Annotated in this window: 43 protein-coding genes and 1 pseudogene; 14 read left to right on the top strand and 30 right to left on the bottom strand. The window is 67.7% G+C overall.

Translation table 11 applies throughout. The annotated features are described in order from the left end of the window. Positions 1-292 (bottom strand): annotated as a pseudogene (locus IQ458_RS16500) (DUF2339 domain-containing protein); the annotation flags it as partial. A 223-nt stretch (positions 293-515) separates the two neighbouring features. Next, on the bottom strand, positions 516-1520 hold the full coding sequence (gap, locus tag IQ458_RS16495) for a type I glyceraldehyde-3-phosphate dehydrogenase (protein WP_183644277.1): 1005 nt from the start codon (positions 1518-1520) through the stop codon (positions 516-518). Positions 1521-1763: 243 nt separating this feature from the next. Between gap and IQ458_RS16490 the strand changes: the two genes are divergently transcribed. From IQ458_RS16490 to IQ458_RS16470, 5 genes are all read left to right on the top strand, one after another. After that, positions 1764-2387 (top strand): OmpW/AlkL family protein, encoded by a 624-nt coding sequence (locus IQ458_RS16490; RefSeq protein ID WP_192197290.1) that lies wholly within the window; start codon positions 1764-1766, stop codon positions 2385-2387. A gap of 44 nt (positions 2388-2431) precedes the next feature. Continuing rightward, on the top strand, positions 2432-3244 hold the full coding sequence (locus tag IQ458_RS16485) for a S1/P1 nuclease (protein ID WP_203323503.1): 813 nt from the start codon (positions 2432-2434) through the stop codon (positions 3242-3244). A gap of 163 nt (positions 3245-3407) precedes the next feature. Next, positions 3408-4190, top strand: coding sequence for a molybdate ABC transporter substrate-binding protein (modA, locus tag IQ458_RS16480; protein ID WP_203323500.1), 783 nt, complete (start codon positions 3408-3410; stop codon positions 4188-4190). A gap of 10 nt (positions 4191-4200) precedes the next feature. Beyond that, complete coding sequence (modB, locus tag IQ458_RS16475) at positions 4201-4893, top strand: molybdate ABC transporter permease subunit (protein ID WP_183644286.1); 693 nt, start codon at positions 4201-4203, stop codon at positions 4891-4893. Then, positions 4893-5522, top strand: a complete 630-nt coding sequence (locus IQ458_RS16470; protein ID WP_183644289.1) for a molybdenum ABC transporter ATP-binding protein — start codon at positions 4893-4895, stop codon at positions 5520-5522. Before modB ends, IQ458_RS16470 begins: the two co-directional genes overlap by 1 nt. Here IQ458_RS16470 and IQ458_RS16465 read toward each other — a convergent pair. From IQ458_RS16465 to IQ458_RS16455, 3 genes are read right to left on the bottom strand one after another with little or no spacing between them, the layout of a single operon-like run. Further along, a complete protein-coding gene (locus IQ458_RS16465; protein WP_203323499.1) occupies positions 5519-6076 on the bottom strand; it encodes an energy transducer TonB in 558 nt (185 codons plus the stop codon). The two genes, IQ458_RS16470 and IQ458_RS16465, sit on opposite strands and share 4 nt — an antisense overlap. Further along, positions 6073-7677, bottom strand: coding sequence for a TonB family protein (locus IQ458_RS19685; RefSeq protein WP_235996914.1), 1605 nt, complete (start codon positions 7675-7677; stop codon positions 6073-6075). Before IQ458_RS19685 ends, IQ458_RS16465 begins: the two co-directional genes overlap by 4 nt. Next, positions 7667-8035, bottom strand: a complete 369-nt coding sequence (locus IQ458_RS16455) for a BlaI/MecI/CopY family transcriptional regulator (protein WP_183644295.1) — start codon at positions 8033-8035, stop codon at positions 7667-7669. Before IQ458_RS16455 ends, IQ458_RS19685 begins: the two co-directional genes overlap by 11 nt. 116 nt (positions 8036-8151) lie before the next feature. Between IQ458_RS16455 and IQ458_RS16450 the strand changes: the two genes are divergently transcribed. Then, complete coding sequence (locus IQ458_RS16450; protein ID WP_203323498.1) at positions 8152-10095, top strand: acetyl-CoA hydrolase/transferase C-terminal domain-containing protein; 1944 nt, start codon at positions 8152-8154, stop codon at positions 10093-10095. Between the two features lie 287 nt (positions 10096-10382). Here IQ458_RS16450 and tkt read toward each other — a convergent pair whose 3' ends face one another. The 13 genes from tkt to IQ458_RS16390 all read right to left on the bottom strand — a co-directional run bounded on the left by tkt (position 10383) and on the right by IQ458_RS16390 (position 26031). Beyond that, positions 10383-12383, bottom strand: coding sequence for a transketolase (gene tkt / locus IQ458_RS16445; protein WP_203323497.1), 2001 nt, complete (start codon positions 12381-12383; stop codon positions 10383-10385). A gap of 226 nt (positions 12384-12609) precedes the next feature. After that, complete coding sequence (locus tag IQ458_RS16440) at positions 12610-13974, bottom strand: dicarboxylate/amino acid:cation symporter (protein WP_203323496.1); 1365 nt, start codon at positions 13972-13974, stop codon at positions 12610-12612. Between the two features lie 77 nt (positions 13975-14051). After that, a complete protein-coding gene (locus IQ458_RS16435) occupies positions 14052-15674 on the bottom strand; it encodes a BatD family protein (protein WP_235996917.1) in 1623 nt (540 codons plus the stop codon). Between the two features lie 32 nt (positions 15675-15706). After that, the gene (locus tag IQ458_RS16430; RefSeq protein WP_425504711.1) at positions 15707-17476 is read right to left on the bottom strand and encodes a vWA domain-containing protein; all 1770 of its coding nucleotides are present in this window, start codon (positions 17474-17476) and stop codon (positions 15707-15709) included. Further along, the gene (locus IQ458_RS16425) at positions 17455-18477 is read right to left on the bottom strand and encodes a vWA domain-containing protein (protein ID WP_235996912.1); all 1023 of its coding nucleotides are present in this window, start codon (positions 18475-18477) and stop codon (positions 17455-17457) included. The genes IQ458_RS16430 and IQ458_RS16425 overlap by 22 nt, the downstream gene beginning before the upstream one ends. Continuing rightward, complete coding sequence (locus IQ458_RS19680) at positions 18474-18926, bottom strand: DUF4381 domain-containing protein (RefSeq protein WP_235996910.1); 453 nt, start codon at positions 18924-18926, stop codon at positions 18474-18476. Before IQ458_RS19680 ends, IQ458_RS16425 begins: the two co-directional genes overlap by 4 nt. Then, positions 18926-19828, bottom strand: coding sequence for a DUF58 domain-containing protein (locus IQ458_RS16420; protein ID WP_203323492.1), 903 nt, complete (start codon positions 19826-19828; stop codon positions 18926-18928). Before IQ458_RS16420 ends, IQ458_RS19680 begins: the two co-directional genes overlap by 1 nt. 10 nt (positions 19829-19838) lie before the next feature. Next, a complete protein-coding gene (locus IQ458_RS16415) occupies positions 19839-20849 on the bottom strand; it encodes an AAA family ATPase (RefSeq protein WP_183644319.1) in 1011 nt (336 codons plus the stop codon). A 170-nt stretch (positions 20850-21019) separates the two neighbouring features. Beyond that, entirely contained in the window at positions 21020-22960 is a 1941-nt protein-coding gene (locus IQ458_RS16410; protein WP_183644322.1) for a type IV pilus secretin PilQ, read from the bottom strand. Positions 22961-22974: 14 nt separating this feature from the next. Continuing rightward, on the bottom strand, positions 22975-23502 hold the full coding sequence (locus tag IQ458_RS16405; RefSeq protein WP_203323491.1) for a pilus assembly protein PilP: 528 nt from the start codon (positions 23500-23502) through the stop codon (positions 22975-22977). A gap of 5 nt (positions 23503-23507) precedes the next feature. Next, positions 23508-24173: a type IV pilus inner membrane component PilO gene (locus tag IQ458_RS16400; RefSeq protein ID WP_141453983.1), complete on the bottom strand. Its 666-nt coding sequence runs from the start codon at positions 24171-24173 to the stop codon at positions 23508-23510. Continuing rightward, positions 24170-24973 carry a PilN domain-containing protein gene (locus IQ458_RS16395; protein WP_183644328.1) on the bottom strand — a complete coding sequence of 268 codons (804 nt, stop codon included), beginning with the start codon at positions 24971-24973 and terminating at the stop codon, positions 24170-24172. Before IQ458_RS16395 ends, IQ458_RS16400 begins: the two co-directional genes overlap by 4 nt. Then, positions 24973-26031: a pilus assembly protein PilM gene (locus tag IQ458_RS16390; protein WP_343205581.1), complete on the bottom strand. Its 1059-nt coding sequence runs from the start codon at positions 26029-26031 to the stop codon at positions 24973-24975. The genes IQ458_RS16395 and IQ458_RS16390 overlap by 1 nt, the downstream gene beginning before the upstream one ends. Positions 26032-26248: 217 nt before the next feature. Between IQ458_RS16390 and IQ458_RS16385 the strand changes: the two genes are divergently transcribed. Both IQ458_RS16385 and IQ458_RS16380 read left to right on the top strand, forming a co-directional pair. Then, positions 26249-28690 carry a penicillin-binding protein 1A gene (locus tag IQ458_RS16385; RefSeq protein ID WP_203323490.1) on the top strand — a complete coding sequence of 814 codons (2442 nt, stop codon included), beginning with the start codon at positions 26249-26251 and terminating at the stop codon, positions 28688-28690. A gap of 101 nt (positions 28691-28791) precedes the next feature. Further along, positions 28792-29445 (top strand): hypothetical protein, encoded by a 654-nt coding sequence (locus IQ458_RS16380; protein WP_203323489.1) that lies wholly within the window; start codon positions 28792-28794, stop codon positions 29443-29445. Between the two features lie 159 nt (positions 29446-29604). Here the strand turns inward: IQ458_RS16380 and IQ458_RS16375 are convergent, their stop codons facing one another. The 7 genes from IQ458_RS16375 to IQ458_RS16345 all read right to left on the bottom strand — a co-directional run bounded on the left by IQ458_RS16375 (position 29605) and on the right by IQ458_RS16345 (position 39550). Next, the gene (locus tag IQ458_RS16375) at positions 29605-30894 is read right to left on the bottom strand and encodes a citrate synthase (RefSeq protein ID WP_141453990.1); all 1290 of its coding nucleotides are present in this window, start codon (positions 30892-30894) and stop codon (positions 29605-29607) included. A gap of 239 nt (positions 30895-31133) precedes the next feature. Next, complete coding sequence (locus IQ458_RS16370) at positions 31134-31376, bottom strand: type B 50S ribosomal protein L31 (RefSeq protein WP_141453991.1); 243 nt, start codon at positions 31374-31376, stop codon at positions 31134-31136. A gap of 86 nt (positions 31377-31462) precedes the next feature. Further along, positions 31463-32401, bottom strand: coding sequence for a nucleoside hydrolase (locus tag IQ458_RS16365; protein ID WP_203323488.1), 939 nt, complete (start codon positions 32399-32401; stop codon positions 31463-31465). Between the two features lie 67 nt (positions 32402-32468). Continuing rightward, positions 32469-34571, bottom strand: coding sequence for an ATP-dependent DNA helicase RecG (gene recG, locus IQ458_RS16360; protein ID WP_203323487.1), 2103 nt, complete (start codon positions 34569-34571; stop codon positions 32469-32471). Between the two features lie 79 nt (positions 34572-34650). Further along, positions 34651-37086, bottom strand: a complete 2436-nt coding sequence (locus tag IQ458_RS16355) for a TonB-dependent receptor (RefSeq protein WP_203323486.1) — start codon at positions 37084-37086, stop codon at positions 34651-34653. A gap of 41 nt (positions 37087-37127) precedes the next feature. Then, positions 37128-38315: an SO2930 family diheme c-type cytochrome gene (locus tag IQ458_RS16350; protein ID WP_235996908.1), complete on the bottom strand. Its 1188-nt coding sequence runs from the start codon at positions 38313-38315 to the stop codon at positions 37128-37130. A 5-nt stretch (positions 38316-38320) separates the two neighbouring features. After that, the gene (locus IQ458_RS16345; RefSeq protein ID WP_183644348.1) at positions 38321-39550 is read right to left on the bottom strand and encodes a parallel beta-helix domain-containing protein; all 1230 of its coding nucleotides are present in this window, start codon (positions 39548-39550) and stop codon (positions 38321-38323) included. A gap of 150 nt (positions 39551-39700) precedes the next feature. Between IQ458_RS16345 and IQ458_RS16340 the strand changes: the two genes are divergently transcribed. Continuing rightward, complete coding sequence (locus tag IQ458_RS16340; RefSeq protein WP_183644351.1) at positions 39701-40744, top strand: AraC family transcriptional regulator; 1044 nt, start codon at positions 39701-39703, stop codon at positions 40742-40744. 27 nt (positions 40745-40771) lie between these two features. Here the strand turns inward: IQ458_RS16340 and IQ458_RS16335 are convergent, their stop codons facing one another. From IQ458_RS16335 to IQ458_RS16315, 5 genes are all read right to left on the bottom strand, one after another. Further along, entirely contained in the window at positions 40772-41155 is a 384-nt protein-coding gene (locus tag IQ458_RS16335; protein ID WP_183644354.1) for a RidA family protein, read from the bottom strand. 184 nt (positions 41156-41339) lie between these two features. Continuing rightward, on the bottom strand, positions 41340-43511 hold the full coding sequence (locus IQ458_RS16330; RefSeq protein WP_183644357.1) for a RelA/SpoT family protein: 2172 nt from the start codon (positions 43509-43511) through the stop codon (positions 41340-41342). A 127-nt stretch (positions 43512-43638) separates the two neighbouring features. Next, complete coding sequence (gene rpoZ / locus IQ458_RS16325; RefSeq protein ID WP_183644360.1) at positions 43639-43938, bottom strand: DNA-directed RNA polymerase subunit omega; 300 nt, start codon at positions 43936-43938, stop codon at positions 43639-43641. A gap of 123 nt (positions 43939-44061) precedes the next feature. Further along, a complete protein-coding gene (gene gmk, locus IQ458_RS16320) occupies positions 44062-44682 on the bottom strand; it encodes a guanylate kinase (RefSeq protein WP_183644363.1) in 621 nt (206 codons plus the stop codon). Further along, positions 44679-45539, bottom strand: coding sequence for a YicC/YloC family endoribonuclease (locus IQ458_RS16315; RefSeq protein ID WP_203323485.1), 861 nt, complete (start codon positions 45537-45539; stop codon positions 44679-44681). Before IQ458_RS16315 ends, gmk begins: the two co-directional genes overlap by 4 nt. Positions 45540-45656: 117 nt before the next feature. Here IQ458_RS16315 and rph point away from each other — a divergent pair, with 117 nt between their 5' ends. The 5 genes from rph to IQ458_RS16290 all read left to right on the top strand — a co-directional run. Further along, positions 45657-46382 (top strand): ribonuclease PH, encoded by a 726-nt coding sequence (gene rph, locus IQ458_RS16310; protein ID WP_183644369.1) that lies wholly within the window; start codon positions 45657-45659, stop codon positions 46380-46382. A 41-nt stretch (positions 46383-46423) separates the two neighbouring features. Further along, the gene (locus tag IQ458_RS16305) at positions 46424-46816 is read left to right on the top strand and encodes a VOC family protein (RefSeq protein WP_203323484.1); all 393 of its coding nucleotides are present in this window, start codon (positions 46424-46426) and stop codon (positions 46814-46816) included. Positions 46817-46850: 34 nt separating this feature from the next. Then, positions 46851-47441 carry an RdgB/HAM1 family non-canonical purine NTP pyrophosphatase gene (gene rdgB / locus IQ458_RS16300; protein ID WP_183644376.1) on the top strand — a complete coding sequence of 197 codons (591 nt, stop codon included), beginning with the start codon at positions 46851-46853 and terminating at the stop codon, positions 47439-47441. 49 nt (positions 47442-47490) lie between these two features. Next, positions 47491-48645, top strand: a complete 1155-nt coding sequence (hemW, locus tag IQ458_RS16295; RefSeq protein ID WP_203323482.1) for a radical SAM family heme chaperone HemW — start codon at positions 47491-47493, stop codon at positions 48643-48645. An 89-nt stretch (positions 48646-48734) separates the two neighbouring features. Continuing rightward, a partial coding sequence (locus tag IQ458_RS16290; protein WP_203323481.1) for a DUF1631 family protein occupies positions 48735-49535 on the top strand: 801 nt, incomplete at its 3' end.

Raw genomic sequence — 49535 nt, 5'->3', positions numbered from 1 at the left:
CCTGTTCGGGCGCGGACGAGCGCATCAGCTCGGCGAGCGTGGGCGTGGGCGTGGACACATCGTCGCTTTGCGGCTCCGGCGGGACCCGCTCGCGGACCGGTGCGGTCGCGCGCCGCGCCTGTTCCGTCGCGGGCGCGCCCGTGGCGGCCGCGGCGTTTCTCCGTAGCGCATCCAGTTGCTGTTCCAGCGCGGCGACCCGCCGTTTCAATCCGGCGACCGACACCAGCGCCAGGATCAGCAGTACCGGCACCGCCAGCACGGCCAGGCCGATCAGGACCAACACTCCCGCCAAGTCATCCATTTCCCGTCCTCGTCATGGATCCGGCGCGCGCCGCAAGTCGGGTCCGCGTCCGGATTCGCGTCCGCAGCCTCCGGCAAAGCCCGGGGCATTGCAAGAAGCTGCCCCCGGGTCGCCTCCCGCTGGCCAACCGGTATATCACGGCGATACCCGTAAACGCGGAAGGCGCCCGCAGGCGCCTTCGCGTATTGCTTCCGGAAAGTCCCGGTTGGCTTGGTTACTTGCCGGCGACCACGCGGACCATTTCCAGGCACTTGTTGGAATAGCCCCACTCGTTGTCGTACCAGCTCACCAGCTTGACGAAGGTGCCGTCCAGGGCGATGCCGGCGTCGGCGTCGAAGATCGAGGTGCGGGTGTCGCCGCGGAAATCGGTGGCGACCACCTTGTCCTCGGTATAGCCCAGGATGCCCTTCAGCGCGCCTTCGCTCTGCGACTTCATCTCGGCGCAGATCTCGGCGTAGGTGGCCGGCTTCTCGAGTTCGCAGGTCAGGTCCACCACCGAAACGTCGCTGGTCGGCACGCGGAAGCTCATGCCGGTCAGTTTCTTGTTGAGTTCCGGAATCACCACGCCGACCGCCTTGGCCGCGCCGGTGCTGGAGGGAATGATGTTTTCCAGGATGCCGCGGCCACCGCGCCAGTCCTTGTTGGACGGACCGTCGACGGTCTTCTGGGTGGCGGTGGCGGCATGCACGGTGGTCATCAGGCCACGCTTGATGCCCCACTTGTCGTGCAGCACCTTGGCCAGCGGCGCCAGGCAGTTGGTGGTGCACGAAGCGTTGGAAATGATCGCCTCGCCCTTGTAGGTCTTGTCGTTCACGCCGTATACGAACATCGGGGTGTCGTCCTTCGAAGGCGCCGACAGGATCACCTTCTTCGCGCCGGCATCCAGGTGCTTCTGCGCGGTGGTCTTGTCGAGGAACAGGCCGGTGGATTCGATCACCACTTCGGCGCCGACTTCGTCCCACTTGAGGTTGGCCGGATCGCGTTCCTGGGTCAGGCGGATCTTCCTGCCGTTGACGATCAGGGTGTTGCCTTCGACCTTCACCTCGCCCTTGAAGCGGCCGTGCACGGAGTCGTACTGCAGCATGTACGCCAGGTAGTCCGGTTCCAGCAGATCGTTGATGGCGACGATTTCGATGTCGTCGGCGAAATTCTGCACGGCGGAACGCAACACGTTGCGACCGATACGGCCGAAGCCGTTGATACCAACCTTGATCGACATTGCTCGGGACTCCTGCGGCCGCGCCCGGCGCGGCGGGGTTGACGGGATGACCATTCTATCAGGGCCGGCGCGGCCGGCCATGCGGGACGGAGGGGCGGGCGCGGATGCCGGGTCCATGCCCGCTCCGCATGCATTTCCGGCCTCTTCACGCCCCATTGATCCGGATCAAGGCGACGCGCCGCGCCGGCGCGGACACTGCGCACATCGATTCACCCACACGTCCCATCGAGAAGAAGAAGCCCCATGAACAAGCCCCTCGTATCCGCCGTTCTCGCCGTTGCCCTCGCCGGCGCCGCGCTGCCCGCCTTCGCGCAATCCAAGGGCGACTGGACGCTCGGTTTCGGCGTCCATCAGGTCAACCCGAAATCCGACAACGGCAAGCTGGCCAATGGCGCGCTGGCGCTGGACATCGACAGCGACGTCAAGCCGACCGTGACCTTCGAATATTTCCTGCGCGACAACCTGGGCCTGGAAGTGCTGGCCGCGCTGCCGTTCAAGCACGACATCGAGATCAAGGGCCTGGGCCGGGTCGGCAGCACCAAGCACCTGCCGCCGACCTTCACCCTGCAGTACCACTTCAACGGCCAGGGCAAGGTGTCGCCGTTCCTGGGCGCGGGCGTCAACTACACCACGTTCTTCAGCGAAGACACCCGCGGCGCGCTCGCCGGCAGCAAGCTGAAGCTGAAGGACTCCTGGGGCCTGGCCGCGCATGCCGGTCTGGATTTCAAGGTCAGCGAACGCGGCGCCGTGCGCGTGGACGTGCGCTGGATGGACATCGACAGCGACGTCAAGCTCGACGGCGTGAAGCTCGGCCAGGCCAAGATCGATCCGCTCGTCTACGGCGCGGCATATGTGCTGAAGTTCTAAGCCTGTAACCACCGGAGCGGGTCATGTCGGTTAAAGTGGCCGGCATGACCCGCACCGTTTTTTCCGCATTCCTTTCCTTCTGCCTGCTCCTGCCGCTCGCGCCCCGCGCAGGCGCGTGGGGTCCGCTGGGACACCGGCTGGTGGCACGCCTGGCGGAAGCCGATCTGGATCCGCGGGCGCGCGCGGAAATCCAGCGCCTGCTGCGCGGCGAAGCCGAGCCCACGCTCGCCGGCATCGCCAACTGGGCCGATGACCTGCGCGAGAACGATCCCGACCTCGGCAAGGCCACCGCACGCTGGCACTACGTCAACATCGGCGAACACGATTGCAGTTACCAGCCCGCGCGTGATTGCCCCGACGGCAAATGCGTGGTCGAGGCGATCCGCGCGCAGAGCGCCATTCTCGCCGACCCCAGGCGCCCGGACGCCGAACGCCTGCAGGCACTGAAGTTCGTCGTCCATTTCGTCGGCGATGCCCACCAGCCGCTGCATGCCGGCTATGCGCGCGACAAGGGCGGCAACGATTTCCAGACCAGCTACCAGGGCAAGGGCGGCAACCTGCACCGGGTCTGGGACAGTGGCCTGCTCAACAGCCGCGGACTGAATGAAGACGGTTACCTGCGGGTATTGCGCGCGCTGCCTCTTCCCCCGCCTGATCGGGCCGCCGCGCTGCCTCCCGCCTCGGCGGACTGGGCGCGCCAATCCTGCGCGATTGTCGTCGCGCCGGGCTTCTATCCCGCCCGAGCCAAACTGGAAACCGCGTACTACGAACAGCAGCGGCCGATCGCCGAGCGCCAGCTGAGGCTGGGCGGCGCGCGCCTGGCATCGCTGTTGAACGCGGCGCTTGCCCCGCACTGAATCCCCCGGCCCAGGACGCATCCCGATGAATGTCCGACGCTTGTTTTCGTTGTTCGCATTCGCTCCGCCGGCGCTCGCGGCGTGCGCGCCCCGCGCCATCGCGCGCGTTTCGCACGCGGCGCGCGCCACGGCATTCCCTGGCGCACCCGAGCAGAGTCCCGCCATGATCCACCCCTTCCCGCTTCGTCGTTGGGCAAGCCTGCTGGTCCTGGGACTTGCCTTCACCACGACTGCACCGGCGCAGGAACCCGCGTCGCTGACGGTGTTCGCCGCCGCCAGCCTCAAGGAGTCGATGGACGAGGCCGCCGCCGCCTACCAGCGCGCCACCGGCACGCCGGTCCGGGTGTCCTACGCCGCCAGTTCCGCGCTGGCGCGGCAGATCGAGCAGGCCGCGCCCGCCGACGTGTTCTTCTCCGCCGATCTCGAATGGATGGACTACCTGCAGCAGCGCGGCAAACTCGATCCGGCGCAGCGGCGCAACCTGCTCGGCAACCGGCTGGTGCTGATTGCTCCCAAGGCGAGCACGCGCCAGGTGAACCTGGCCACGCCCGGATCGCTGGCGACCGCACTGGGCCAGGGCCGGCTGGCGGTCGGGCAGACCCGCACCGTTCCGGCCGGCAAGTACGCGCGCGCGGCGCTGCAGAAACTGGGCCAGTGGCCGGGCGTGGAGACGCGCCTGGCCGAATCCGAAAGCGTGCGCGCGGCGCTGATGCTGGTCGCCCGCGGCGAGGCCCCGCTGGGCATCGTCTACCTGTCCGATGCGCGCGCCGAACCCGCGGTGCGGGTGGTGGCGACTTTTCCCGCCGACAGCCATCCGCCCATCGTCTATCCGGTCGCCGCGCTGCGCGGCGAGCGCAACGCGCAGGCGAATGCCCTGGTGAAGTGGCTCGCTTCGCCGGAAGCCGGCGCGATCTTTCGCCGGCACGGCTTCGTCCTGCTGAAGTAGGCCGCGCCGCTTGGACTGGTTCACACCCGAGGAAATCACCGCCATCCGCCTGAGCCTGAAGGTGGCGGTGACCGCGGCGATCGCCAGCCTGCCGTTCGGCGTGCTGGTGGGCTGGCTGCTGGCACGGCGCCGTTTTCCCGGCAAGGCGCTGCTCGACGCGGTGGTGCACCTGCCGCTGGTGCTGCCGCCGGTGGTGATGGGCTACGCCCTGCTGATGACACTGGGAACGCAGGGTACGGTTGGCGCCTTCCTGCAACAGCACTTCGGTATCGTGTTCGCGTTCCGCTGGACCGGCGCGGCGCTGGCCTGCGCGGTGATGGGATTTCCGCTGATGGTGCGCGCCATCCGGCTCTCGCTGGAGAACACCGACCGCAGGCTGGAGCAGGCCGCGGCCACGCTAGGCGCCGGTCCCTGGCGGGTGTTCTTCACCGTCACCCTGCCGCTGGCCTGGCCCGGCCTGGTCGCCGGTACCGTGCTGGCGTTCGCCAAGGCACTGGGCGAATTCGGCGCCACCATCACCTTCGTGTCCAACATTCCGGGCGAGACCCAGACATTGTCGTCGGCGATCTATGGGCTGATGCAGGTCCCCGGCGGCGAAGCCGGCATCTGGCGGTTGGCGGCGGTCGCGGTCGCGATCTCGCTGATCGCGCTGCTGTTGTCGGAATGGCTCACGCGGCGCCACGTTGGCCGGGAGGAAATCTGATGCTGCGGCTGGACGTGGAACTCAGGCGCGGTACGTTCCATCGGCGCGTGCGCATCCAATCGGACGCGCGCGTGCTCGCGCTTTCCGGTCCGTCCGGCGTGGGCAAGACCACCGTGCTCAACGCCATCGCCGGGCTGGTATCGCCGGTGGCCGGGCATATCGAAGTCGATGGCCGGGTGCTGTTCGACAGCGCGAACCGCATCGATATCGCCACCCATCGACGCCGCATCGGCTACGTGTTCCAGGATGCGCGCCTGTTTCCGCACCTCGACGTGCGCGGCAACCTGCGCTACGGGCGCCATGGCCGAAACACGCCGGTACGCTTCGGTTTCGACGCGGTGGTCGAACTGCTGGGCATCGGTGCGCTGCTGGGACGGCGCACGCGCAACCTTTCCGGCGGCGAAGCCCAACGGGTGGCGATCGGGCGTGCGCTGCTCTCGCAACCGGCGATCCTGCTGTTCGACGAGCCCCTGTCCGCACTGGACCAGGCACGCCGTGAAGAGTTGATTCCCTACCTGCAGCGGGTCCGCGATGAAATCCGCCTGCCGATCGTCTACGTCAGCCACCACGCCGAGGAAGTGCGCCGCCTGGCCGACGCCGTGCATGCGATGGCGCCGGGCAGCGACTAGCGCTTGGCCGACGCCACCTCGCCCTTGCCGTTGCGGAGACTGAAGGTGAAGGCATAGGCCAGCGATACCGGCACGATCCGCTTCTGCACGGTCGCACCCGCGCAACCGACGCCATTCCAGTCGCGATCGCGGGTGGCGGCATCGGGATAGTCGCAGAACATCGCCGGTTCGAACCGCCATTGGCTCACCGCGGCCAGCATCGCGTCGCGCAGCGGGACGAACTGCTCCGCCGGCGCGCAGCCTTCCTGGGCCAGTGCGTTGACCTGTGCAGGATTGCCCGCTGCATCGACGACGAACGACACGCACAGCGTGGTGGGCGCCAGTTCGCTCGCGGGATAGTCGGCGGGAAACACCGGCGAGACGTTGTCCTGCGGAACCGGATAGGCGAACGCCTGATGCGCCGCCATTGGATAGCGCGCGCTGCCTTCCGGCATGATCAGGCGGCGCTCGACGCTGTCGATGCGGGTGGCGGGAGGACTGGCACAAGCGGTCAGGCCGGCGATCGTCACCGCCAGCATCCAGCGTGGCGCGCTCGCATGCGCGGTGCGCCTCATCGCCGCGCACTCCGCTGTCCATTCCACGCCGGTTCGGTCAGATCGCGTGCGGCCTGTTGCGCCAGGTCATCCGGTTCATCCAGCGAAAACTCCACCGGCACCCGCACCATCGACACCACGGCACGGCCCGCTTCGATGGCCGGCTCGAAACGCCATCCGCGCGCGGCGGTCATCGCGGCCTGGTCCAGATCGTCGAAGCCGGAACTGCGCTCTAGGCCGACCTGGCTCACCCCTCCCTCCGTCCCGATGACCAGCCTCATCACCACCGTCCCCTCATGCCGGCTGGCGGGATATCGCGGCGGTGCGAGCGTGGAATGATCGACGGCGCGCTTCATCCGGCTGATTGGACGGCTGCCGGTGCTCAGCGGCGAGGTGGTTCCCGGTTCGAGGGTGACCATCAGTTCGATGGAGAGGGAAGGCTTCCCGTTTTCACCGTCGATGCGAAGGCTCGCCGACTTGCCGAGCTCGATCAGCAACTCGGGGCTTCCCGCCGGCTTGCCGGCGACGTCGATATCGGCAAGCACGCGGGCACGCCCGGCCGTCATCGCTTCGACCCGGAACGTGCCCTTCCACGTCTCGCCGGCCTCCGTCTGGCCCGACACCGCGAATGCCTTTCCGGGCTTCTCGCGGATCTCGAACGCGCGGGTCGCACCGCCCAGGCTCACCTGCATGGCGATGTGGTACAGGCCCTCCTGCGCGACCGCGGGCGGCGGCGCCGGTTGCGCGGCCCAGGCGCCGTAGCCGGCCGCGACGACCATCGCGGCCACCAGCACCGTAGCCAGAGCACGGCGGCGCCGAGAGGGAAGCTGCTTTCCGAGTTGGGCGATCCTCTCCCTGAGCGGATGCGGCGCGGGCCAATGGCAGGCGAGCGGCACCGGACCGACATCCAGTTGCCCCTTCAGCATGGCCTCGCCGTAACTGCGCCGGGCACCGGGATGCCGGCGGATGACGTCCTCGTCGCAGGCCAGTTCCTGATCGATGCGCAAGCGGCGCGCGGCCAGATGGATCAGCGGGTTGAACCAGTAGACGCACCGCAGCGCCGACATGAACGCATTGGCCACCAGATCGCCGCGGTTGATGTGGAGGCGCTCATGGCAGGCGATGAGAACCCGTTCCCGTTCCAGGTAGCGGGACTCGAAATCGGCCGGCACCACGATGCGGGGACGGAACAGTCCGATGGCCGCCGGCAGTCCGCGCGTACTCGTCGCGCTCCACAGCCCATCCCCGCACCGGCGCAGCTCGCCCAGGCCGCGCACGAAGCGGTGCTGTCGCATCCACAGCCAGCCCGCCATCGCGACGACGCCACCCAGCCAGGCGACCAGCAGGCATGTTTCCCACATCGAGAACAGGGACGGCGCCACCGCCGCGGTGGCCGCCCGCATCGGCATCAGCACTGTGCCCACCGCGTCCCATTCCACCGCTACCTCGCGCGCGGGCAGCAGCACCGCGAGCGCGGCGACCGGTACGCACAGCCAGGACGCGTAGGCGGCACCCGCTCCCAGCCAGCGCCGGAGTGGCGCACGCAGCAGATACAGGATCAGGATGACCAGGGACGTGGCGAGCGTGGTCGCCAACAGCAGGCGCAGCAGATCACTGCTCATCGTCGAGCTCCGCGATCAGTTTCTTCAGTTCGGCAATGTCCGCCGGCGACAACCGACCCTGTTCGCTGAAATGCGCCACCAGTGGCGCCACCCGCCCGCCGAACAGGCGTTCGAGCATTCCCGCGCTCTGCTGCCGTACCCAGTCCTCGCGGGGCAGCACGGGCGTGTAGAGGTAACGGCGGCCTTCCTTCCGGGCTTGGATGGCGCCCTTGTTGAGCAGCCGGTTGAGCAGGGTCTTCACCGTCGGCTCGGCCCAGCCGGTCTGCGCGGACAGGGTCGCCAGCACCTCGTCGGCGCCGAGCGGGTGTTCCCGCCAGAGCACCTCCATCACCAGGGCTTCGGCATCGCTGATCGGCATGGCGTTTACACCTGTAAATTTTTATCGATTACGCGCGTAAACAGTTCGCCTGTCAAGCCCCCCGGCAGACGCCCCGTTCCTGCCTCCCTCACCGGCTTTCGCCTAAGCTTGCGCGCATGACCGTTCACCTGGACTCCCTCGACGGCGCCGTCGAATTCATCCTCCAGCACACCCCGCAGACCCTGCGCATGGGCGCGCCGCTGGGCATCGGCAAACCGCATCGCCTGCTCAACGCGTTGTACGCGCGGCTGCGGCAGGACGCCTCCCGCCCATGGTTCCTCTACACCGCGCTGTCGCTGGATCCACCGCAGGCGCACGCGGGCCTGGAAGCGCGCTTCCTCGCCCCCTTCGCCTCGCGCCACTTCGGCGACGACTTCCCGCGCCTGGATTACGTGCAGGCGATGAAGCGCGACGCATTGCCCGCGCACATCGAAATCGAGGAGTTCTACATGCAGTCCGGCGCGCTGCTGTCCTCCTCGCAGGCGCAGCGGCGCTACGCGAGCCTCAACTACACCCACGTGGCGCGGGCGCTGGGCGATCGCGCGCTCAACGTGATCGTGCAGAAGGTGGCGCGCGAGCCCGGCGGAAGCCGGCTGTCGCTCTCCTGCAACAACGACCTCACCCAGGATGCGGTGGAGGCGGTGCTGGCACGCGGCCTGCCCCGTCCGTTGCTGGTGGCGGAAGTGGATCCGCAATTGCCCTGGCTGGGCGGTACCGCGGCGGTGGACGAGGACTACTTCGACGCGGTGGTGACCCCGCCCGGCCCCTATCCGATGCTGTTCGGACTGCCGCGCCAGCCTGTTTCCGATGCGGAATACGCAATCGGCCTGTACGCCAGTGCGCTGGTGCGCGACGGCGGTACCCTGCAGATCGGCATCGGCGCGCTGGCCGACGCGCTCTGTCACGCGCTGGTGCTGCGCCATACCGACAACGCCGCCTATCGCGCGGTGCTGGCGGCACTGGATCCCCGGATCGAACAGCATCCCGCCGTGATCGAGAGTGGTGGCCTGGATCCTTTCGAAGCGGGCCTGTACGGCTGCAGCGAAATGATCAACGAGGGATTCAAGCGACTGGTGGAAACCGGCGTCATCCGCCGCAAGGTGGTCGACGACGAACTGCTGATGCAACGCATCGCCGACGGCACCGCGAACCTCGGCGACCAGGCGCGGCTGCAGCGCGACGGCGAGTACCTGCACGGCGCGTTCTACCTGGGATCGCCGGCTTTCTACGACTGGCTGCGCAAGCTCCCCGATGACGAGCGCCGCGCCATCGGCATGCGCCGCATCGGCAGCGTCAACCAGATCTATGGCGGCCACGAATCGCTGGAACGCCTGCAACGCCGCGAGGCGCGCTTCTTCAACTCGGCGATGATGATGACCGCGCTCGGTGCGGCGGTGTCGGATGGGCTGGAAGATGGGCGGGTCGTGTCCGGCGTCGGTGGGCAGTACAACTTCGTGGCGATGGCGCATGCGCTGGACGACGCCCGTTCGGCGCTGATGTTCCGCGCCATCCGCGACGCCGGCGGCAAGACCCATTCGAACGTGCGCTGGAACTACGGCCACACCACCATCCCGCGCCATCTGCGCGATCTGTGCATCAACGAATACGGCATCGCCGATCTGCGCGGCCGCAATGACGAGGACTGCGTGATCGCGATGGCCGGCATCACCGACGCGCGCTTCCAGTCCGGCCTGCTGGAGGAAGCGCAGCGCAGCCGCAAGCTCCGTCGCGAATTCGTCCCGCCGGCGGCCTGGACGGAGAACACGCCCGCGCATCTGACCGCGCGCCTGCGCCGCTTCCGCCACGACGGCACCCTGCCCGACTACCCGCTGGGCAGCGATTTCACCGAAGTGGAACAGCGCCTGGTGAAAGCCCTGTCCTGGCTGAAGAGCCAGACCACCACGCCACTGGGCAAGGTGGGCACGGTGTTGCGGGCAATGTCAGCGGGCACCGCCGATGCCGAGGCGATGGAGCGGATGGGATTGAGGAATCCCGCCGGTTGGGGTGAGCGCGTGGAGGCGAAGCTGTTGGCATTGGGATTGCGCGAAACCCGGGGTTAACCCAGATCGCATCGCCATCACCGACGTAGAGCGGAGCTCGCTCCGCTGCTTTGCTTTTGTTGTTGATTTTTGCTGTTTCTCCCACCAGGACCTTCACCCTGAGATCCAGGCCCGACCGACCATCCGCCTGCCGCAACCGCCGCCAATCGAACGGCAACGACCACGGCAGCAGAGCAAGCTCCGCTCTACGGTGCAATCGACGGGTGTCGGCGGCGACGGTACTCACCCATGAAAAAGGCCGGGCTCACGCCCGGCCTTTTTCGTGATTCACGACGGCAAGTCCGTTCTCAATCCAGCGACTTCACCGCCTCGACCACCTTCTCCACGGTGATGCCGAAGTGCTTGTAGAGCGCTTCCGCCGGCGCGGAGGCACCGAAGCTCTCCATGCCCACGACCGCGCCGTCCAGGCCGACATACTTGCGCCAGAAATCGGTGGTCGCCGCTTCCACCGCCACGCGCTTGCGCACCGCCTTCGGCAGCACCGCTTCGCGGTACTCGGCCGGCTGGCGATCGAACACGTTGGTCGACGGCATCGACACCACGCGGGTCTTCAGGCCTTCGGCATCCAGCGTGGTCTTGGCCTGCATGGCCAGGCCCACTTCCGAGCCGGTGGCGATCAGGATCACGTCCGGTGTGCCGGCGGCATCGGCCAGCACGTAACCGCCGCGCGCGATGTCGGCGACCTGCGCTTCGCTGCGCGCCTGGTGCGGCAGGTTCTGGCGCGAGAAAATCAGGCAGCTCGGGCCGTCGCGGCGGACGATCGCCGCCTTCCACGACACCGCCGACTCGACCGCGTCGCACGGGCGCCACACATCGTTGTTGTGGATGTAGCGCAGCGACGCCAGGTGCTCGACCGGCTGGTGGGTCGGACCGTCCTCGCCCAGGCCGATGGAATCGTGGGTGTAGACGTGGATGGCGTGGGCCGGAATCAGCGCGCTCATGCGCACCGCGTTGCGCGCGTAATCGCTGAACACCAGGAAGGTCGCGTCGAACGGCAGGAAACCGCCGTGCAGCGCCAGGCCGTTGCTGATCGCGGTCATGCCGAACTCGCGCACGCCGTAGTACACGTAGTTGGCGTTCGGATCATCGGTGGCGACCGACTTGCTGGCCTTCCACAGGGTCAGGTTGGAGTGCGCCAGATCCGCCGAACCACCGATCATTTCCGGCAGCAGCGGGGCGAACGCTTCGATCGCCAGCTGCGAAGCCTTGCGCGAGGCGATCACCGGGCCTTCGGCCTGGGTCTTGGCGATGAAGGCATCGGCGGCGGCCAGGAAGCCTTCCGGCAGGTCGCCATGCGAGCGGCGGCTCAGTTCGGCGGCCTGTTCCGGATACTGCGCGGCGTACTTGTCGAACAGCATGTTCCACTGTTCCTCGCGCACCAGGCCGGTGTTGCCGGCGCGCCAGCCGTCGTAGATTTCCTGCGGAATCTCGAACGGGCCGTACGGCCACTCCAGCGCCTTGCGGGTGGCTTCCAGTTCCTCCTTGCCCAGCGGCGCCCCGTGCGAGGACTCCTTGCCGGCCTTGTTCGGCGAACCGAAACCAATCGTGGTGCGGCAGCAGATCAGCACCGGCTTGTCTTCCGATTTCAGCGCGGTGTCGATGGCGGCCTTGATCTCGACCGGATCATGGCCGTTGACGTTGCGCACCACCTGCCAGCCATAGGCTTCGAAGCGCGCCGGGGTGTCGTCAGTGAACCAGCCATCGGTGTTGCCGTCGATCGAGATGTGGTTGTCGTCCCAGAAGCAGACCAGCTTGTTCAAGCCCCAGGTGCCGGCCAGCGAGGCGGCTTCGTGCGACACGCCTTCCATCAGGCAGCCGTCGCCCATGAACACCCAGGTGCGGTGATCGACGATTTCGAATTCGGGACGGTTGAAGCGCTGCGCCAGCAGCTTCTCGGCCAGCGCGAAACCGACCGCGTTGGCGAAACCCTGGCCCAGCGGACCGGTGGTGGTTTCCACGCCGGGGGTTTCGTGGCGTTCCGGATGGCCGGCGGTCTTGCTGTGCAACTGGCGGAAATGCTTGAGCTCTTCCAGCGGCAGGTCGTAGCCGCTCAGGTGCAGCAGCGCGTACTGCAGCATCGAGCCGTGGCCGTTGGACAGGATGAAGCGATCGCGGTTGAACCAGTGCGGGTTCTTCGGGCTGTGGCTCAGGTAATCGTTCCAGAGCACTTCGGCGATGTCGGCCATGCCCATGGGCATGCCCGGGTGACCGGACTTGGCGGTTTCGACCGCGTCGGCGGCGAGGAAACGGATGGCGTTGGCGAGCTGGCGGCGGGAGGGCGTCGTCATGGGGAGTTCGGGGCTTTGGAGTGGCGCGCCGGAATGCGGGCCGCCCATTGTCCCATAGACCGGCGGCCGGGCAGAAACGGCGGCATCGCCCGGCCAACCGAATCCCCCCTTGAATCAGTGACTTGCGGGGACCCAGGATTTCCTGTCTTCAGTGTTTCCCGGCCACGAAACGCCGACGCCCCGCGATTGGCGGGGCGTCGGGAGCGGATTCGGCCGGATCACGAACTCAGGTGTGCCCGCGATCGGTTTCGCCCTTGGACACCATCGCCGCGATCGCGATGTCGCCGGTGACGTTGAGGGTGGTGCGGCACATGTCGAGGAAATGGTTGACGCCCAGGATCAGGCCGATGCCCTGCGGCGGTACGCCGACCATGCCGCAGATCATCGCCACCACCGGCAGCGAGCCAGACGGCACGCCGGCCGTGCCGATGCCGCCGAGGATGCACACCAGCATCACCAGCACCTGCTGGAACAGGGTCAGGTCCACGCCGAAGAACTGGGCCAGGAAGATCACCGTCACGCCCTCGAACAACGCGGTGCCGTTCTGGTTGGCGGTGGCGCCGACGGTCAGCACGAAGCGCGAGATCCGCGGCGGCAGGCCGAGCTTCTCTTCCGCCACCCGCAGCGAGGTCGGCAGGGTGGCGTTGCTGGACGCGGTGGAGAACGCCAGCACCATCGCTTCCTGGGTGCCGCGGAAGAACGCGCGTGGCGAGTAGCCGCCGATCGCGCGCAACGCGATCGAATAGACCACGAACAGGTGCAGGGCCAACGCCAGCACCACCACGCCGACATAGCTGGCGAGCTTGAACAACAGGTCCCAGCCGAACTTCGCGGCCAGGTCGAACATGAAGCAGAACACCGCGTACGGGGCCAGGCGGATCACCAGGCCGATCAGGGTCATCGACACGTCGAACAGACCCTGGATGCCCTCGCGCAGCGTATCGGTGGCCTTGCCGGGCGTCAGCACCATGCCGATGCCCAGCATCAGGGCGAAGAACATCACCGCCAGGATGGTGTTGTCGGCGGCCGCCTTGATGACGTTGTCCGGCACGATCGACAGCAGCATGTCGAGCCCGTGCGGCTGCTCGTGCGTGCTGGCGACGATGGCGCTGGCGCGTTGCGCCCCCTCGGCCAGCAGGTGCTGCGCGGTCTCGCGGTCAATGCCGCTGCCCGGTTGCAACCAGTTGACCAACAGCAGGCCCAGCACCACCGCGATGGACGACATCAGCACGGTGTAGCCCAGGGTACGCCAGCCTACCCGGCCGAACGCCCGGATATCGCCCATCTCGGAAACGCCGACCACCAGCGCCGAGAACAGCAGAGGCACCACCAGCATGAAGATGAGATTGAGGAACAGCTGGCCAATCGGCCCGGTCACGTAACTGGTGATCAGCTGCACCCATGGCATGCACTGCCAGGGCAGATCGGCGGCCCCGGCGACGCAGGCCGGATTGCCGGTGCCGGCGGCGGTCAGCTGGCCGATTCCCGTCATGTACACCAGCAATCCCATTGCCAGGCCGGCGATGAAACCGATCGCCATTTTCCAGTGCAGCGGTAGCTTGTTCTTGCCGGTGGTCGGGGCTTCGGTCATGAGGGATGCCTTCGGAACGAAGCATCCAGCTTAGCAAACCTGCCCGGGCCGGCCGTTGTGCGCCTGCGTCAATCCGCTCAGGCCGGTGGATACAACGGCGGCAACGGCGCCCGCGGCGGTGTCACGTCCTCATGCCAGCGGGGACCGTCGGCGAATGCCGTTCTCAGCGCGCCGCGGGCGGCACTGCCGTCGCCATCGGCCCATCGGGCCCGCCGCAATTGTTCCACCGCATCGCGTTGCGCGGGCGGTTGCAGGCGCCGCACGAGTTCGTCCAGATCCGCCGCGGGCGGGCTGACCATGCCGCGCAGCACTTCGCCCACCTCGTCCAGGCTGCCGGTATCCAGCGCGCGCTTGAGATCCGGCAACGCATGGCGAGGGGCCGGCGCCGTGCGAGCGGCGCCGTCATGCGCCGGCGCCGGCGCGGGAGCACGCCGGCGCTGGAGCGCCCATACCAGGGTGATCAGCCAGAGCACCGCGAACGCCACCGCCAGCCATGGCCAGACGCCATCGCCCGCGAGCGCGCGGCCGTTCCCCGCCGGGCCGATCAGCGTGGCGGGCGCGGCACCGGGCACGGTGGCCGCAGGGGCGGGCGCGCCGGCGGCCACCTGCAACGGCAGATCCGGCAACCGGGCCGTTTTCGCCGCGCTGGCCGCCACGTCCCACCAGGGAATTCCCAGCCCCGACACCATCAGGCGTCCCGGGCGATCCGGCACCACCGCATAGCGCTGGGTCCACTTCACCTGCGGCGTGCCGCCAGTGAAGGTCTCGTCATATTGAATCGGTTCGGCGAATACCTGCGCGCCCGGCACCGATGGCACCGGCATCTCCGGAAGCTGCGCCCGCGTGGCGCCCTCGGCAACGCCTTCCACGACCAGCGTCGCCGCCTCGCCCACCCGCGCCGCCGTGGGCGCGCCGACATAGCGTAGGCGCAGATCCCGCAGCGGCAGCCAGGGTTGCGGGGCTCCCGGTGGCTGCGCGCGCACCACCAGTGCGCGCGGCGCACCGGCAACCCGCAACTCACGCCGCCCGTTGCCGACCAGATCGTCGAACCAGCCGCCCGCGCCGCGCCCGTTGAACCGGGGCGCCGGCAGGGTCACGGTTCCACTGCGCTCGGGCACCAGCAGGAAGCGCCTTTCGATCAGGTTATAGCGACGGCCGTTGATCTCCCGGCTGCCTTGCACGTCGTCGCCGATCTTCTGCAGCACCGCGCCATCCGGCGCGTCCAGATCCAGTTCGCCGGACACCAGCGGTACGCCATAGAACAGGCGCAGCACCACGCCCACGCTCTGCTGGACATAGGGCGTGGCGTCGTCCACTTCGGTTTCCAGGAACACATCGGCATTGCCCGCGCGCGTGGCGACCGGCGGCGCGGGCCGGACGGTCAGCGCGATGGGCGCGGTGCGCTGTTTTCCGACCTGCAAGGCGGGAATGACCAGATTGCCTTCGCGGCGCGGCCGCAGCGTGATCTGGTAGGTCACCCGCGAAGCGCTGGCGCCGTTGATCATTTCGAACGAGCGGCCGCTGCTCTGGTCCAGCAATTCGAAGTCCTGCATCAGCGGCGTGAGATCCGGCGCCGACGCCGCGCCCGTCGACTGGACGGTCAGCGCCACCGTGTCACCGAGATCGATCGGGTTGCGATCCAGGCGCGCCTCTACCTGCGCCTGCGCCGGCCATGCGGCCAATGCCAGCACGAGCCACATCAACACGCCGATCGGATGTCGCCACCACGCTCTCATTGCCCTTCCCTCATCCGACGTTCGTGTTCCAGCTGGAATTTGGCCTTCAGCAATCCGCCCGGATCATCCGGCACCCGCTTCAACCAGGCCTGCAGTGCCTGGCGGCGCTCGCGTTCGGCGGGCGTCTCGTCGGCGGCGGCCTGGCCCGTCGAAGCCTTGCCGTCACGCTTTTCCGGCTGCCGCGCGAGCGCCTGGCGCATGCGCTCGCGCTGGGCCGCGTCGGCGGCCTGCTGGGCCTGCGGATTCGCGGGTGAATCCGGCGGCTGCGAGGCCGTCCGCGCCGGGGATTGCGCCGAATCCGCTTGCGGCTGCGGCGGTTTGCCGGGTGTCGCCGGTGGTGGCTGTCCCTGCTGCTGCGAGGCGGCGGCATTGTTCGCCGCGCGCGAAGCGTTCGGCGAAGCGCCGGCGTTGCCGGCGCCGCGATCGGAGGAATTCTTGCCCTGCTGTCCCTGCCCTTGCTGGCGTTGCCGCGCCTGTTCGACCGCGCGGCGGTTGGCAATCGCATCCTGCATGCCCGGCTGCCGCTGCAACGCCCTGTCGTAGGCGCCGATGGCCTCGTCGTAGCGGCCCTGCTTGGCCAGCGCGTTGCCGAGGTTGTACTGCGCTTCGGCATTGTCCTGACCGGCGAACGCCTGTTCCGCCGCGGCGAAGTCGCCCTTGCGGTAGGCCTGCACGCCCTGTTCCATCCGCGCGTGCTGCTGCTGATCCGCACGGCGCCACCAGTTGCCGTCGGCGGCCTGAGAAGGCTGTGCCCACAGCAACGAACAACCGGCGAGCAGCATCAATGCGGCGCCACGACGGAAGGCGAGCAGCATCAGCAGCATCAACGGAGGCAACAACCAGTAACCCTCGTCCAGCCACGCCTTGCCGCGCGTACCGGATGGACTGGCGGCGTCGATGCTGTCCGGCGCCAGCACGCCGAGCGCTTCCAGATCCGTACTCTCGCGCGCCAGTACCTCGAAACGTCCGCCTCCGCGCTGCGCGAGCTGGCGCAACGACGCCGCATCCAGCCGTGTCCGGGCCAGCGCGCCATCGCGCGCGCGGTAGGCCGCTCCGGCTTCGCTGCCCAGGCCCAGCACGGAAACACGATAGCCCTGCCGGGACGCCCGGGCCGCCGCTTCGAGCGCGGCCGCGTCCGCATGATCCGCCATCAGCAGGATCTCGCCGCGGTCGAAACCCGCTTGCTTCAGCAGCCGCGCCGCCCCCTCAATCGCACGATCCATCCGCTGCCCATCGGCCGGCATGACGTCGGGAGACAGCGCGTCGAGGAACAATGCGACGTTGTCCGCGTCTTCGGTCAACGGCGCCACCGTGAACGCATCGCCCGCGTACGCCACCAGCGCCACCTGCCCACCTTGGCGCTGGCGCAGCAACGTGGCCAGCTTGCCGCGCGCCTGCAACAGGCGCGACGGCGGCAGATCAGCGGCTTCACTGGCGCTGGACAGATCCAGGGCGATCACCAGCGGAGCGCGTTGTTCCCACAATGGCTGTTCGCCCTGGCGCCAGCTCGGTCCGGCCAACGCCACTATCGCCATCGCGAAACCCAGCGCCAGCAGGATCGGCGCGATCCATCCGGCGCGTCCCGCGCCGGCGAGCAGGTGCGGCAGCAGGTGCGCATCCACCGCCTGCCGCCAGACATTCGCCCGCCGTTGGCGCAGCCGCCAACCCGCGCCGATCAGCGGCGCCAGCAGCAACAACCACAGCAACTGCGGACGCAGGAAATGCAGCGATTCCATCCATGTCGTCATGCGTGCCTCCGTGGCAATGCGAAGGCGAGCAATCCCACGCACAGCGCTGCCGCCAGCGGCAGCGGATAGCGCTCGACGCGCGGACGCACCTGTTCACCGGGCAGTTCCACAGGTTCCAGGCGGTCCAGCTCCGCATAGATGCTCGCCAGCTGCTCGATATCGCGTGCGCGGAAGAAGCGCCCGCCGGTCTGCTTGGCGATGCGCCGCAGGGTGTCCTCGTCGATCTCCTCTCCGCCAGCTCCCGGCAACGGCACCGCCATGCCGAAGAACGAAGTCATGCCGCTGCCGCCAAAGGCGATGGTGTGCACGCGCACGCGTGCCTGCGCCGCGAGTTCGGCCGCCTTCAACGGCTCGAGCATGCCGGCGGTGTTCACGCCGTCGGTCAGCAGGATCAGTACGCGCTGCCCTTTCTCCTGCGCCGCCAATCGCTTGACCGCCAGGCCGATCGCATCGCCCACCGCGGTTTCCCTGCCGGCCAGTCCCACCACGCTGTCGCGCAATTGCTCGCGCACGCTCTGCCGATCCATCGTCAGCGGAGTGAGCGTGTAGGCGCGCTGACCGAACACGAGCAGGCCCACCCGATCGCCGGCGCGGCGGTCGAGGAAATCCGCGAGCACCGCCTTGGCGGCCGTCAGCCGATCCACGACACTGCCGCCGAGCTCCATGTCGGCCTCGCTCATGCTGCCGGACAGGTCCACGGCCAGCATCAGGTCACGTCCGCTTTGCGGTGGCGTGACGGCCTCGCCGAAAGTCTGCGGCCGGGCCGCCGCCGCGCACAGCAGGAACCAGGTCAGCCAGGCCAGCGCCGCCACCCGGCGCTTGCCCAGGAATCCATGCGTCGCCGCGATGGCCTGCAGGTTTCCACCATAGGGAACACGCAGCGCCGCCGAGGTGCTCCGGACCGGCGGCAGCAACCAGCGCATCAGCCACGGAAGCGGAAACGCCAGCCACATCCACGGCCACGCGAATCCGGCGTACGCGTCGCGCAAGGCCTGCAGCAGCGGCCAGTCGCCGATCATCGCTTGCCCGCCATCAATTGCAGGAAACGCGCACGCGCCAGTCCACGCAGGCGCGCGACCGCATCGGCGTCGACTTCCCGTCGATAGCCGCCATCCAGCAGCAGGCGGCCCTCCCCCTGCGAGAACGCTCCCGCGGTGTCGCCATCGAGGAACCGCAACCAGGCTTCGCCCGACAGGCGGGTCGTGCCGGAATCGGCCTCGCGCGCCGCACGACGCAGCAGATCGGACATCGCCGCCACCTGCGCGGCCGGTGCGTCGCCCAGGCCGCTCTCGTCGAACCAGCGCAGCCACTGGCGCTGGCGCCGGCTTCGACGCCAATGGCGCGCCACGAAAAACACGACGACCACCGCCAGCAATCCCGCCAGCAACCACCAACCGGGCGCCAGCGGCCACCAGGCCGGCGTGGGCGGCAGATGGACATCGCGCAAGACCAGATCGGCTGGCTTCATCAGGCCACCTGCGGTGTCGGTGCGCCCGCGGGCAGCCAGGATTCACTCGGCGCATCGCCACGCAGGGCATAGGCACGCACGCCACGCAGCGGCAACCCGCGCACCGCGGCCTGCATGGGTTCCGAGAAGTACCGCTGCCAGCGTTGTCGCTGGGCGGCGTCGGCCAGATCGAGTTCCACCCGGCTTCCACCGGCCTGGAACGGAAGCGCGGACGCAGGTGGCGAGGCTTCCAGCGCATCGAACAGCATCACCACGCTGATCTCGTGATGTGCGGCCCAACGCGGCCAGTCACTCTGCGGAATGGCCGCGACACTGTGCGGATCGGCCAGCACGATCATCCGTGAGCCGGGCCGCAGCAGGCGCGCGGCATGATCCAGCGCGACCGCCAGTCCCTGATCGTCCGTGGGCGGACGCTCGTACCAGCGCACCAGCGCATCCAGCACGCGCAGCGCTCCCCGCGTTCCGGACGCCGGCGGCACCGGCGGCTCGGCGGCGGTACCGCGCAGCGCCGCGACGCGATCACCGTCGCGTATCGCGCTCCAGGCCGCCACCGCGCCGGCGCGCGCGGCCTGGGTGGATTTGAAGCGTACCCGGGTGCCGAAATACAGCAGCGGCGAGGTATCGGCCACGATCAGCGTCAGTCTTTCGCGTTCGGCCTGGAACAGCTTGGTATGGGTCCGCCCGCTGCGCGCGGTCAATCGCCAGTCGATGTGGCGCACGTCGTCGCCGGGCACGTACTCACGCGATTCGGCGTATTCCATCCCCCTTCCGCGCAGGGTCGACGCTGCCGGCCCGGTGATCGAATGCCGACCGTGGCGCGCCGGCTTGCGTCGCTGCGCGGTGGCGCGCAGCGCGACCAGTTCGGCCAGGGTCGGGGCGATGCCGTCGCCGTTGATCGCCATGCCGGTTCCCTCAGGGCAACGGCACGATGTCGAGCAGCGCCGCGACCAGGCGATCGCCATCCCAGCCTTCGGCGGTGGCTTCGTAGCTGGGCAACACGCGATGGCGCAGCACGTCCGGGGCGATCGCGCGCACGTCCTCCGGCGTCACGTAGTCGCGTCCGGCCAGCCAGGCGCGCGCGCGCGCGCAGCGTTCCAGCGCGATGGAACCCCGCGGGCTCGCGCCCCATGCGATGCGCCGCGCCAATTTCGGGTCGTAACGCGCGGCGTCGCGCGATGCGAGCACGAGTTCGATCAGGTAGCGCTCGAGTTGCGGCGCCACATGCAGGTCCAGCACCGCCTTGCGCGCGGCGAACACGTCTTCCTGCGGCATCCGGGTCAGTGTGGCCGGCACCGGTTTCAGGGTCTGCTGCGCGCGCTCGCGCGCCAGACGCAGGATTTCCGCTTCCGCGGAAGCCTCGGGATAACCGATGCGCACGTGCATCAGGAAACGATCGAGCTGGGCTTCCGGCAGCGGGAAGGTGCCTTCCTGTTCGATCGGGTTCTGGGTCGCCATCACCAGGAACAGCGCCGGCAACGGATAGGTGTGCCGGCCGACCGTGACCTGGCGCTCGCCCATGGCCTCCAGCAACGCCGACTGCACCTTGGCCGGCGCGCGGTTGATCTCGTCGGCCAGCAGCAGCGGGTGGAAGATCGGTCCCGGCTGGAATTCGAAACGGCCGTCCTGGGGACGCCACACCTCGGTGCCGGTCAGATCGGCGGGCAGGAGGTCCGGGGTGAACTGGACCCGGGCGAAGTCCGCCTCCAGCCGGCCCGCCAGCGCCCGGACCGCCGTGGTCTTGGCCAGGCCCGGCGCGCCCTCGACCAGCAGATGCCCGTCCGCGAGCAGCGCGATCAGCAGGCGCTCGATGAGCGCGGCCTGGCCGACGATGGTGTCCGACAGGTCCTGTCTCAGCGCGGTGAACGCGGCATGCAGGCGCCCCTGCTCGGGCGGCGGAAGCGGCGCGGAAGCGGAATTTTCCATCGGGAGCGGCTGTGCGGAATCGGAGGGCCATTGTGACCCAAGGAAAGATGGATTGGTTCAGCCAGCCCCATCCACCGGTTTAGCCCGCGTGCACGTGGTCCCCGCCGTCCCCGAAACGCGGACGGGGGCCGAAGCCCCCGTCGTCATTCCGATGGCGGATTGCGCGTGCTTCAGTTGGCCGCGCGCGACAGCGCCTGCTGCGGTGCCACCCGAAGGACCTTCGGGGTGACGAAGATCAGCAGCTCCGCCTTTTCCTTGTTGCGTCCCTTCTTCTTGAACAGGTTGCCCAGGAAAGGGATGTCGCCCAGGAACGGCACCTTGGCGATGCTGGTGCGATCGGTGAACTCGTAGACCCCGCCGATGACAACGGTCTGGCCATCGTCGACCAGCACCGCGGTGTTGATCTCGCGCTTGGCGATTTCCGGCACCGAACCGAAGTCGCCCATCTCGATGAACCGCAGCACTTCGTCCTTCTTCACGTTCAGCGACAGGAACACGCGATTGTCGCTGGTGATGGTCGGCACGACCTTCAGTTCCAGCACGGCTTCCTTGAACTGCACGGTGGGCGTCAGCACGCCGGTGCCGCCGCCGGTGACGGTCAGGTAGCCGACCTCGCGGCCCTGCTTGATGACCGCTTCACGCTGGTTGGTGGTGACCAGGCGGGGGTTCGAAATCACTTCGCCACGGCCCTCTTCCTGCAGCGCCTGCAGTTCGATGTCCAGGTTGAAATTGCGGCCCAGCAGCGTGTAGGCGATGGACGCGGGCGTCCCCAGGGTATAGGTCTTCGCCGGCAGGTTGACGTTGAGGCCGCGATTGGCCGGCGACGTCCCCGCATCCGGCAAGCCGCTGCCGATCGTGCCGGTGTTGTCGCCGTTGTTGTAGCTGCGGCGTCCACCGATGCCGAATCGCGCGCCCAGATCGCGGGCAAAGCTGTCGGTGGCGATCACGATGCGGCCTTCGATCAGCACCTGGTCGACCGGGCGGTCGATCACGCTGATGAGCTCGCGCATCTGCGCGATCTTCTTCGGGATGTCGTTGATCATCAGCGTGTTGGTGCGCTCGTCGGCAACGATGCGCCCGCGCGGCGACAGGAAGCTGTTTTCCTGTTGACCGCCCGGGCCGCTGCCGCCGGAGCCACCGCTGCTGTTGCCGATGCCCTTGGCTTCGGTGATGGCTTTGAAGATCGCCGCGGCGTTGTGGTAGTTGATCTGGATGTAGTCCGTGACCAGGTCCTCGCGATTCTCGATCGCGATGCGCGCGTCTTCCTTGTCCTGCTCGAACTTGGCCAGTTCCGGCTGCGGGGCCACCCACATCACGCCGCCATCGCGCCGCTTGTCCAGGCCCTTGGCGCGCAGGACGATGTCCAGCGCCTGGTCCCAGGGCACGTTGACCAGTCGCAGGGTCACATTGCCCTGCACGGTGTCGGAAGCGACGATGTTGAGGTTGGATTCCTCGGCGATCAGCTGCAGGACCGTGCGGACCGGCACATCCTGGAAATTGAACGTCACCGGGCGTCCCCCGTAGGCGCGGGCGTTCTGCGTGGCCGCCACCTTGGCCGCCGCGCTGGCGACCGTACCCGCCGCCGTACCGCCGGGCGCTCCCATAGCCGGCTTGTCCGCCCGCGGGGCGATTTCCACCACGTATTCGTTGCCGGTCTGGTAGGCCAGTGATTCGAAGGCGCCCTGGGTGCTGAGCACCAGCTGGGTACCCTTGCCACTCGGGCGGGCGTCAACCCGCTGCACCGGGGTGGCGAAGTCGACCACGTTCAGGCCGCGCTGCAAGGTGGCGGGAATCTCGGCATTGCCGACGTCCACCACCACGGAGGAGCCCAGGTTGCGCAGGTCGGGGGCCGCGCCGGCCCGGTCGAACTTGACCACCAGCCTGCCCGCGCCGTCGTCGCCGCGGCGGAAGTCGATATTGGTGATGGCGACCTGCCCGGCTGCCGGCGTGGCGGCCGGTGCCGTGGCTGGCGCGGTCGCCTGGGGTACCGGATTGGCCGCGCCGGCAGCGCCCGTGGCGACCAGCAGGCCGATGGCGAAACCCAGGCCCTGGATCCTGAGCGAAGCCAGGCGCCGGATCGGCCGCAGGCCATTAGCGTTTGAAGCGGTCATCGTGTTTCCCCCAATCATTGATCTTCAAGCGCAACCGAAGCGGGCCGTTCCAGCCAGCCGCCAGCGCCATCCGGCACCAGTTCGACCATTTCGATGCCGTCCTCGCGTACCGCGGTGACGTGACCATCGCTCTGGCCCATGTAATTGCCCGGCCGGATCCGGTAGGTCACCTTGTCCGGCGCCATCACCAGGGCAATCAGGCCCGGTCCTTTGCCGATGGTCCCCACCATGTCCAGGCTGTCCAGCGGATACTGCTCGAGGGTTTCCTTGCGGCGATTCGGGTCGGGCCGCAGGCCCCCATTGTCCACGTTGCTCCAGGCATTGCTGAATGGATCACGCAGGCTCTGCGCGGCATATTCGAAGGTTTCGAACTGCTGCATGACCGGCAGCGGATCCAGCGGAGGCGCGGGACGGGCGCGTACGTCCGCCACCCACTTCTCCAGGTTGGGCGCATCGCCCGGCGTACTGGTGACGCCACGCGCGCAGCCCGCCAGCAACACCATCAGGCAAGCCAGGAACAAGGGGCGGAAAGCGGAGTGCATGTTCTTCACTTCTTCCCAGCCTTTGCCGCATCGGCGGCGGCCTTCTCCTGGTCCTCGATTTCCTTCTCGTCGAGGTAACGATAGGTTTTCACCGTACCCGACAGTTCAAGCGCGCCGCGGCTGGTGATGGCGCCCTTGCCCTCCTTGGGCTTGAGCGAGATGTCGTGCATGGTCAGGATGACCACGCGCGGCAGCGAAGCCACGCCGCTGACGAAGGCACCGAACTGGTGGTAGCTGCCGACCATGCGCAGGGCGATCGGCTTCTCGGCGTAGAACTCCTTAGGCGTCTCCGGTCCGGGCTGGAACAGCTCGTTGGACAGGCCGCTGGACAGCGCCGTCTGCGAGATGTCGATGATCAGGTCCGGCATCTCGGTCTTGCTGGGCAGCTGGCGCAGCATCTGCTGCAGCACCTGCTCCATCTGCGCCAGTTGCTGCTTCAGCGGGCCCAGGTTGGCGGCACGCCCCTGCTTGTCCTCGAAGTCGCTACGCAGCGTGCTCTCCTGGCGTTCCAGTTGCACGAGATCCTGGCGCTTGCCCTTGATCACCAGCAGATAGGCCATCACCACGATGAACAGGCCGACGATCACGCAGAAACCGATCTTGGCGTTCTGCGGCCAGGCGCCGATGTTGTTGATGTCGAGATTCTTGAGCGATGTCTTTTTCTGGCTCATGACGCATTCCCCGGGCTGTTGGCGGGCGTCTGGGCCGGAGTCGAGGGAGCGGCCGGAGTGGTGGCTGGCGCCGCCGGTTGCGAGGCGGGCGCGGGAGCGGCGGCCGGTGCCTGCCCGTCGCCGGGAGCCGCCGGGGTGGCCGGCGTGGCGGTGGCGGAGGGTGCCTCGACCGCACTGGCTTCGGACAGCGCTGCGCTTTCCGGAGTCTGGCCGTCCTTGCCTTCCGGGGCATTCGGGTTGGCCAGCCGCACCTGCAGGTTGAATACGTAGGGCAGCGAACTGCTGATCCCGCCGGTCAACGCCTTGGCATCCTCCGCCTTGGCTTCGATGATCGCCAGGTCGGGCTTGGTCATCCAGCCGGAGCCTTCCAGGTTGCGCATGTATTCGCTGACCCGGGCGTTGGACTGCGCGCGTCCTTCCAGGGTCAGGACCTCGCCTTCCTGCTTGATGTTCGACAACGCGACGCCATCGGGGATGGTGCGCACCAGCGAGTCGAACAGGTGGACCATCTGCGACCGGTTGGCCTGCAGCTGCTCGATCACCTTCTTGCGCGCCAGCAGGCGGTCCTTCTGCTTGTCCAGCGCCTCGATTTCCTTGATCTGGGATTCGACCTTCTGGATCTCGCCGGTCAGGAAATCATTGCGCACCATCTGGCCGCTGATCTGGCGGTCGTAATGGAACCAGAGCAGGAATGACAGCAGCACGCCGCCCAGCGCGGCGAGGCCCAGCATGGCGTAGAAATCTCGCTGCCGCTGCGCGCGCCGTTCGGCCCGCCACGGGAGTAGGTTGATTCTTGCCATCAGTCGAAGCTCCTCAGCGCCAACCCGGTGGCAATCATCAGCGCCGGAGCATCCTGGGCCAGCGCATGGGCCTGGACACGCGGCCCGAGGGTCATCTGCGAGAGCGGATTGGCCACCACCGTCGGCACGCCGAGTTGCTCTTCCACCATTTCCGGCAGGCCGGACAGCGCGGCGCAACCGCCGGCCAGCACGATCTGGTCGACCCGGTTGAATTCGCTGCCGGCGTAGAAGAACTGCAATAGACGGCTGATCTGCTGCACCGTGGCTTCCTTGAACGGTTCCAGCACTTCGACTTCGTAGCTTTCGGGGAGCCCACCCTGGCGCTTGGCCAGGCCGGCTTCCTCGTAGGTGAGTCCGTAGCGGCGCATCACCTCGTCGGTCAGCTGCTTGCCGCCGAACACCTGTTCGCGGCTGTACAGGCTGCGGCCGCGACGCAGGACGTTCAGGGTGGTCATGGTCGCACCGATGTCGACCAGCGCCACCACGCCGTCCTGCGGAATCGGCAGTTCGTCGGCGATCAGCGCGAAGGCGTTCTCGACCGCGAAGGCCTCCACGTCCATCACCCTGGCGGTCAGCCCCCCGAGTTCCAGCGCCGACTGGCGAAGCTCGACGTTCTCCGAGCGCGAGGCCGCCAGCAGCACCTGCACCATCTCGGGATTGTTGGGCATCGGGCCGAGCACCTCGAAGTCGAGGTTCACTTCCTCGATCGGGTACGGGATGTAGTTGACCGCCTCCAGCTCGACCTGGGCCTCGAGATCACTCTCGTCCAGGTCGGCGGGCATCGGGATGATCTTGGTGATGACGGCCGAGCCGGCCACCGCGGCGGCAGCGTGCTTGACCTTGGTTCCCGCCCGCGTCACCGCGCGCCGGATGGCCTCGCCGACGGCCTCGACCTCGACGATGTTCTTCTCCACCACGGCATTGGGCGGCAACGGTTCGACCGCGTAGTGTTCCACGCGGTAACGGTTACCCACGCGGGAAAGCTGCAGGAGCTTGACCGCGGTCGAACTGATATCGACGCCGACCAGCGGCGCCTGGCTTCTTGGGATTAGCCCCACGGTCTTTCCCCTTCCGACGGGCACTGGACGGTACTTCTACCGGCCACATTAATAACCAACTCTTTACGCTTGGCAACCTGAGTTTTCGTGGCTGTGCGGCTTGTCACGGTTCACGAAGGTTGTCACCCAAGTTACTGTTCCCCCTAGGATCGCCGGTGGCAACCCCAGCCGTCATCTATACTCTGCCCTTGAGAATTCTGCAATCGGATCCCTCTGGATGCCCCGTTTCCGCCGCCTCTTCCGCTGGGCCCTGTTCGCCGGCCTGGCCCTGACCCTCGCCGGCCTGGCCGCCATCGGCATCCTCTATTACGTGGTTTCGGCCAAGGTTCCGGACATCCAGTCCCTCCGCAGCGTCGAGCTGCAGGAACCCCTCTACGTCTATGCCAGCGATGGCCGGCTGATCGGCCTGTTTGGCGAGACCCGCCGCTATCCGGTGTCGATCAAGGATGTCCCCGAGCCGGTCAAGCGCGCCTTCATCGCGGCCGAGGACTCGGATTTCTACAAGCACAACGGCGTGGACCTGACCGGCGTCAGCCGCGCGGTCTGGCAGATCCTCAGCCGCAAGGAAGGACGCGTCGCCGGTGGCAGCACCATCACCCAGCAGGTCGCCCGGCAGTGGTTCCTCAGCTCCGAATACAGCTACACGCGCAAGCTCGTCGAAATGATGCTGGCGATGCGCATCGAAAAGATGCTGAGCAAGGACGAGATCCTCGAGCTCTATCTCAACAAGAGCTTCTTCGGAAACCGCTCCTACGGCGTGGCCGCGGCCGCCGAGTACTACTACGGAAAATCGCTTGACCAGTTGACCCTGGCAGAGACCGCGACGCTGGTCAGCGCGCTGAAGTTTCCCTCCAGCGGCAACCCGATCAGCAACCCGGTGCGCAATCACCAGCGCAGCGTTTACGTCATCAACCGGATGCTCGAGGACCGCTACATCACCCCGGCGCAGGCGGCGGAAGCCAAGGCCGAACCGATGCACGCGACGCCGCACGAACGCCCGGTGGAGGTCTACGCGCCCTACGTCGCCGAGATGGTCCGCCAGGAAATGATCGCCCGCTTCGGCGGCGACGTCCTGACCAAGGGCTATCACGTCACCACCACCATCGACGCGACCCTGCAGGCCGCCGCCGACCAGGCGGTGCGCGAGGGCCTGCAGTTGTACGACCGTCGCCACGGCTGGAACGGCGTGGAGCGCCATTTCGATGTCGCCGCCGACGCCGATGCCAAGGCGCTGGCCGGGCAACTGTCCGGGATACCGCCGCAGGGCGGCATGCGCCCGGCCATCGTCGCCGCCACCGCCGCCGACGGCAGCGCCACCGTGGTCCTGTCCGACGCCAGCGAAGTGGTGTTGCCGCCGTCGGCCAGCCAGTGGACCGGCAAGGCGCCCGGCAAGCTGTTCAAGCGCGGCGACCTGGTCCGGCTGAAGGCCGGCAAGACCGAAGGCAGCTATATCGTCGACCAGGTGCCCCGTGCGCAGGCCGCGCTGGTATCACTGGACGCCGACACCGGCGCGCTGCGCGCGCTGATCGGCGGCTACAGCTTCGCCGGCAACAAGTTCAACCGCGCTACCCAGGCACGCCGCCAGCCGGGTTCCAGCTTCAAGCCGTTCCTGTACGCGGCGGCCTTCGAGAAGGGCTTCAACCCGGCTTCGATCGTGCTCGACGCGCCGGTGGTGTTCCGCGATCGCCGCGGCCACATGTGGCGCCCGCAGAACGATGGTGGCGGATTCCGCGGCCCGATGCGCCTGCGCGAGGCGCTGGTGCAATCGCGCAACCTGGTGTCGGTGCGCCTGCTCGACGCCATCGGCGTGGACTTCGCGCGCAAGTACATCAGCCAGTTCGGCTTCGAGGAAGCCGAACTGCCACCCAACCTGTCGATGTCGCTGGGCACCGCCTCGCTGACTCCGATGTCGGTGGCGCGCGGCTACGCGGTGTTCGCCAACGGGGGGTCGCGGGTCACGCCCTGGTTCATCGATGAGGTCAAGGACCGCGAAGGCAACGTGCTGTTCAAGGAAAAGCCGGCGGTCGCCTGCCGCGGCTGCGGCGGCACCTCGCTGGGTAACGCGGCCGCGCCCGCCAACGACGTGGTCGACGGTTTCAATTTCGGTCCCCAGCAGGCGTCCGCACCCAAGCCCGCGCCGGTCAAGCCGGCCACGCCCGCGCCCGCGCCCGCCAAACCGCCGATCCAGACGGCCGACACGGTGGCCGCGCCACGCGCCATCGACGAGCGCACGGCCTACCAGCTGGTCTCGATGATGCGCGACGTGGTCCAGCGCGGCACCGGCACCGCGGCCAAGACCCTGGGACGCGAAGATGTCGGCGGCAAGACCGGCTCCACCAACGACCACCGCGACGCCTGGTTCTCCGGCTTCGGCGGCACCTACGTCACCACGGTCTGGGTGGGTCGCGACGACTTCCGCTCGCTGGGTTACCGCGAATATGGCGGCAAGGCCGCGCTGCCGATCTGGATCGACTACATGCGGGTCGCACTGAAGGACAAGCCGATCGCCGCGAACGACCCGCCGGCCGGCATGGTCCAGGTCACCACCAACGGCGCGACGGAATGGGTGAAGGCCGAGGACCTGGAACGCATCGAGCAGTTCGACGACTTCGGTCCGGAAGACGCGGTGCCGGACGAGGAAGCCTTCGACATCTTCTGACGCCGCTTGCGGCCGGATCGGTGGATCACCCGGTGATCCACCGATTTACATTCACAATCCTTGGTGTACAGTCGCCGCTAGTTTCGACGCGGAGGCTCGCCATGCACCACGCCCGTCAGCACGCCGAAACCCGCACCCGCGAGCGCCGCCGGCGGCTTGCCCACGAGGCCGCCCGGCTGATGGCCGAAGGCGGCATCCGCGACTTCCACCAGGCCAAGCTCAAGGCCGCGAACCGGCTCGGCATCCACGACGACGCCTCGCTGCCCCGCAACCGGGAGATCGAAGACGCGTTGCGCGAGTACCAGCGCCTGTTCGTCGGCGAGGCGCATACGCTCGGCGTACGCCGCCGCCGCGAGGCCGCGCTGAGGGCGCTGGAATTCTTCAATGGCTTCTCGCCCCGGCTGGTAGGGCCGGTCCTGGATGGCACGTCCGACAACAACGCCGCCGTGCAACTGCATGTGCACAGCGATGATCCGGAGGCCGTGGCCCACTTCCTCGAAGAGAACCGCATGCCCACCGAATCCCGCACGCGCCGGCTGCGCCTGGATCGCGAGCGCAGCCTCGACGCGCCGGTATGGCTGTTCAGCGCGGAGGAGCTGAGTTTCGACGTGACCGTGCTGCCGCTGGACGCCCTGCGCCAGGCGCCGCTGTCGGGCATCGACGAAAAGCCGATGCGCCGCGCTTCCGCGACGCAGTTGCGGCAGATACTGGCCGAAGAGGAAATCGCCGGTTACGAGTCCGGCATGCAGGGCTGAGCGCGGCAGGGGGCGGCAGGGGGCGGCATCGAGTACCTGCTTCCCGCTTCCGCCGCGATGCGCCCCGGCAGGACGCGATCGATTCACCTTGCTGAAAAAGCAAACGCCCCGCGAAAGCGGGGCGCTGCGTTTCGGTGCGTCATCGATGCGGCGGATTGCTCAGCGCTGGTCGATGCCCTTGTAGTCGCGCACATCGTAGCCGGTGTAGATCTGGCGCGGACGGCCGATCTTGGCTTCCGGGTCGACCTGCTGTTCCAGCCAATGCGCGACCCAGCCGGCGGTGCGGCCGATGGCGAACATGACGGTGAACATCTCGGTCGGGATCTTCAGCGCCTTGTAGATGATGCCGCTGTAGAAATCGACGTTCGGGTAGAGCTTGCGCTGGATGAAGTAATCGTCCTTCAGCGCGGCCTCTTCCAGCTTCAGCGCCACTTCCAGCAGCGGATCGTTGACGCCGAGTTCGCCCAGCACCTTGTGGGTCATCTCGCGGATGATCTTGGCGCGCGGATCGAAGTTCTTGTAGACGCGATGGCCGAAGCCCATCAGGCGGAAGCCGGATTCCTTGTCCTTGGCCTTGGCGACGGCGCTGTCCACCTTGTCCGGCGTGCCGATCTCTTCCAGCATCTTCAGCACCGCCTCGTTGGCGCCGCCGTGCGCGGGGCCCCACAGCGCGGTGATGCCCGCGGCGACCGAAGCGTACGGGTTGGCGCCGGTGGAGCCGACCAGGCGAACGGTCGAGGTCGAGGCGTTCTGCTCATGATCGGCGTGCAGGATGAACAGCAGATCCAGCGCCTTGGCCACCACCGGGCTCAGTTCCAGTGGCTCGCTCGGCACTTCGAACATCATGTGCAGGAAGCGGTTGACGTAGTCCAGGTTGTTGCGCGGATAGCGGATCGGCCAGCCGATCGAATAACGATAGGCGGCGGCGGCGATCGTCGGCACCTTGGCGATCAGGCGGATGGCGGCCAGGCGGCGCTGTTCCGGATCCTCCAGGTCCAGGGTGTCGTGGTAGAACGCGGACAGCGAGGCCACCGTGCCGGCCAGCATCGCCATCGGATGCGCGTCGTAATGGAAACCGTGCAGGAAGTTCTTCAGCGACTCGTGCATCATCGTGTGATGCGTGACTTCGTGATCGAACTTCTCGAACTCCGCCTTGCTCGGCAGTTCGCCGTTCATCAGCAGATAGGCCACTTCCAGGAAGCTGGAATTCTTGGCCAGCTGTTCGATCGGGTAACCGCGGTACAGCAGCACGCCGTTGTCGCCATCGATGTAGGTGATGGCCGACTTGCAGCTGGCGGTGGCGGTGAAACCGGAGTCGTAGGTGAAGAGACCGGTTTCCTTGGTCAGCTTGGAGATGTCCACGCAGTTGTTGCCCAGCGTGGGTTTCAGGACCGGCAGGTTGACGGATTTGTCGCCGGCGGTCAGCGTGACCTGGTCGAGTTCGGACACAGTGTGCGCTCCTTCGTGGGGAAGCACCGGCCGCTTGCACGGGCGGTGTGTGACGGGAGTCCGGAGGGGGTTCTTCGGATAACGTCGATTATCGCACACGCGGTTTGGAGTCGTCGCTCGGTTCCAGACCAAACTCAGACCAAAGCATAAGACGCCGCGCAACGCGCGTTACGCGAAAGACGGAAATGCAAACGGCCGCGCACCTGGCGCGGCCGTTGCAGGACGAACCGACCGTTCGCTCAGCGCGCGTAGCGCTTCTGGAACTTGTCGATGCGGCCGCTGGTGTCGATGACCTTGTGCTTGCCCGTGTAGAACGGATGCGAAGCGGAGGAAATTTCAACCTTGATCAGCGGATAGTCGTTGCCGTCTTCCCACTTCGTGGTTTCCTTGCTGCCCAGGGTCGAGCGGGTCAGGAACTTGAAATCGGAGGTCACGTCGTGGAAGACGACTTCGCGGTAATCGGGATGGATGTCGGCCTTCATGGCGGGCACACCGTGTTGCGGGATAGGGAAGAGCGGCATTGTAGCCTGCCCTCCCGTCCCGGTGCAACCCAGCCCCTTGCCCGGCCTCAGCGGGCGGCCAGGGCGGCCTGGATCAGGGCCTCGAAGCGCTCCTGGTCGTATTTGAGCAGGATGTCGGCCTTGTCCGGCTTGCCACCTTCCCGGCGCCAGTCCACCACGCTGGCGCCCCGGCTGTGGGCGCCCTGCAGCTCGATGGCCAGCGGCCGTTCGGCCCGTTCCAGCGTCCCTTCCGGGGCCAGCGCGAAGGCCATGGCCAGGGCGTCGGCCGCGTACCAGTAGTCGCCCCGGCGGTCGATCGACCACAGCCGGGTCTTTTCCGAGATGCCGGCATAGAACCTGGCCCGGTCCGAATCGGCCCGCAGCCAGCCAACGACCCGGTCGTGGTGGAGGCCATGGGCGATGGTGGCCTCCCAGTCCGCGAGTTCGATGCGGTCGAACGCCTCGAACACCAGGTGGGCCGCTTCCGGATCGAAGTAGAAATTGAACTCCGCCGCCGGGGTGATGTTGCCGTGGCAGGTTACCGCGCCGCCCATCACCACGAAGCGCGCGACACGCTGCGGCAGGGTCGGATCCAGCTTCAGCGCCAGCGCGATGTTGGTCAGCGGTCCCAGCGCGACCAGCAGCAGCTTGCCGGCGTGTTCGTGCGACAGGCGCAGGATGGCCAGCGCGGCATGTTCGGCTTCGGCCTGCTTGGACGGTGCGTCGTAGCCGATGTCGCCGAAACCGTCGTGGCCATGCACGTAGCCGGCGTCCGGCGCCGGATGCAGCAGCGGTTCGGGTGCGCCCGCGAATACCGGGATGTCGGCGCGGCCACTGATCTCGCACAGCTTCAGCGCATTGCGCACGGTGTGTTTCAGGCCGACGTTGCCGGCGGCGATGGTCAGGCCGATCACGTCGTGGCGATCGTCGTTGAACGCCATCAACAGCGCCAGCGCGTCATCGACGCCGGGATCGGTATCAATCAGCAGGGGAATCCTGTCGCTCATCTTTTTTCATTCATGTCGGTTGGCCTGCGAGTCTGGCACCGATGGATGACGAACGAAAGTCGAGTGCTCAGGCACCCGCGTAGCGGACCGCCCCGCCCACCCAGCGCTGAACGATGCGGTCGGCCAGCGCCGGCGATTCGGCCAGCAGGCGATCGGCCATCTCGCGCACCTGCGGCAGCAGTGCCGCGTCGCGCGCCAGATCCGCGACCCGGAACGTCGCCAGGCCGGTCTGCCGCGTGCCTAGCAGTTCGCCGGGGCCGCGCAGTTCCAGATCCTTCTCGGCGATGACGAAACCGTCGTTGGTCTCGCGCATGGTCGCCAGGCGTTGCTTGGCCATCTGCGAGAGCGGCGCCTGGTACATCAGCACGCAGGTCGAGGCGGCCGCGCCGCGCCCGACCCGCCCGCGCAACTGGTGCAGCTGCGCCAGGCCGAGGCGCTCGGCGTTCTCGATGATCATCAGCGAGGCGTTGGGTACGTCCACGCCGACCTCAATCACGGTGGTCGCGACCAGCAGATCGCTCTCGCCCTGCTTGAACGCACGCATCGCCGCCTGTTTCTCCGCCGCCTTCATGCGTCCGTGGACGAGCGCGATGCGCAGTTCCGGCAGGGCGGCGGAGAGCTGTTCGTAGGTGGTCTGCGCGGCCTGCGCGATCACCTCGTCGCTGTCGTCGATCAATGTGCACACCCAGTACGCCTGGCGCCCCTCGGCGCAGGCGGCGCGGATGCGCTCGACCAGTTCGGGACGGCGCTCGGCGCTGAAGGCGACGGTATGCACGGGCGTGCGGCCGGGGGGCAGTTCGTCGATCGCCGAAACATCGAGATCGGCGTAGGCGGCCATCGCCAGCGTGCGCGGGATGGGCGTCGCGGTCATGACCAGTTGATGCGGCACCGACTTCCCGCTGGCCCCCTTGTCGCGCAGCGCCAGCCGCTGGTGCACGCCGAAGCGGTGCTGCTCGTCGACGATGGCCAGGGCAAGGTCCTTGAAGGTCACCGCTTCCTGCATCAGTGCATGCGTTCCCACCACCACTTGGGCCTTGCCGGTGGCGACCTCGTCCAGCACCTGCGCGCGCGCCTTGCCGGTGACCTTGCCGGCCAGCCACGCGACCCGGATACCCAACGGTTCCAGCCATTGCCGCAGGTTGGCCAAATGCTGCTCGGCCAGCAGTTCGGTGGGTGCGGCCAGCGCCGCCTGCCGGCCGGCTTCCACCGCCAGCATCGCCGCCATCGCGGCGACCACGGTCTTGCCGCTGCCGACGTCGCCCTGCACCAGCCGCAGCATCGGCGAGGGCAGCTTCAGGTCCTCGCGGATCTGCTTGAACACCCGTTGCTGCGCGCCGGTCAGGCGGAACGGCAGCGATTTCGCCAGTTGCGCGGCCAGGGTGCCGCGCCCGGTCAGCGCCGGTGCGTGATGGCGCTGCAGGGCGATGCGCTGGCGGCGCAGGCTGACGTGATGGGCCAGCAGTTCCTCCAGCGCCAGCCGCCGCTGGGCCGGATGCCGCCCCAGCGACAGGGCCTGCAGATCGGCGTCGCGCGGCGGGCGGTGCATGACCAGCAGCGCCTCGCGCAGCGACGGTAGCCCGGATTCGCGCAGCAGGGCTGTGGGCAGCAGTTCCAGCGCGACATCGTCCGGCAGGCGATCCAGCGCCTGGCCGACCAGTTTGCGCAGGCTGGCCGGCCCCACGCCTTCCACGGCCGGATAGATGGGATCCAGCGCCTCGCCGAGGGCGATCTCGGCATCGGCGTCGAGCACGCGATAGCTGGGATGGACGATCTCCAGGCCATGCTGGCCCGGCTTGGGCGTGCCGTAGCAGCGCACCCGGGTGCCCGGCGCGAACTGCGCCACCTGCGCCGCACGGAAATGGAAGAACCGCAGCACCACCGTGGCATGCGAATCGTCGCCGATCGCCACCCGCAACACCGGCCGGTAGCGGAAACCGCGCTCGACCGCCTCCACCCGCCCCTCCAACTGCGCGGGCACGCCTGGGCGCAGCGCGCGGATCGGCGTCAGCGCGGTGCGATCCTCGTAGCGCAGAGGCAGGTGCAGCCAAAGATCCTGCAAGGTCAGCAGGCCGCGCGCCGCCAGCTTTTCGGCGATGCGCGCGCCCACGCCTTTCAGCGACGCGATCGGAAGACGGGCCACCTCGTCGGCCCCGGGAATGGCATGCGGCATGGTGCAAGCATGCCGGGTATCGCGGTGCGATTGCCAGTCCGCGGCGGTTCCGGCGCACGGCCGGAACCGCCCGCCGTCATCAGAACCGGGCGCTGAACTCCACGCCGACCTGGCGCGGGGCCGAGATCGAGGCGAACGGCGTGCCCAGCACCGAGGCGGAAATGTTGTTCACCCCGGTCACGTAGCGCTTGTCGAACACGTTGTTGCCGTACACGCCGACGCCCCACATGCCATCGGCCGAGGACCACTGCACGCGCATGTCGGTGCGGTTCTGCGCCTCGCCGGTGCGGAACGCCGGGCTGGCCTGGCAGGTGCCCTGGGTTTCGGACTCGGCGTTGCAGCGGCTCTTGCCGCGGTAGGCGTGCAGCAGCGAAAAACGCACGTCGCCGCCGTCGCCCAGGTTCCAGGTATAGCCGGCGCCGAACGACGCCGACAGGTAAGGCTCGCCGGTCGGATCGCCGGAAATGTCGCGGCCGTTGGTGGACAGGCCATCCTTGTAGGTGGCGTCGATGAACGAGGTATTGAAGGTCAGGTCCAGGCCGGTGACCGGCCGCCACTGCAGGTCCACGTCCACGCCCCAGGCCTGCATGTCGCTGGTGTCGACGATATAGCGCGGCACGCCGGAGCCGGCGGTGTTCAGGTCCAGGCTGATGGCCTGGCGATCCTTGTAGATGTAGTAATAGCTGGACGCGTTGAGTGACAGCTTCTGTTCCGGGAATACGGTCTTGATGCCGAACTCCGCGTTCCAGACATCCTCGTTGTCGAACTGCGACTGCGGCTGCACGCTGTTGAAACCGCCGGCCTTGTAGCCCTTGGCCAGCGAGCCGAACACCATGGTGTTGTCGTTGACCGCGTAGTCGACGACGAAACGCGGGCTGAGGTCGGTCCACGACTTCTTGCGGCTGTTCTTCACGCCTTCCAACTCGCCGAAGGCGAACACGAAGTCCGTGTTGAACATGTCGGCGCTGACCGGATAGCCCATCTGCTGCAGCAACTCGAAGAAGCCCTGCTGATCCAGCATCGCCACGGTGGCATCCAGCGTCGCCGCCTCGCGCGCGCCGTTGAACCAGCTGAAATCCTTGCGGTCATGGGTCAGGCGCAGGCCGAAGGTCAGGTTCCAGCGGTCATTGACGTGCCAGATCACATCGCCGAACGCCGCGTAGGCTTCCGCCTTTCCGTGGTTGACCATGCTCTCGCGCCACGAATGGCCCTGCAGGCGCAGCGGCAGGCCCGCGCCTTCCAGCACCTGGTCCAGCAGCGCGATGATGTTGACGCCGCCAAAGTTGGGCAGGTTGCCCATCGCGGTGCCCACGCTGTCGGTGAACAGGTTGGTCTCGCTGGTCTGGTCGGCCTCTTCCTTGAACCAGCTGGCGCCGGCCACCCAGTCGAACTTGCCGGACACGCCGGAGAACTTGAACTCCTGGTAGTAGCTGCGGTTGCTCTCGATGTTGGCGGTGTCGAAATAGAGGTTGATGCGGTTGGTGCCGTCCTCGTCTTCGCGGTTCACGGTGTCGAAATCACGCACGGCGGTGGTCGACTGCAGGCTGCCCCAAGGGAAGGCGTGGTCGATCTGCAGGGTCAGGCCGTTGAAGGTGCGTGATTCCTCGTTGTGGACCACGTCGTTGAAAACCTGAGCCTTCAGCGGGTTCCGATAGGTCAGCGGATTGGCGGGATACGGAGCCGGGGCCGGATACGGGTCCAGCGCCACCAGGCCGACCGCCGGACGCGCCAGCTGGTCGATGTTCTCGTAGTCCCAGGACAGGTTGAGGGTGGTCGACTCGCCCAGATCCGAACGCCAGGCCGCGCGCAGCGCCATCGTGTCCTCGGGGTTGAGCCGGTCACCGGTCGCGGCATCGGTCATCCAGCCGTCGCTGTGGTTGGACAGTGCGCTGAAGCGCAGCGCGTGACGCTCCCCGAAGGGGACGTTGAACAATCCGGACAGATAGCGGCGACCATCCTCGCCCACCCGGATGCGGGCATTGCCTTCCGCCACGTTGCTCGGCTTGTTGGTGATGATGGACACCGCGCCGGCGGCGCTGTTGCGGCCGAACAGGGTGCCCTGCGGCCCCTTCAGCACTTCGATGCGCTCGATGTCGTTGAACGCCAGCATCGCTCCGCCGGTGCGGGCCGAATAAACGCCGTCGATATAGACGCCCACGGCCGGATCGGTGCCGATGCCGAAGTCGCCGGTGGAAATGCCGCGGATGGCGTAGCGCGGCTGGGTCGGACTGCCGTCGCTGACCTCCAGGCCGGGCACGAACATGTCCAGGTCGCCGATGTCGGCGGCCGCGACCTGGTCGATCATCTCGCCGTTGAGCACGTTGATCGCGATCGGCACGTCCTTCAGTTCCTGCTCGCGGCTCTGCGCGGTCACCTTGATGGTGTCCAGCGTGGTCGCATCGTCGGGCGCGGCGGCGGCCTGCCCCCATGCGCTACCCGACACGCCCAGCAACACACAGCTTCCGAACAGGGCGCGCCGCAGCCCCACCACCAGACACCGTTGATTCAACTTCATCACTCCCTCCCAGAAGCGTTGTGTTCCTACGGATGTTTCCCTCAAATGGACGCCGGTACCGCTTCTCCCCCCGGCGCCTCCCCATCGCAACTGCCATGCTGCGCGCGAATCCAGGCATCAATCAGTTCCACGCCTTCGCGATGCACCACCGAGCGCCCCAGTTCCGGCATCATCACCGCCGGATCGGCGCTGTCCATGCGGAAGCTGAGAATCGATTCGTCCGGCTTGCCCGGCTCGATGTCATGCCGCCGGTCGCCAGTGCCCTTGCCGGCGGCGATCGGCTGCTTGCAGAAACCCAGCTTCAGGCGTTCCCGGGTGCCCGCGTCCAGCCACAGGCCGGAAGTGATCGCCGGGCCGGTCGGGCTGTGGCAATGCCCGCAGTTGACGTCCAGGTAGGCGCGCGCGCGCGCGTCGAGGCCGGCGTTCGTGTCCATCCAATCGGCATCGCGCGGTGCCTGCGCAGGTGCGGGCGCGCCGGTCAGGTAGCCGATCCGGGCCAGGTGCGCGAGCTGGTTCTCGCGACCATCGCCATAGTCGAAATCCCGGTTCAGATGACGCGCCTTCGGCCCGATCGGCGACAGCTGCCGCGACCGGTTGTCGGTCATGTGGCAACCGCCGCACTGGTTCTGGTCGGGCACCTGGTAGGACGCTTCCTCGCGCTTGCCGGAAGCGTCGACCAGTTCCAGCGAGATCAGATCACCGGTGCGCTTGAGCGTGGCTTCGGTCTGGGCTTCGTTCCAGACGTACGGCATCGCCACCCAGCCCGATTCGCGCCGCACCAGCAGGCGGGTTTCGATCAGGCGCACCTTCGACAGGTCCAGCGACTCCTGCTTCAACACGCTGGCCGAGGGCGGGGTGCGCGCCACCGAGCGGCCATCCCATGCCTGTCCTTCCGGCAGCGGGTAGTAGAAGGTCTTGCTGATGATGGTGCCGACCGGGAAGTCGAACGCGGCGTCGGCCCGATAGGCCGCCGCCTTGCCCTTCGGCATCCAGATGGTGCGCAGCTTGTGCGCGTAGTCGCTGAACAGCGGGGTGTTGAGATCGTAGGGCACGACGCCGCCGTTCAGGCGCAGCCGGCCGTCCTCGATGCGCAGCACGTGCCAGTCGTCCAGGCTGGACGGCTGGCCCTCGGCGAAGAAAGTCACTTCCTGCTGACGCTTGCAGCTCGTGATCAACGCGGCGGCCAACAGCGCGCCGATGGCCATCCATGCGGCCCGGTACTTCCGCATCGTGATCAACCCCGCTTCAGGTCCACCGCCGGCAGGCGCGGCAGTTCGCACTGATGGGACCGGGTGTCCTTGCTCGGGCTCTTGTAGCCGCCGGGGCCGTCGGCGTTGATCACGCCGCTGACGTCACGCAGGCAGATCTCCGGCCCACGCGCCTGGCCATCGACCTTGCGGTCCTTGTTGAAATAGCCATCCCACAGCACGTCCGGGAAGTTGCCGCGCAACCCGTACATCGCCACCTTCAGCGCCTTCAGATCGAAACCGTCGGGCGAATCACCGCCGCCGGACAGGGTGTTGCCATGCACATAGATGCGCTCCGGATACGGATCGAAGGTTTCCGACTTGCTCGAATCCTTGTAGCCGGTGGAGTAGACGCTGGAGATGATGATGTTGGTGGTCGCGTTGTCGCGGATCTCGTTGCCGAAGATCTCGATGTCGTCGTTGGAATTGACCACGATGCCGGAACCGGCCGGCACGCTCGCCACCGGCGTGCCCTTGGCGCCGAAGTTCTCGTGGTTGTTGGCGATGACCTTGTTGTTGAACACGCGGATGTTGCCACCCTGCTGCTTCAGCCCGGGCATGTTGAACACCAGGATGCCGCCGGTGTTGCCGGTGGCGACGTTGTCGTGGACGTCGGCGTTGATGGTGTTCTCGATCTCGATGCCCGCCACGTTCTTCTCGGCGCGGCTGCGACGCACGATGACGCCGTCGGACTGGCCCACGTAGATGCCGGCATCCGAGGCACCGATGGATACCGAATCCTCGATCAGCACGTTCTTCGTCAGCACCGGATACAGCCCGTAGGCACCGTTCTTGGTGCTGGGACCGCCGGTCCATTCGACCTTCACCCCGCGAATGGTGATGTTCTCCGATTCGCTGATCTTCAGGCCATCGCCCTTGGAGTCCTGGATGGTCAGGTTCTCGATGGCGAAGTCGTCGCCGTTGACCAGCAGGCCCTCGGCGCCGGCCTTCTGGCCCTTGAAGCTGAGCACGGTCTTGTCCATGCCGGCACCACGGATCGTCACGCCGTCCGCGCGCAGGGTCAGGCTGCGATCGAAATGATAGGTGCCGGCGGGAATCTCGATGACCTCGCCGGGCTTGGCGTCGAGCAGCCGCTCGTGGAGTTGCCGGGCGAAGTCCGTGCTGGCCGCATCCGCCTTCGGTGCCTGTTCGTCGCCCTTCGGCTGGCAGGCGGCCAGCGCCAGTGCCAGACCCGCCATCAACATCGTCCGCTGCATCGCGTTCCCTCCCCGGTCCTCGCGCGGCGGCCGGCGGCCACCATACGCGTGCGAATTCAGTAATTGAGAGTCTTGTCCCACTGGTTTCCCTGAAGTAGGGCAGGAGCGGCATACTTGGGGGGGCAAAGCGGACAAGCTGGAGGGGCTTCGATGCGCCGTAAACTGGGCCTGGACGGGGGCAATCGCCTGTCCATCGCCAACCTGCCGACCAACATGCTGTGCAGCCTGGTGCTGCTGGCGGGCGAGTTGGGCGTGAACTGCGAGTCCTGGTTCAGCGGGCTCCGCCTGACCCCGCGCGAGATCCAGGATCCGCTGGCACGGGTCTCCTACCGGCAGGCGACCGAGGTCATCCGCCGCGCGCTGCCGACCCTGCCCATCGAGGACGTGGGCCTGACCCTGGGCGGCAACCAGAACGGCGCCAACTTCGGCCTGCTGGGCCTGGCGATGCGGATGGCGCCGAACTTCGGCGAGGCGGTCAACATCGGCCTGACCTACCAGCGCAACCTGGGGCCGCTGATGGACCTGCAGTTGCTGCAGGAAGATCCCGAAGTGGTGTCGGTGGTGGCGACCACGCCGCTGGATCTGCCGGAGATCCTGCCGTTCCTGTGCGAGGAGATGTTTTCCAGCGTGCTGATGCTGGCGCGGGAACTGGCCGGCCCGGAATTTCATCCGGTGCGGCTGGATCTGACCTACCCCGCTCCGGCCTATGCCAGCAAATACAGCCGGATGTTCGAATGCGAGGTGCGGTTCCGCCAGGGCCAGAACCGGATGCTGGTGGATCGCAGCTGGTTCTCGCTGCCATTCACCAGCTACAACCCGGTCGGCTCGCAGCAGGTGCTGGCGCTGTGCCACGCGCAGTTGGCGGCGGTGGCGACCTCGGGCGAGGCGACCGCGGCGGTGGAACGACAGCTGCGACCACGCCTGCGCGAAAATCCGCAGATGACCGAGATCGCGACCGCGCTGCACCTCAGCGAGCGCACCCTGCGCCGGCAATTGGCCGACGAAGGCCAGCGCTTCAGCGATATCCACGACCGGGTACGCACCGATCGCGCACTGGAATTGTTGCAGGATCGCGAACTGACCATCGCCTACATCGGCACCCAACTGGGCTTCAACGACGTGCGCGAATTCCGCCGCGCATTCAAGCGCTGGACCGGGCACACGCCCAGCGAGGCGCGCGATCGGATGGTGTGATCGCGCGCCGGGGTCAACGGCGGGCGGTCAGCCGACCACCATCACCGCGTCAACCTCGAACGCCGCGCCCTTGGGCAGGCCGGCTACCTCAATGGTGGAGCGCGCCGGAAACGGCGCCTGGAAGTAGTCCTGCATCACCGCGTTGACCTTGGCGAACTCGCCCAGGTCGGTCAGGTACAGGCCCAGGCGGACGACGTCGCCCAGCGAACCGCCGGCCGCCTCGGCCACCGCCTTGAGATTATCGAACGCGCGGCGCGCCTGCGCCTCGATGTCGCCCTCGACCAGGTTGCCGGTGGCCGGATCCAGCGGAATCTGCCCGGAGAAATACACGGTGTTGCCGGCGCGCACCGCCTGCGAATACGGGCCGATGGCGGCGGGCGCCTGTTCCGTGTGGATGATCTGCTTGCTCATGGGGCGCTCCTGACGGGAAAGGCGGGGATTTTAACTGAGGCAGCAATCCGGCACGGTACACGCCATCCCCTTGTGGGAGCGACGTGAGTCGCGACGGGATGTACCGGGCGACCGCAATCGCGACTCACGTCGCTCCCACAGGGCGAAATCCGGGCACCGGAAAGGCAGCGGAGCGAGCTCCGCTCTACTGGCGGCGGACGCCGTGGACGACGTTGAGGCGGCGCAGGCGGCGCATCACTTCGGCCAGGTGGTTGCGGTCGCGCACCTGGATGGAGAAGCGCAGCACCGCCACGTTGATGTCGCGCTCCAGGTATTCCACCCGCTCGATGTTGGACTGGCTCTTGGCCACCGCGGCGGCGACCTGGGCCAGGACGCCGGGGCGGTTTTCCACGTCGATCAGCAGCGAGGCGTCGTAGTCGCCAGTGACGTTGGCATCCCAGGCGATCGGCACCCAGCGCTCGGGCGACTTGCGGAATTCGGTGACGTTGGGGCAGTCCATCCGGTGCACCACGATGCCCTTGCCGGCGGTGTGGTAACCCATGATCTCGTCGCCGGGAATCGGCTGGCAGCAGTTGGCGAAGCTGACCACGCCGCGCTCGGTGCCCTTGATCAGGATCTTCTCCTGCGAGTGGCGCGAGTGCGCGCCGGCACGCAGTTCGGCGTGCGCGGTCAGTGCCTGCGCGGCCTGTCCCGGCATCCAGTTGCCGAGCGCGATGTCGGCCAGGAAGGCTTCCAGGCGCGGATAGCGGTGCTCGGCCAGGAAGGTGTCCAGCCGCTGTTGCGGCAACCGCTCCAGCGAACTGTCCAGTTCCTCCAGCGCGCGATCCAGCATGCGGTGGCCCAGCTGCACGGCGTCCTCGTGCTCCAGTTGCTTGAGCTGGTGGCGGATCGCGGTGCGGGCCTTGCTGGTGACCACGAACTCCAGCCACTGCGGCTTGGGCGCGGCGGACTTGGCGGTGATGATCTCCACGCTCTGGCCGCTGGCCAGCTTGGTGCGCAGCGGCACCAGCTTCTTGTCCACGCGCGAGGCCACCGCCTGGTTGCCGACATCGGTATGCACCGCGTAGGCGAAGTCCAGCGCGGTGGAGTTGCGCGGCAAGGACAGGATCTTGCCCTTGGGCGTGAACAGGTAGACCTCGTCCGGGAACAGATCGACCTTGACGTTCTCCAGGAACTCCAGCGACGAGCCGGCGGCGCGCTGGTTGTCGATCAGTTCGCTGATCCAGGCGTGCGCGCGGTTCTGCGCGCTGTTGGGCGAATCGGTACCGAACTTGTAGGTCCAGTGCGCGGCAATGCCGCGCTCGGCGATGAGATCCATCTCCTGGGTGCGGATCTGCACCTCGATCGGCGAACCGTAGGGGCCGAACAGCACCGTGTGCAGCGACTGGTAGCCGTTGGCCTTGGGAATGGCGATGAAGTCGCGGAAGCGACCGTCCAGCGGCTTGTACTGCGCGTGCACCGCGCCGAGGGCGTGGTAGCAGGAAGGCACCGAATCGACCACCACGCGGAAGCCGAAGACATCCATCACCTGGTCGAAGCTTTTGCCCTCCGCGCGCATCTTGTTGTAGATGCTCCACGGGGTCTTGATGCGACTCACCAGGCGATGTTCGATGCCCTCCTTGGTAAGTCGCTGGGACAAATGCGCCTCGATCTGCGCCATCGACTCGCGGCGCATGACCGGCTGGCTGCGGATGTGCTTGTCGATCACCGCGTGCCGCCACGGATGCAGCGCGCGGAAGCCGAGATCCTGCAGCTCCGACTTGACCAGGTTCATGCCCAGCCGCTGGGCGATGGGCGCGTAGATTTCCAGGGTCTCGCGGGCGATGCGCTGGCGCGCCTCGGCGCTCTGCGCGCCCAGCGTGCGCATGTTGTGCAGGCGGTCGGCCAGCTTGATCATGATGACGCGCAGATCCCGCGACATCGCCAGCAGCATCTTGCGGAAACTCTCGGCCGCGGCCTCCTGGCGGTCGCGGAACTTCAGCTTGTCCAGCTTGGTGACGCCGTCCACCAGTTCCGCCACCGACTCGCCGAACTCGCCGGCGATGGCCTCGCGGGTAAGCGGGGTGTCCTCGATGGTGTCGTGCAGGATCGCGGCGATCAGGGTCTCCGCGTCCATGCCCAGTTCGGCCAGCACGCCGGCCACCGCGACCGGATGGGTGATGTAAGGCTCGCCCGACTTGCGGGTCTGGCCTTCATGCGCGGCGGCGCCGACCTCCCAGGCACGGCGCAGCAGCGGCAGCTGTTCCTTGGGCAGGTATCGGGCGGTCTTTTCGAATTGGGCGAGATAGTCCGGCACGCCATCGTTGCGCGATGAAGCGGGAGTGCGGAGCGCCTTGGCGGTACGGCCTGGGTTCATGCCGCCAGCCTAGTGCAGACGTGGCGGTACGGCAAACCCGGAAAACGCGAAAAGCCCGCTCGCGCGGGCCTTTCCGACAAGTGTGACCTGGCGGTGCCGCCCCTCGGGTGACGGGCGGCGTCCGGCGTCAGTCGTCGCCCTTGGACATGTCGTCGTCGGCGACCACTTCGGCGGCAGCCCATTCCAGCGCTTCGCGCTCAGCGCGCTCGCGCTCGGCCTTCTCGACGCGATCGATCAGATCGTTGTCGATCTTGCGGGCGGCGATTTCACGCAGCGCCAGCACGGTGGGCTTGTCGGCGGTTTCGCTGTTGTCGATGGTGGACTCGACGCCATTGGCGAGCTGGCGGGCGCGCTTGGCGGCCATCGTGACCAGTTCGAAACGGTTGTTGACGACTTCCAGGCAATCTTCGACGGTGATGCGGGCCATGCGGGCTCCCGGCGACCCAAGGGTCGCGCGATGAATAGGGAAAGGGGCGGCGATTGTACGGCCTCGGCTGGCCCGAGGCAACCGTTTCTTTACAAATCAGTCAGTTAGCAGCCCACGTGGCCCCTACTCGGCCAGCAGCGCCCCGATCAGCGCCTCGTGCCGCTGCTGCTGGGCTTCCCGGCGCAGGCGGCTGGCGGTGAAGATGGCATGCATCTGGTCGCAGGCGGTGTCGAACACGTCGTTGACGATCACGTAGTCGAACTCGTCGTAGTGCGACATCTCCTCGCGTGCCGCCGCCAGCCGGCGCTGGATGACCTCCTCGCTGTCCTGGCCGCGTGCGCGCATGCGCTGTTCCAGGGCATCGCGCGAAGGCGGCAGGATGAACACGCTGACCGCATCGGGCACCTTCTCGCGCACCTGGCGCGCGCCCTGCCAGTCGATTTCCAGCAGCACGTCCTTGCCGGCGCACAGCTGCGGTTCCACCGACTGCCGGGCGGTGCCCTTCCAGTCGCCGTGGACCAGCGCGTATTCGAAGAAGTCGCCGGCGCGGATCATCGCCTGGAACTCGTCGGCGTTGATGAAGTGGTAGTGCTGGGCGTGGCGCTCGCCCGGACGCGGCGCGCGCGAGGTGAAGGAAATCGACAGGGCGATTTCCGGATCCCGCGCCAGCACGGCGTTGACGATGCTGCTCTTGCCGGCGCCCGAGGGCGCGGCAACGATGTAGAGGGTGCCGCGGCGGCTCATTCGATGTTCTGCACTTGTTCGCGGATCTGGTCGATCAGGACCTTCAGTTCCACCGCCAGGTTCGTGGTGCGCGTGTCCACCGACTTCGAACCCAGCGTGTTGGCCTCGCGGTTGAATTCCTGCAACAGGAAATCCAGCCGGCGGCCGACCGGCTCGGCCTGCTTGAGGACGCGGCGGATTTCCTTGACGTGGCTGTCCAGCCGGTCCAGTTCCTCGTCCACGTCCAGCTTCTGCAGCCACAGCACGAGTTCCTGCTCCAGCCGGCCGGGATCGGCGGGCTGGGACAGCTCGGCCAGCCGCGCTTCCAGCTTCTGCCGCTGGCCGGCGCGGATGATCGGCAACAGTTCGCGCACATCGGCGGCGCGGGCGGAGATCGCGTCGACGCGCTCCAGGATGGCGGCGACCAGCTTCTGTCCCTCGCGTTCGCGGGCGACGACGAACTGCTCGACCACCGCGTCCACCAGCGCCAGCGCCTCGGCCTGCAGGATCGCCTGATCCACCGCCTTGCTCTGCACCACGCCGGGGAACTGCAGCAGATCGGTGAACTCCGTGCGCAGGGCCGGGAACCGCGCATGCAGGTCCAGCGCCAGCTCGGACAGCTGGGCGACCAGCGCGGGATTGATCTGCAGCGCGCCCTCGCCTTCCGGCGCGCGCAGGCGCAGGGTGAAGTCCAGCTTGCCGCGCGACACCCGCGCGGACACGCGTTCGCGCAGCGCCGGTTCCAGCGCGCGCAGTTCCTCGGGCAGGCGCGTGCCCAGCTCCAGGAAACGATGGTTGACCGCGCGCAGTTCGCCGGTCAGCGTGCCACCGGAAGTGGCGCGTTCGACGGCGGCGAAGGCGGTCATGCTGCGGATCATGGGAAACCCGGTCGGATCGAAAGCGCGAATGGTACCCTAGCGCGCCCCGGTCGGCCGAATCGGCGGGCCATCCGGCCCACGCGGTCATCCGCTCCTTCCTCCAGTCGAGTTCCCTGCATGTCCGTCCTTCGTCCCAGCGGCCGCCTTCCCGATCAGATGCGCGAGGTCCGCATCGAGCGCGGCTACACGCGCCACGCCGAAGGCTCGGTGCTGATCCGCTTCGGCGAGACCCGGGTGCTGTGCACCGCCAGCGTCGAGAACAAGGTGCCCTCGTTCCTGCGCGGCAAGGGCGAGGGCTGGGTTACCGCCGAATACGGCATGCTGCCGCGCGCCACCCATACCCGTGGCGATCGCGAAGCCTCGCGCGGCAAGCAGGGCGGTCGCACGCTGGAAATCCAGCGCCTGATCGGCCGCGCCCTGCGCGCCTGCGTGGATCGCGCCGCGCTGGGCGAACGCACCATCACCCTGGACTGCGACGTGATCCAGGCCGATGGCGGCACCCGCACCGCCGCCATCACCGGCGCCTACGTGGCGCTGGCCGATGCGATCGGCTGGCTGCGCCAGCGCAATGAAATCAAGCGCGACGTGCTGCTCGGCGCGGTCGCCGCGGTCTCGGTGGGCATCTACCGCGGCGCACCGGTGCTGGACCTGGATTACGCCGAGGACAGCGACTGCGACACCGACATGAACATCGTCATGAACGATGGCGGCGGCTTCATCGAGTTGCAGGGCACCGCCGAAGGACACGCCTTCCGCCGCGACGAACTGGACGCGCTGCTGGCGCTGGGCGGGAAGGGCACCGCCGAGCTGTTCGCGGCCCAGCGCGCGGCGCTGGCGGGCTGACGCCCCGCGCAAGCATTCCCTCCCTCCACCGGTTCAATCCGATGCGCCAGACGCTCAGCCTGATCACCGTCGTGGTCGACGACTACGACCGAGCCATCGCCCACTACACCGGCGCGCTGGGCTTCGAGCTGCGCGAGGACACCGATCGGGGCGGCGGCAAGCGCTGGGTGCGGGTCGCACCGCCCGGCTCGCGGGAAACCTGCCTGCTGCTGGCCGTTGCCGGCAACGACGCCCAGCGCGCGCGCATCGGCGACCAGACCGGTGGACGGGTCGGTTTCTTCCTGGAGACCGACGACTTCCATCGCGACCATGCGCGGATGCTGGCGCAAGGCGTGGAATTCCTGGAAACCCCGCGCGAGGAAAGCTATGGCACGGTCGCGGTGTTCCGCGATCTCTACGGCAACCGCTGGGACCTGCTGCAGCTCAAATCCTGACTCCCCGAATCCCCCTGACGGATCCCCCCCCCCCGTGAAACTGGTACTCGCCTCCTCCAACGCCGGCAAGCTCGAGGAACTGCGCCACCTGCTGGCCGATACCGACATCGAGCTGATCGCCCAATCCGATCTCGGCGTCACCGACGCCGACGAAACCGCCACCACCTTCGTCGAGAACGCGCTGATCAAGGCGCGCCACGCCTCCCGCCTGACCGGCTTGCCGGCGCTGGCCGACGATTCCGGCATCTGCGTCGATGCCCTCAATGGCGCGCCCGGCCTGTATTCGGCCCGCTATGCCGGCGAGCACGGCAACGCCGGCCGCAACATCGACAAGCTGCTGGACGCGCTCAGGGACGTTCCCGACGCGCAGCGCGACGCGCATTTCTACTGCGTGCTGGTGCTGCTGCACCATGCCGACGATCCGCAGCCGCTGATCGTGGAAGGCGAATGGCGCGGGCGCATCCTGCACGAGCGCCGCGGCACCGGCGGCCACGGCTACGACCCGGTGTTCCTGGATCCGCAGCTGGGCCGCTCGGCGGCGGAACTGGAAGTGGCGCTGAAGAACCGCATCAGCCACCGCGGCCGCGCCCTGGCCGCGCTGCGCGAGCGCCTGGCCCGCGCTTGATCGCAAAACCGGCATCCCGCCGGCGGCGGGATGCGACAATGTGCCGGCCATGCTGATCCCGCCGCCGCTGTCGCTGTATGTGCACCTGCCCTGGTGCGTCCGCAAATGCCCCTACTGCGACTTCAACTCGCACCAGGGCAAGGGACCGCTGCCGTTCGACGACTACGTCGACGCGCTGATCCGGGATCTGGATTTCGACCTGCCGCTGGTCTGGGGCCGCACCGTGCATTCGGTGTTCTTCGGCGGCGGCACGCCCAGCCTGTTCCCGCCGGAGACCATCGACCGCTTCCTGCAGGCCGCCGCGGCGCGGCTGCGGTTCGCGCCGGGCCTGGAAGTCACCCTGGAAACCAATCCGGGCACCGCCGAGCACGGCCGCTTCGACCGCTACCTGGCCGCCGGGGTCAACCGCATCAGCTTCGGCATCCAGAGTTTTGATGATGGCTGCCTGCAGCGGCTCGGCCGCATCCACGACAGCGGCGAGGCCGAAGCGGCGGTGAAGCTGGCGCAGGACGCGGGTTTCGACAACTTCAACCTGGACCTGATGTACGCCCTGCCCGGCCAGACCCTGGCGATGGCCGAGCGCGATCTGGAACGCGCCTTCGCCCTGCAACCGGCGCACATCTCCCACTACCAGCTCACCCTGGAACCGAACACGATCTTCTTCGCCCGGCCGCCGCAGGGCATTCCCGACGACGATGGCGCCTGGGAGATGCAGGCCCATTGCCAGGCGCTGCTGGCCGGAGCCGGGTTCGGCCACTACGAGATCAGCGCCCATGCCCGCGAGGGCCGGCAGTGCGCGCACAACCTGAACTACTGGCGCTTCGGCGACTACCTGGGCATCGGCGCCGGCGCGCACGGCAAGATCAGCCTGGGCGCGGAGCAGGCGATCCTGCGCCGCTGGAAGGTCAAGCATCCCACCGCCTACCTGGCCGCGGCCGGGACCGCGCAGGCGCTGGGCGGCGACGATCGCATCGCGCCGGAACAGCGTCCGTTCGAGTACATGCTGAACCTGCTGCGCCTGCACGAGGGATTCCGCGTGGCCGATTTCGAACATGGCACCGGGCTTCCGCTGGCCGCCATGGAAGCGCCGCTGGCGCGGGTCGTGGCCGCCGGGTGGCTGCGGCGCGAAGGGGACCGGTTCATCCCGACCGAACTGGGCAGGCGCTTCACCAACGACGTCGTGTCGGCCTTCCTGGCCGATTGACGGCCCGCCATCACCCCTCCCCCACGCCGGGGCGGCCACGATTCCAAAATGTTGTGATAATTGTCGCCTCAGGGGAGATCCACCACGCCGTGACCGCGATACCACCACCACCGCCCAGCGCCGCCGCAGGCAGCCTCGCCGGCGCATCGCTGCCGCCGCGCGTGCGCAAGCTTCTCCGCGGCTTCTTCGATCACATCTCCAGCGACATCATCCAGTCGCTCAACGCGATGCTGCCGGAGTACGAGCAGGCCTTGTTCAAGCAGGCCGAACAGGCCCGCAGCGACAACCGCCAGGCTGAATTCTTCAGCAACCTGCGCGCGTTCCAGCGCAACCGCGGCGAGTTCGTCCCGCACTTCATGTTCGCGCTGGAAGCCGAACTGGCCGCCGTCCGCACGCCGCCGTCGCGCGCCCGCGCGCCCGCGCCGACCGGGCTCGAGTTCCGCACCCTGACCCTGGTGGAAGACGCCGCGATGGACGAGGAAATCGTCCTCAGCGACATCGCCCGCCGGCACGAGGTCCGTGCCTCCCAATCGCTGCTGCTGCTGGGCCAGCGCTTCGGCGCCCTCGGCGGCGCGCCCGCCTTCGACAACGAACGCCTGCCGATCGGACCGCAGGGCCTGTGCCGGATGCTCAAGCTGGCCGCGCGCACCCTGGAGCTGGATCTGGAGGAGCGCCTGCTCCTCTATCGCACCTTCGACCACAAGGTGATGGGCAACTATCAGGAGTGGGCGGAAACACTGAACCAGTACCTGTCGCAGGAAGGCGTGCTGCCCGGCCTGATCTACCTGCCCCGGCGTACCCGGGCGGTGGATGTGGCCTCGCCCGCGCGCGCCGGCGCCGATGCGGCCCGCGCCGCCGGGCGCGCCGACGCGAACAGGCCGCTCACCGGC

Origin of the sequence: Pseudoxanthomonas beigongshangi, assembly GCF_016820515.1 — a bacterium.
GTDB lineage: Bacteria > Pseudomonadota > Gammaproteobacteria > Xanthomonadales > Xanthomonadaceae > Pseudoxanthomonas_A > Pseudoxanthomonas_A beigongshangi.
Note: the sequence above shows the minus strand (reverse complement) of the source record. Positions and strands in the feature narration are given on the sequence as shown.

Bases quoted from the DNA above. Each gene is read 5' to 3' on its own strand.
- gap (WP_183644277.1), bottom strand. From the start codon at position 1,520: ATGTCGATCAAGGTTGGTATCAACGGCTTCGGCCGTATCGGTCGCAAC.
- IQ458_RS16490 (WP_192197290.1), top strand. From the start codon at position 1,764: ATGAACAAGCCCCTCGTATCCGCCGTTCTCGCCGTTGCCCTCGCCGGC.
- IQ458_RS16485 (WP_203323503.1), top strand. From the start codon at position 2,432: ATGACCCGCACCGTTTTTTCCGCATTCCTTTCCTTCTGCCTGCTCCTG.
- modA (WP_203323500.1), top strand. From the start codon at position 3,408: ATGATCCACCCCTTCCCGCTTCGTCGTTGGGCAAGCCTGCTGGTCCTG.
- IQ458_RS16470 (WP_183644289.1), top strand. From the start codon at position 4,893: ATGCTGCGGCTGGACGTGGAACTCAGGCGCGGTACGTTCCATCGGCGC.
- IQ458_RS16465 (WP_203323499.1), bottom strand. From the start codon at position 6,076: ATGAGGCGCACCGCGCATGCGAGCGCGCCACGCTGGATGCTGGCGGTG.
- IQ458_RS19685 (WP_235996914.1), bottom strand. From the start codon at position 7,677: ATGAGCAGTGATCTGCTGCGCCTGCTGTTGGCGACCACGCTCGCCACG.
- IQ458_RS16455 (WP_183644295.1), bottom strand. From the start codon at position 8,035: ATGCCGATCAGCGATGCCGAAGCCCTGGTGATGGAGGTGCTCTGGCGG.
- IQ458_RS16450 (WP_203323498.1), top strand. From the start codon at position 8,152: ATGACCGTTCACCTGGACTCCCTCGACGGCGCCGTCGAATTCATCCTC.
- tkt (WP_203323497.1), bottom strand. From the start codon at position 12,383: ATGACGACGCCCTCCCGCCGCCAGCTCGCCAACGCCATCCGTTTCCTC.
- IQ458_RS16440 (WP_203323496.1), bottom strand. From the start codon at position 13,974: ATGACCGAAGCCCCGACCACCGGCAAGAACAAGCTACCGCTGCACTGG.
- IQ458_RS16435 (WP_235996917.1), bottom strand. From the start codon at position 15,674: ATGTGGCTCGTGCTGGCATTGGCCGCATGGCCGGCGCAGGCGCAGGTA.
- IQ458_RS16425 (WP_235996912.1), bottom strand. From the start codon at position 18,477: ATGATCGGCGACTGGCCGCTGCTGCAGGCCTTGCGCGACGCGTACGCC.
- IQ458_RS19680 (WP_235996910.1), bottom strand. From the start codon at position 18,926: ATGAAGCCAGCCGATCTGGTCTTGCGCGATGTCCATCTGCCGCCCACG.
- IQ458_RS16420 (WP_203323492.1), bottom strand. From the start codon at position 19,828: ATGGCGATCAACGGCGACGGCATCGCCCCGACCCTGGCCGAACTGGTC.
- IQ458_RS16415 (WP_183644319.1), bottom strand. From the start codon at position 20,849: ATGGAAAATTCCGCTTCCGCGCCGCTTCCGCCGCCCGAGCAGGGGCGC.
- IQ458_RS16410 (WP_183644322.1), bottom strand. From the start codon at position 22,960: ATGACCGCTTCAAACGCTAATGGCCTGCGGCCGATCCGGCGCCTGGCT.
- IQ458_RS16405 (WP_203323491.1), bottom strand. From the start codon at position 23,502: ATGCACTCCGCTTTCCGCCCCTTGTTCCTGGCTTGCCTGATGGTGTTG.
- IQ458_RS16400 (WP_141453983.1), bottom strand. From the start codon at position 24,173: ATGAGCCAGAAAAAGACATCGCTCAAGAATCTCGACATCAACAACATC.
- IQ458_RS16395 (WP_183644328.1), bottom strand. From the start codon at position 24,973: ATGGCAAGAATCAACCTACTCCCGTGGCGGGCCGAACGGCGCGCGCAG.
- IQ458_RS16385 (WP_203323490.1), top strand. From the start codon at position 26,249: ATGCCCCGTTTCCGCCGCCTCTTCCGCTGGGCCCTGTTCGCCGGCCTG.
- IQ458_RS16380 (WP_203323489.1), top strand. From the start codon at position 28,792: ATGCACCACGCCCGTCAGCACGCCGAAACCCGCACCCGCGAGCGCCGC.
- IQ458_RS16370 (WP_141453991.1), bottom strand. From the start codon at position 31,376: ATGAAGGCCGACATCCATCCCGATTACCGCGAAGTCGTCTTCCACGAC.
- IQ458_RS16365 (WP_203323488.1), bottom strand. From the start codon at position 32,401: ATGAGCGACAGGATTCCCCTGCTGATTGATACCGATCCCGGCGTCGAT.
- recG (WP_203323487.1), bottom strand. From the start codon at position 34,571: ATGCCGCATGCCATTCCCGGGGCCGACGAGGTGGCCCGTCTTCCGATC.
- IQ458_RS16355 (WP_203323486.1), bottom strand. From the start codon at position 37,086: ATGAAGTTGAATCAACGGTGTCTGGTGGTGGGGCTGCGGCGCGCCCTG.
- IQ458_RS16350 (WP_235996908.1), bottom strand. From the start codon at position 38,315: ATGCGGAAGTACCGGGCCGCATGGATGGCCATCGGCGCGCTGTTGGCC.
- IQ458_RS16345 (WP_183644348.1), bottom strand. From the start codon at position 39,550: ATGCAGCGGACGATGTTGATGGCGGGTCTGGCACTGGCGCTGGCCGCC.
- IQ458_RS16340 (WP_183644351.1), top strand. From the start codon at position 39,701: ATGCGCCGTAAACTGGGCCTGGACGGGGGCAATCGCCTGTCCATCGCC.
- IQ458_RS16335 (WP_183644354.1), bottom strand. From the start codon at position 41,155: ATGAGCAAGCAGATCATCCACACGGAACAGGCGCCCGCCGCCATCGGC.
- IQ458_RS16330 (WP_183644357.1), bottom strand. From the start codon at position 43,511: ATGAACCCAGGCCGTACCGCCAAGGCGCTCCGCACTCCCGCTTCATCG.
- rpoZ (WP_183644360.1), bottom strand. From the start codon at position 43,938: ATGGCCCGCATCACCGTCGAAGATTGCCTGGAAGTCGTCAACAACCGT.
- gmk (WP_183644363.1), bottom strand. From the start codon at position 44,682: ATGAGCCGCCGCGGCACCCTCTACATCGTTGCCGCGCCCTCGGGCGCC.
- IQ458_RS16315 (WP_203323485.1), bottom strand. From the start codon at position 45,539: ATGATCCGCAGCATGACCGCCTTCGCCGCCGTCGAACGCGCCACTTCC.
- rph (WP_183644369.1), top strand. From the start codon at position 45,657: ATGTCCGTCCTTCGTCCCAGCGGCCGCCTTCCCGATCAGATGCGCGAG.
- IQ458_RS16305 (WP_203323484.1), top strand. From the start codon at position 46,424: ATGCGCCAGACGCTCAGCCTGATCACCGTCGTGGTCGACGACTACGAC.
- hemW (WP_203323482.1), top strand. From the start codon at position 47,491: ATGCTGATCCCGCCGCCGCTGTCGCTGTATGTGCACCTGCCCTGGTGC.